The following is a 57,671-nucleotide window of genomic DNA, read 5'->3' as shown; positions in this document are numbered from 1 at the left end:
GGCAAACAGCATCTGCGCCACCGTCCGGTGCAGCGTATAAGTGAAATCCTCTGTACCGATGTAATCCTTCACTGTCTGAAACAGCGCGGGCTCTTCGATCAGCCAGGTCAGCAGCAGTTTTTCTGACGTGGACATACCGCTTTCTTTACTCCTGGCTCTGTCCGCCGCCGGTCTGGGGCGCTCCCGCGGCGAAACGGCCGATTTGCTTAATCCCAGCTGGTTCACCAGCTTACGCAGGTTCTCGTAGCCCACGGGATATTTTTTGGCCACCGCTTCTATATAGTTATTTCTCTCGATTTCTTCTGTAAACTCCAGCAGCTTCTCAGCAACCGCCCGGTAAAACGCGGTCTTACCCTCCGGGCTGTCCATCTCGTATTCATTCTCCATCACGGAAAGCTCAAACATAAAGCTGTTCTGCGCCTGGTCGATCCGCTCCTGAAAAGCTTCCGGCCCCAGATTCTTAATAAATTCATCCGGGTCTTTGTATGGCCTCAGATTTAATACTTTAGCCGTCAATCCCGCTTCCTTTAACATGGGGATCGCCCGCATGGCAGCCTTGACTCCCGCACCGTCGCTGTCATAGACCAGCAGCACCTGCTGTGTATACCGCTTCAGCAGACTGGCATGCTGTGTGGTCAGCGCGGTTCCCAGAGAAGCCACCGCATTGGTAAAGCCTGCCTGGTGCATGGAGATCACATCCATATACCCTTCACAAATCAGCAGACTAGGCTTTCTGCTGGACTTGGCGATATCCAGTCCGTAGAGATTCCGGCTCTTATCAAAGATCCTGGTCTCGGGCGAATTCAGATACTTAGGCTTCGCGTCACCCATAACACGGCCGCCGAACCCAATCACCCGGTGATGTACATCCATAATCGGAAACATAACCCGGTTCCAGAACTTATCATGGGGCCCCTGCTTCTCATCGTAGGTCACCAGCCCGGATTCTTTCAGCTGTCCGTCGCTGTACCCCTTCTTCTTCATATAACGGTACAGATCATCCCGGTACATCGTGGAATATCCCAGGCCGAATCTGCGGATCGTCTCCTGTGTAAGCGCCCGGCCGGTCAGATAGTCATGAGCGGCCTGGCCGCCTTTTTGGGACAGCTGATAATAATAATACCTGGCCGCCTCCTTGTTGATCTCCAACAGGACACTCCTTAAATCATTCTGCTTCTTCGCCTCGGGGGAATATTCCTCCTGGGGCAGCTCTATGCCGGCCCGCTGTGCCAGCACCTGCAGCGCTTCCAGAAACGTATAATTTTCATATTCTCTTAAAAAGGTAAACACATCTCCTCCCGCTCCGCAGCCGAAACAGTAATACATCTGTTTGGACGGGGTCACGGAAAAAGATGGTGACTTCTCGTTATGAAAAGGGCACAGCCCGAAATACGTGCTGCCTCTTCGCTGCAGCTTCACATAGCCGGAAATGACATCCACGATATCATTTTTCATCCGCACCTCTTCGATCAATTCCTCTGAAAATAACATCTAATACACCTGCCAGGAACTGGGAATATAAAATTCGGTAAACTTCGCGATCGCGAACTGATCTGTCATCCCAGCAATATAGTCACACACCACCCGATCCAGTCCGCACTGTGCGCTCAACATCTTCGTGAACTGCTCCGGCAGCAGATCCGGGTGTTCCATATAATACATAAACAGGCCCTCCAACATGTTGATGGCCTTTTTTTCTTCTCCTTTGGCCCGCGGGTTCGTATACACGTGGGCAAACATAAACTGGCGAAGCTCCTTCATCGCCTCTTCCACTTCCTGGGACATACGGATATCCGCGATATCCTCGCTGTTTTTAATCATATCGTGAATCAGCGTATTCAGACGCTCCCTGGTGGTAAATCCCAGGGTCTTCCGATATTCCAGCGGAATATCCTCCTCGGTAAGTATCCCGCCCCGGATGGCATCGTCAATATCGTGATTTATATAGGCGATCTTATCCGAGAGTCTCACCACTTTTCCTTCCAGCGTATGTGGACTGCCGGCCGTGCGGTGGTTCAATATCCCGTCCCTGACCTCCACAGTCAGATTCAGGCCAGCCCCCTGCTTCTCCAGCACTTCCACGATCCTCACGCTCTGTTCAAAATGGGTAAAGCCGCTGCTGCACAACCGGTCCAGCACCGATTCCCCCACATGGCCGAAGGGCGTATGCCCCAGATCATGCCCCAGTGCCACTGCTTCCGTCAGATCCTCATTCAGGCGCAGCGCCTTAGAAATAGTTCTGGCGATCTGTGACACCTCCAGCGTATGGGTCAGGCGCGTCCGGTAGTGATCTCCCTGCGGAGTCAGAAAAACCTGGGTTTTATGTTTCAGTCTCCGAAAAGATTTACAATGCAGAATCCGGTCCCGGTCCCGCTGATATACAGGCCTTATGTCACAGGGAGGTTCTTCCCTGTCCCGGCCCTCGGAATTCCTGCTCAAAGAAGCATAGGGACTCAAAAACTCCGTTTCCCATTGTTCCATTTTCTCACGTATCGTCAAGCGCAACACCATCCTTTGGATTACCGCACCGATAAACTATCCCTAATTGATATATTCTGCAAAAATCTTCAAAATCCTTTTTTGTTTGGGAATATTTTTTATTTTTTTCAAAGGGGGGCGGAAATCAATCATACCTGCAACACGGTTATCTTTTTGCCGTATAGCTAAAAATATCTCTGTGGGAACATATCCGTCTTTATATTTTGCTCTTAGTCTTGTTTCAAAATCAATCGTATGAATTGCAGGGAGATTATGTTTTCGCGGTTGGTAAAGAAATATGACGACAGGCAAGGAATAACAGAACAGTTTAAGGCTGAAAAACAGCTTGAACGGATTGGAAAAATGAACAACATTTAGGCGTGTGTGAGGAAAGTTATAGAGCATGAGATAATTTATTCGTAGTCGATAAGCGGCACTTCTGCGATATGTGGGAGTGCCGCTTTAACATAAACAGCTTAGGAAATTGATAAAACCTATGCTTTCGTGTATAATTGTAAAAAATCAGTTTGAGAAATCATTAGACGATACAAAAGCTAATGTTATGTATGGAGAATGTAACAATAAAGAACGCTTGCTTGATAATTTGTCTGACCAAGCGATATGAAATATAGTTTTAATGTCTCTACGCTTAGTAGATATGCAAAACTCTACGTTCCGTGTGTGGTTATTCAGTGCTTAATTATCTATGATGTAGACAGAAAGGAGAACACATGATGGATCAGATCCGAATCGGCAAATTTATAGCCGAAACAAGAAAATCAAAAAAACTTACTCAAAGACAACTTGCTGATGCACTTTCCATAAGTGATAAAACTATTTCCAAATGGGAGTGCGGAAAAGGGCTTCCAGAAGTATCTCTTATGCTACCGTTGTGTAATGCGTTAGAGATTACTGTTAATGACCTTCTTTCGGGCGAAAAGATTTCCAAAGCAGATTATCAAAGAAAGGCGGAAGGAAATATGATGAATTTGATGAAAGAAAATGAAGTAAATAGGAAAAGAATGGCTCTATCAATCATTACTAGTATAATCACGATTATTGCTGTCTGCTCTCTTATCGTAATAGCGTCCTTTATCGGCCTACCGGTAATTTTAAGAATTTTGTTGATTATAATTTCTGTTGCAGTAGCAATAGCAGGAATAGCGGTGGCTGCAATGCTTGATATTAAGGCTGGCTATTTTGAATGTCCTCACTGCAAAGAACTTTTCATTCCAAATATGAATGATTATGTAAAAGGTTATCACACCTTCACAAAGCGCAGATTAACCTGTCCTAAATGTGGCGAAACAGGAATGTGTAAACATCGTGTTGTACGATAGGAAAATTATGTAATTTTTCCTACCAAAGAGATACATTATAATATGTACTGCCTCCGCATGGATAAATACCATAGTCAGTACGCTCTCCCGCCGGGGTGGTGCTGTCTGCTCTTTTGGACGGGTTTTTCTTTTTCCCTGACCTGTCACTCCCATGCGGCAAGGTCACGGTTGTACTGCTCCACGACAGCCTCCGCCTTGCGGTAGATTACCATGAACGCCTGCACATCGGGATAACCGTACTCTCTCAGAACATCGGGTAATTTATCCAGCTTTTGCATGGTGCGGAACTCTGCCATATCTATCTCAAGGACAGGCTTCGGCGGCATATCGTGTTCACGTATTAGTTTTTGCATAAAGTCCTTTGCCTTGCTCACGATACTGCCCAATTTGTTATATTCAGTTTCTTTGTTCTCCTAAAGACCGATACCATTTTATCGTCCTCGTTTAACTAAATATATTGTGTTTCCCGTTTTATACAATATTCAAAGCAGGCAGCAAAAAGAGCCATGACAACAAATATGAAACATTTCGTAATTAAGGCTGGTATTGGTATTGAAATACCAGCTAAAAGTTGAAAAACAGTTTGAATAGGCAGCATGATACCAATACACATAGAAAACTTGTTTCAATCCACGCTCGGTAATTTCACAGAATACGACTTTTATTGCTGCGTGCCTTGACCTCATGTCAGTGGGGGATACCGATTTCTCTCCGCCCACCACTGCTGTTAATCTTGTTTTGGGTGATTCATCTCGCCACCTGCAGAGGTGGGAGAATTCTCACTTATTTCGTTAAAAATCATACGAAGAAGAACTATATACTTTATTCAATTCTGATGTTTCAATTTTGATATTTCAATATTGTAGTGCGTTACCATATCTTTACATATCCCAGTTTTTGGAATAAAAACATACCTTTTAATACCCGAATCAGATAACAACCCAGTAAGAGTATTGAAGATCAACGATTAACGTCCCTTACCAAAGCAGGGGGAGCGAGAAGGGGCGGAGCCTGTGCGGGCCGGGCGGCAAACATCGGGGAGCCAAATCGCTTGAGGCCGGACCTTAGAACGGGTTACGTAAAAGAGGACGAAACCTCGCAGGAGCCGGGGCACTGTTTGAGCCGCTTTCTGGCGAGTTTGCCCCGGCTCCTGCTAATAAGAGGTTTCGTTCTCTTTGGAGTTACCCGTTCTTAGGTCCGGCCGAAGCGATTTGGCTCCCCGATGTTTGCCGCCCGGCCCGCACAGGCTCCGCCCCTTCCCGCTCCCCCGGCCCTTAGTCCCTCAGCCCCATATCTCCTACTCTTCCACGATCAACGAAGCAAACTGGAATGTCGTACAGTCCACCAATCCGCGGTTTGTCAGCCGCAGTTCCGGCAGGCATGCAAGCGGAATTAACGCCATCGTCATAAAGGGGGAAGGCATCTGGCAGCCGATGGTTTTCCAGGCTTCCTCAAGCTGGGCCACAAGTGCTGCCACCTCTTCCACCGGTTTGTCGTTCATCAGTCCGGCGATCGGAAGCGGGGTGCAGCCCAGTACTTTTCCGTTCTGTACGGCGGTCATGCCTCCTCCGCACCGGATCAGCGTGTTGGCAGCCAGGACCATATCTTCGTCATTGGTGCCAACCACCAGAAGGTTATGGGCATCGTGGGCTACTGTACTGGCCATGGCTCCGCACTGGATTCCAAAACCTTTGACGAAGCCGGCTCCGAATTTTCCGGTCTCGTGATGGCGCTCAAATACAAAGGTTTTCAGAATATCCTGTGAGGTGTCGCTTTCCAGCCTTCCGGCAGTTACCGGCAGTTTTACATGGCGCTCGTAATCTCCTACTCTGGCCGGGATGACTTCGATGGCGCGGACGGTTACGGTGTCCTGATCTGTGTCAGCCTGAATCCGGAAGCTTTCCGGGGTGATCTCGTCCCGGACATGCATGGAATGCTGCGCCCAGTCGGGATAGGTGTAAGGCGGGATCGGCACGCACATCTGACCATTTTGCGCCACCACACTGCCGTCGATCAGAACACGGGTTACTTCCATGTGTTCCAGATCTTTTAAGAATACGATATCCGCACATTTTCCCGGAGTGATGCTGCCCAGCTCATGATCCATCTGGTAGCACTGGGCTGTATTGATCGTCACCATCTGTATCGCGGTGATGGGGTCAATGCCTTCCTCCAGAGCACGGCGCAGCAGGTAGTCCAGATGCCCCTGTGAGGTCAGGGTATGGGGATGTGTGTCGTCGGAGATCAGGCAGGCAAAGCGGGTGTCCACTTTGTGCTGTGTGATGGCTTTGGCCACTTCATGGAGATCGTGCCAGGCGCTTCCCTCTCTTAACTGAGCGTACATGCCCAGCCGCATCTTGGCCAGGGCGTCTTCGGCACGGGTGGATTCGTGGCAGCAGCGGATTCCGCTGGCTATGTATGCGTTCAGTCCCGGGCCGGTTTCCGGCATGGAGTAGTGTCCGGTCACTGTTTTTCCTGCTTTAAGGGTTTCCCCCACGATGCCGTGGGCGTGATCGGTTCCGGAAAGGATACCCGGGAAGTTCATCATTTCTCCCAGCCCTACGATGTGATCCCACTCCATCGTCTTAGCTACATCTGAGGGGCCCACGAAGCTGCCGGTGTCCTCAAAGCCGGGAACCGCCGGTACGCAGGACGGTGTTACAAACATAGTTTTCAGCGGCGTGCGCTTGGAATCTTCGATCATGCATTCAACTCCCGGCAGGCCCAGGACATTGCAGATCTCGTGAGGGTCCGGATAGATGCCCGTAGTTCCATGGGGAACGACCGCGCGCGCATATTCCCCGACGCTTAGCATCGAGGACTCGATATGAATATGTCCGTCCAAAAATCCGGGGGCGATGTATTGGCCTTCGGCGTCCATCACCTCCGTCTGGGGCCCGATACAATGTTCCGCATCCCCCACTAAGGCAATGCGGCCTTTTGCTATGGCGACACTGATATTATCCTGAATTTCGGCAGTACATACATTTACCAGTTTCGCGTTAATGATAACGATTTCGGCCGGAGTACTTCCTCCCGCCACTGCCGCCAGGGTCTGGCTTGCCTCCCAGAGGGGTGTTTTACAAAAATGATTCAGCATAGTATGACTCCTTTCCTGTGTTCATTTGTTTTAATGAAACTGCTTTTTAACTATTGGTTACGGCTGCTATGGTGTTACACCTTCCTGGTCACTCTTGCGTACGTTTTATTGTTGTACACATTCTTGCATGCGCTTTTGCTTACCGACATTATAGCACGGTTCCATGCTGTCATAATACCCCGTAGGATATCATTATTTTTCCTGTATTTATCTGCAGATATCGAAAATGAATTCTGTCATCTGGTCAATGGCATCATAGGCGGCCTTAAAGGGCGCCATCTGGAAAACATGCCACATTCCTTTATAGAGATCCAGCCTTACCTGTACATGATATTTTTGCATCTGCCTTTGCAGATTCACGGAATCGGACAGCAGGATTTCATTGTTTCCCACCTGGATGTAGGTGGGAGGAAAGCCTTCGAAGTCCGCGAATAACGGGGAGATAAACGGATTCGTCAGCTCCTGGTCCACGGCGTAATCCAGGATCGCCTTGTCCAGATATTCTTCAGAGAGTATGGGGTCGATCTCCACCTTACTTTGATGGGATTTTCCACTTTTGGTCAGATCCGTCCATGGGGAGAACAGGATCAGCCCTCTTGGCAGGATACGGCCCTGTTCCTTTAATTTCAGCACCAGGGTCAGGGCCAGGTTCCCTCCGGCTGAGTCCCCGGCGACAATGACATCCCGGGCCCCATAACCATAATGCATCAGATAATCCCAGGCTTTTATGGCATCCTGCAGGGCGCATGGAAACGGGGATTCCGGCGCCAGACGGTAATCAAAGCTTAAGACATCCATGGACGTGGTGCTGGCCAGTTTGTTCGTAATACTGCGGGCGTACCGGAAGCTTCCGGTGTTGTAGCCGCCGCCATGACAGTATAGTATTACATATTTCTTAATATGGCGCCGGTCGACACTGACCCATTCGGCAGGAATATGGTCGATCTCAAAGGTTTCGTATTTCATTTCCTTGCTTTTTGTAAAAAGGCCGCTGAGGTTTTCCTGGGATGCCCGCTGTTTTTCTATATCATCACTTTCTACCAGGGTATGCATCCGTTTAATTGCTTTCATTAAATTTTGGTTTCTCTTTGTCGTCTTCTCCATGATTCCTCCTGCTTGAGCTGCTTACTCGATCTTTTACCCGGAAATTACTACTTTTTTCTAGCTATGAGCACTTAGTGCACGCATTTTGGACATTTACGTGCGATGCATGAAAAATAGTCAGCGATTTTTTTCGTGCGCTGCTATTTTTTTATATATACAGCTTCTTCCTTCGCCAGCTGTGTATGGTACGATTCTATCGGGATATATTATTTTATCATACCATACATTCATCGTCCAATGAATTCTCAGACAGTTCCGCTATGTTTTCATTGCGCAATTGGGAAAGTGCTTTTATAATTATATTATGGAAAAAATAAATAAAAACAGAAAAACATGGTATAAACTGGATCTCTCCGCCAATGTCTACCCCACGCTGCAGAGGAAAAATTTTTCCAGTGTCTATCGCATCAGCGTGCTGCTGAAAGAGGAAGTGGAACCTGATCTGCTGCAAAGAGCGGTGGACCTTACTCTCCCTCGGTTTCCGGCCTTTAAAGTAGCTCTCCGAAAGGGTGTGTTCTGGCGTTATCTGGAGCCCAATAACAGGCCCGGGCCTTTTGTGCAGCCTGATATCGTCAATCCCTGTATGCCGATGACATTCAAAGCCAATAACCGCTATCTGATCCGTATTTATTATTATCACCGGAAGATCTCCCTGGAAATGTTCCATTCGCTGTCCGACGGCAACGGGGCGCTCTACCTGTTACGAACGATCACAGCGGTGTATCTGAGACTGAAAGGATATCCTATTCCCAATGGCAACGGAGTGCTTAATATCGACGAAGATCCGGACCCGGAGGAGATGGAGGACGCTTATCTGCGTTATGCCTCTTCCAGGGTCAAACCTCCCCGAAGCCAGGAGCGGGCATACCTGATTCGCGGGACAAAGGAACCGTTTTATACGTTGAATATCATAAACGGAATCCTGCCGGTAGACCGTATTCTCCAGGTCTCCAGGAATTACCGGGTATCCGTGACGGAGTATCTGAATGCCGTCCTGATCTTCGCGCTTTTGGAAAAGCAGAAAACCTCCCATGTATTTGTCGAAAAACCGATTAAGCTGGCCATGCCGGTAAACCTGCGCCGTTTTTTCCCCTCAGGAACGCTCCGCAATTTTATTTCAATGGTTTATCCGTCTGTGGACCCGCGGATGGGGGATTATACCTTTGAAGAGATCCTGACCCAGGTACATCATTATATGCGTTATTATATCAACGATAAGTTTTTGAATGCGGATATCACAACCAATGCTTCGACACAACAGAATCTGTTGATACGGATCATTCCGCTGTTTTTGAAAGATTTGATCGTGAAGCAGTTCTATATACGGGTACAGGACCGTCAGTCCACAGCCGGCCTTACGAATCTGGGCGTTGTGGATACGCCGGAGGAGATGCGGGAGTATATCGAGCGGTTTGATGTGCTGATGGGACAACCATTTTCAGCGAGAACCAACTGCGCTGTTATGAGTTATGGAAATACTTTAAGCATCAGCTTTGCCAGCAGTATCGTGGAAGCGGATGTGGAACGCCTGTTCTTCAGAAAGCTGGTGCAGGACGGTATTCCTGTTAAAATCGAGAGCAACCGGAAAGTGGAGGAATGATCAATGTCTTATTGTGTAAATTGCGGTGTGGAGCTTCATAAAACCTGTGAGGTCTGTCCGCTGTGCAATACCAGGGTAGTTAATCCAAACTGTGCTGTGGATCTGACTTCCCCTAAACCTTTTCCTTCCGTCAAGGGTACTGCCGGCCCGGTAAGGCGAAGTGATGTGACGATTCTGATGACGGTAATTCTGGCCACCACGGCTGTGGTCTGCGGCCTTTTAAATCTTTTCTTTTTTACCACCAGTATGTGGTCCCTCTATGTGATCGGGGGCTGTATCGTACTATGGGTGTTTTTTCTCCCCCTGTTCTTCTCCAGAACGGTACACTCCTATATCAGTCTGCTGCTGGATGGGCTGAGCATCGCCATGTACTTTGGCATTATCGCGTATCTGCATCCCGGGAACGGCTGGTATTTTTCCATCGCTGTCCCGATCATTCTAATCACTACTGCTTTGATCGTCATATTCGCCTTTTGTATCCGGCATCTGCACACTTCCATCCTGTCCACGGCGGCTGTGATACTGGGGGAAATCGGGGTGCTGACGGTCTGCATTGAGCTGCTGATCCGGAATTTTGAGGGGGAAAGGCTGTCGCTGTCCTGGTCGGCTGTGGTAATGACCTGCTGCATCATTATAGATGTGGCGCTTATCACGATAATCAGACGGAGCAGACTCCGGGAGGAGGTCCGGCGGAGGATGCATATTTGAGTTGGCCTGGGATTCAGGGATTTGGGAGTTGATCTAGGGATTTTTTAGATCATCCGGAGATTTTTAGATCATCCGGGATTTTTTAGATCATCCGTTACTTATACGGGAATGAAAGGAAGAAGGAGCAGCCCATTACGTCGGGCCGCTCCTGTATTTATTATAAAGATCAATGATGGAACAAGCGGATTCCGGTGAATGCCATTGCCATGCCGTATTTGTCACAGCATTCGATCACCGCGTCATCTCTTACGGAACCGCCGGGCTGAACGATGTATTTTACACCACTCTTGTGCGCACGTTCAATATTATCGGAGAATGGGAAGAAGGCGTCGGAACCAAGAGTTACGTTCTGGAGCTGATTGAGCCATTCTCTTTTTTCTTCCCTTGTGAATTCTGCCGGCTTCACTTTAAAGATTTTTTCCCATGCACCATCCGCCAATACGTCCATGCACTCGTCGCCCATATAGACATCGATGGCATTGTCTCTGTCGGCCCGGCCCAGTTTATCAACGAACTGAAGACCCAGCACCTGGGGAGACTGGCGGAGGAACCAGTTATCTGCCTTCGATCCGGCCAGACGCGTACAGTGGATTCTGGACTGCTGGCCTGCACCGATACCGATCGCCTGTCCGTCCTTTACGTAACAAACGGAATTGGACTGGGTATATTTCAGTGTGATCAGCGCGATTTTCATATCGATAATAGCGGATTCCGGGATGTCTTGATTTACCGTTACCACATTGGAGAGCAGTTCATCATCTGCCTTTAATTCATTGCGGCCCTGTTCGAAGGTTACTCCATATACTTCTTTATGCTCGATCGGAGCGGGTATGTAGGAGGGATCGATCTGAATTATATTGTAACCGCCTTTTTTCTTCTGTTTCAGGATTTCCAGTGCTTCATCGGTATATCCGGGGGCGATCACTCCGTCGGATACTTCTCTTTTAATTAATCTCGCGGTATCCGCGTCGCAGATATCGGAAAGTGAGATGAAGTCACCAAAGGAGGACATTCTGTCCGCGCCCCTCGCCCGGGCATAGGCGCAGGCCAGCGCAGACAGCTCTCCCAGATCATCTACCCAATATATCTTTGCCAAAGTGTCCGTCAGCGGAAGGCCGACTGCTGCTCCGGCCGGTGATACGTGTTTGAAGGAAGTCGCCGCCGGAAGGCCGGTGGCTTCTTTTAATTCTTTTACCAGCTGCCAGCCGTTCAGGGCGTCCAGGAAGTTGATATAGCCGGGTTTGCCGTTTAGGACGGTTACCGGAAGTTCGCTTCCGTCCTCCATATAGATGCGGGACGGCTTCTGGTTCGGGTTACATCCGTATTTTAACTGTATTTCGTTCATACTCTTCTCTCCGTTTCTTTTTTGATTACGATCTGGCCATTTGGGGACATGTCCATTTCAGTTTGGGACATGTCCATTCCGTCTTTTTGCCGTTTTGGACATGTCCCAAACTGAAATGGACATGTCCCCTTTTGTTAGTGGTTTTTATTTACGATTCTGGTCTCGCAGGTGCCGCTTTGGATGTCTATGTAACGGACAAAGAGGGAAACCTTGTTGTCCTCGTTAAGGCTGTTCCAGATTTTATCAGTGAAGCTGTCGATATCACCGTCGATGATGACTCTCTTCGGCTCACCCTCGAAGCTGGGCAGCGGATCGCCGTCATGCATGTATGTGTGGATGAAATGTCCCTCTCCTGCTGCCGGATTTTCGTAAGCAAAGGTGAAGCGTTGGCAGGAATCCGGATTTCCGTTGTTGCTTTTCAGGATGGAGAGGGCGTAATTGTAGCTGCCGTTCTCCACGTGCAGAATACCGGATATTCTGGGGGTATAGTTGGGGGAATCCGGCTCGAACTCACGGGTTCTTAGGGATTGCTCGAAGGTCATCTGTCTGTCCATTCCTTCGTATATGGTATCGGTCTGGTCTCCGTTGGTGACAATGGTCTTGTTGCCCAGTACACGGACTGGCGCGTAGATGATCAGGCTGGGGTCCGATAATTTGGAAGGGTCAAAGGCCTCCGTGCGGATGCCCTGTGCTTCTTCCACAAAAACGCGGTTGCGGCTGTTGACACTTCTGCCCATGATGAAGTAGGCAGTCACCGCTTTTGTGCCGTCGGCACTTTTGCCAATTACGATCCCTCTGCCGGGATACGCGTTGTTTGCTAATTCTTCTTCCAGTGATAACTTGTTCATTTGACTTTTCCTCCAATTAGAAATGTAGATGAATAGACTTCGGTTCACCAGAACGCAAAAAACCGCCTGGTTACTTCGTACAGTACCCAGGCGGTCGGCTCTTCTTCGGTAACGTGCTCCCTGTGGTTAACTCCACTGATCCGCCAGTCGCACGTACATTGTTACTATACAGGATCCGACAAAAAATAGCAAGCCATTTTTCCGTGCACTCCGGGAACCTTTTCTATGTCTATCACTTGCCATTCCCATGTTTCCGCTTACATAGGTACTAAAAATCAGATCTCCACCGCTATTATATCCGGCAGCTCCGGCTGAAGCATACGCAGCATAAAATATCCAATTCCAGCCAGCCCGGTCATAAAGCCCACATTCTGGTCTTCCTGCAGCATCAGCTCCAGACTCCCATTATGGATTCCGGCTGCCAGATCATTCACATAATAGGCGCATCCCATCATGATATCCTGATCCCCGCTCTTCCGGGCATAGTCCATCACGATACCGATATTCCCGGAATTCCCATGGCAGAGGCAATATCCTCTGCGCCTGGGTGTCTGCTTGAGCTTTTCTATCCCACGCGCGATGTCTTTTTGCAGTATATCCTGAATTTCACTGTCTGGAATATATTCTGCCGCATTGGCTCTGCTGAGTAATACTCCTGCAGCGCCGTGGCACCAGGCTACGGATTCCGCCACTTTCGCATCCAGCTCTTCTGTAAGAACTGCTTCTTCCCTGATATCTTTCCAGTTATTTGCCGCCTGGTCGTACAGGCTGTTTTCATAACACAGAATTTTTCTTACCGCATCCAGATAGGTTACCTGTCCTGTATACCGGAACAGACGGGCAAAGGCCAGGAGGAAACCGCTGTTTCCATGAGCCATACCGCCGATGGGCTGTTTTAAATTCGCGGAACACCAGCCCATTCCCCCCTCCGTCAACTCTGCCTGCGCCAACAATAAGTCCGCTGCTTTCACCGCATCCGCCAGGTACTTACCCTCTTTCGTCAGCCGGAACATATTGATCAATACCAGAACTGCCCCTGCATTTCCCGACAGCAGATCATAACTTTTGTCCTGCCTGAAGAACTGCGGCAGCAAATCACAGTGGCGTTTTGCATATTGTAAATAGGATTCCTGTCCTGTTATCTGATACAGCCCCTGATACATATAGGCAACAGAGCCTTCCCCGAAAAATGCACCTGTATTAGGCGTGTCAGTGGAATTGACATTCTGTTCTGCAGACTGTGTGTATGCAAAGAACATCTGGTCCAATATTTTTGCCAGGGATTTCAGTTCTGAATAGGTTCTCGAGTATGCTTCCGGAAAATTACACTCTTCCGCCAACACGGTTTCTTCAGGGATAACGGTCAGCACGGCATGAATAAACAGGTTGATGCCCGCCAGGCCATTGTACAGATAACGGTCTACAGGCTGTAGTTCCCATCCATTCTTACCTCTCTGATCCGGCATCAGGCTGATCCAGCCCGCCTGTGTGTGATCCTTATGGAAAACCACGGTGTCGGCGAGCCTTCTTCCGATCTGTCCGACAGCCTGCAGGATCATCGTCTCATCCAGGATCGAAGTCTTGCTGGAGAGAAGTAACTCTTTGCTGTAAGAATTCAGGAACACCTGGCTGTCAAGGGACTGGACCGCAAATTTTATGTATTGTACCTGCCTGTTCAGATCACTATAGTCCAGATCATTTATTTTCTGACGCAGTCCTTCCATGGCAGTCCGTTCGAAGAAATCTTCGAATTCACTTCCGTCAGAAGAAAACAGAGATCTTTCTGTATTCCGATAGTAAAAATAGGGGATATCCCCTTTGAGAAGTGATTTCACTTCGTTCTCCACCACCGGATGCATGCGCGCGCTTCGCATCTGTGCTTCCTGATACAGATTATAAAAGAGCATATTCCGGTTTCCGCCGTCCGTCATAACATCCGGATGATAAGAACTTTGTAACAGCATTGTATAGCGCTGGGTCTGCCTTACCACATATCGGCTTTTCCCTCCGGAATAGGGGATAATCCGCTCCGATAGCTCCTGTTTGGCTCCCAGCGCCATTTCATAAGCCTCGGTAAATCCTTTCATGATATCGTCCAGAAACAGTCCGGCATCTATATATTGATCATTGAGCATAGCCTGATTTTTATAGCTCCTGGTTTTCGGATAAATGTATTCCACGTGCATATCTGATGTGCCGGCTTTTGCTATATGCGGTGTCTTCATGGGTACCTGCTGATTCTCCCTGCCGCCTATAGCCCCCACATTGATGCCATTTCCGGATGCGTTCCATATCATAATGGGCAATATCCCCAGATACAGTACGGAATCCTGCAGGATCAGCTGACATTTTTCTTTCGCTGTGCTAAGCTGCTCCTGTCCGGCCCGCATACCTACCCCGGTCTCCAAATCTATAAACACCGGATACTCACCGCACGCGATGATATTTTCACAGTGGAGATCCCTTATATTTAACAGGTAACACAGGAAGAGCTGTATGCCGATCCGTTGATAATACCGCTGCAGTTCCTCCCTGCTTTTGCAGGAACGGTATGGGACCTGCTCTACCCAGCTATGGGAACCCATATCAATACGCTCATAGTCATAGGTATCCAATCCTGCCGAGGTGTACAGCCACTTAAGGAGGTCCTGGTAGATCTGTTCATTCCCGGTACTCCGCGGTTTATAGAACAGCTTGCTGCCATCTCCCAAAGTCAGCTGGAGAACACATCTGCCATTGTTGTGGGTATCTGCCAGATTTCCTTCTATCTCTACGATCTCTTCAAATTCCGGACCTCTCTTCATACGTGCCCGGATTATCGCCTTCTCCTGCTGCCAATGATCCAGTACTTCTGTCCAGAAACAGACCTCGTATTCAACGGTATCCTGCATTTCTCTTACCATTACCGGATATTTTTTGTATAGATAATCCGTATACTCTCTGGCGGACAGGATTTTATCGTTGTAGTATTGATACTCCTCCGCGGTGGTATTGCCTTTTAGCCGGTTGTTTTGCCTGCACTGATGCATTTCCATGATCAGGCAGCGCAGGCTGATTCCCTGGAGCTTTGGCAGGAGTAGTTCCGCAAAGTTGTTTTGGAGGTCGTTGTTTGGCTGGCCTATGCGGGATTGGAGGATTGATGCTGCGGTGTTGATCCAAGGGGTGTAGAATGCGGGGAAGGGCTGTTGGGGATCTTTTGTTCCCATTTCTATGGTTGACTGCTCCGCCTGTGTGGAGGGGATATTGTAGTTTGAATTATCTATATCAAACGGGGTATCCTGTAAAAATGCTAGGACGGATGGATTATTTTCGTAAAGGAATTGTAGTACGTCTTTACCTAGAAGTTGATACCAAAATCGGATCTTTTCACTGTTATCTTTCAAGTTTTTTCTGGGCAGTTGATATTTCCTTTGAGTCAGATATAAAGCATTCTTTTCTATATGCATAGAGATATTCCTCCCGAATTATGGTTCTAGTAGTTAAATTTGTATATAGAAAGAATTTAAGCCACTTAGATGTTCATCCAGTGGCTTAAATAACTTTTGTGAATTAACAGCAAATAATTGTCCAAACTGTGCTACAACCAACTGTAAATGTGAAATCAGGAGCCTGCACAGAATTCTCAAGCATTGCATTCTGAGAATTGACCTCTTCAAAAATGTTTCCTGCCGGATTTTCTTTTGTTAACATTATTATATTCCCTCCTTTCCGATAATTTTTTATAATAATATTATTATTATACTTAATTATAAATACACTATTTTTATAGTATATTTTTCTAATTATTATCAGAGTATATTAAATAAAGTTACATTTGCTTCGAATTGATTACTATCAAATTTATAATTAAAAATACCTTCGTTCTTCTCTACTAGCTGCCGAACACTTAGTAGTCCAATTCCATGTGCCCTGTTATCTTTTTTAGTAGTAGATAACTTACCATTCCTCTCAATAGGCTTTTTAATCAAACTATTAGAAATATTTATATTGACAATATCTTTATTTTTCAAAATACTTATATGTATCCACTTATTATTTTCACATAATGTACTTGCCTCAATAGCGTTGTCTAATAAATTACCGAGAATAAGACAAAGATCATAATTATTTGTCGAAAAATTTATTTTATCAGCATTTATTTCAATACTTATCCCTAGTTTCTCCGCCTCTAAAAGTTTAGTGTTTAATACCATGTCTACAAATTTATTATCTGTCCATATAAAATTTGAAACTTTTGTAATGGAGACATCTAAATTCTTTAAATACTCTTTCGCTTCTTCTGTTTTATTTATTTCTAATAATTTATTTAAAATAAGAAAATGTTTATTGATATCATGACATAAAATAGCATTATCTTGAAAAATATTATGCATCTCAGAATAACTTGTTTCTAAAAGGCTGTTTCGCATCATAGCTAAATTTGCGTTTTCGCTGATAATCCTGTATTTAACGTAGCAAAGGAACGCCGTAATCACAAGAATAAATGCTAAAAACCACAAAAGCCATTCATAAAACACGATATCTGTAATTGGCTTTAAATAGATTTCTTGATAATAAGCTGTTACAAAATATATTGCAACAGTAGCACCCGCCAAAACCAAATAGTAATTCTCTATTTTAAAAGCATTACCCTTTAAAAATTTATGTATCAAACAATATATAATTACTAAAATTATAATATTGACTAGCATAAAGCAATAACGCTGTTTACTTGCAATATTTATAAATCGATATACCTCCCGATCTGTCGAAATCACACAATAAAGATACATTATAAATAAATTAATCATAACAAAACTAACTTGATAAAACATCATTACTACAAATAAAAATCTTTTCTTTCCAATCATTATAAAAGAAGCAGTTAACATTGATAAAAAACATTCAATAATTAATATCCCATTAGAATAAAAATACCACTGCATATTAAATGCTGAAGATGCCGCTATTGGAATCGATAAGAAAATAATTAGTTTAAAAAATTTATTTTTATCACATTTTACATCAAATAAGTCTTTAAGGATCAAAAAGCCAATAAAAACCCTAAAATAAGCAAATATAAAATTAACTATATGAAAAACAATCACATATATTTCCTCCAAAATTTCGAAACCAGCATCTTCACGTCCTGAATATGAGTTCTGCTTGCATACAGCTGTTCTCCATTATCCAATATAATCTCCACTCCATTAATTTTCTGGATTCGGGAAATATTTATGATAACACCTTTGTTTATGTACACAAAGCCATCATTATTCAACTCAGCCATGACACGGCTCAAACTATTTCTAATCGTACTTGTCCCGTTATTGGTGACAAACACGGCATTTTTCTGTTCTTTATAAATATACAGAATATCGCTGTAAAACAATTTCTCACGAAAACCGGCTTTGTCGATGGTATAGAATTCACCGCTTTGAATATTCATCCGTTTCCCGATCTCTTCCAGGGCCTGCGGAAGTTTTTCCGCGGCTTGTTCTTTCAGGATATAACGGAAAATATCCAGTTCATAACCGTTCAGCGCAAATTCCAGATGATTAGTGATAAATATCACGTAGGAATTCGCATTCTTCTGCGCCTGAATGATCTTCGCCAGTTCTAACCCGTTCATCTCTCCATCTGATAATTCGATATCCAACAGATAGACATGAAACTTCTTTCCCTCCTGTAACTCATATACTAAATTACATCCTTTGGAAAATGTACTTAATTTATAATCAACAAAATGTGATATAAAATATTTTTCCGAAATTTCTTTCAACTCTTCTAAGAAGCTGCTGTCGTCATCTACGATAGCCATATTTATCATTTGTTCTGACCCCATAACTTTTATATATTGAACTCATAGAATTTATTCTTTTTGACATCATGGAAATAACATTCCTGATCATTAATAACGAGCAAGTACATATCATTGTTATCACCCACCCCCGGCCGATTATTCCGGCAATAGGTGTATATCCCGTTTTTATGCACTTTCACTTTTTCGATTATATCATCCACTACCTCTTTGATCGGCATCGTGTGATAAGGGGAACAGGACCATGTTCTGATCATACTCCGAACACTGTTAGGATTCAAGTTTATTTTCTTTGCATTATAAAATTTTTTTGGAAACATCATTTCACGGCATGTTCCAAGTTTTTCCAAAATGGAATCAAAAAGCACCTTATTATCCTTGTAATCAAATCCCAGTTCCATATAGGCACGTATCTGGATTAACGCTGCCTCTAAATAAGTGCTGTCTTTCCGCTGCTCATACCATCGGTTTAGTTGATAAATACTTTCTGACAATGTATGTTTGATAGATATCCCCGTATACTGCAATGCATTTACAGTAATTTTAACAGCTTCAATACTTTCCCTGCAAGTATCTATTTCACTCAATGATATCAACTTTTTCATTTTCTTATATTAATATTGGCCTTTTTCAACAAAAGACGAACCGTCTCTCTGCTGATTGGCGGCCCTAGTTCTTTTTTATTGACTTCTTCCTTCAACAACTCCAAAGACCATCTGTTACGTCCGGCCGGCGGTTCGGAACAGGCCAGCGCGATCGTATACTTTTCGATTTCCTCGTTTACTTTCGGCATTCTGGCTGATGTTGGATTGTAATGGGATGAAATCGCATACTCCAGTCCACCCTGAGCATAATCTTTTGCGACACGAACTACGGTTGTTTTCGCTACATGGAGATTCTCTGCTATCTGACAGTAATTCAACTTGGTAATATTCTGCTCGTCTATCGTGAGCAAGATAGATATTCTTTTCGTTAATCGGTTGGAAAGGCTTGGGTCAGTGCACAGCACCAGTAATTTATTCCTTTCCTCTTCTGTCAGAGAAACTACATATTTCGTATGCCCATTCATGGTATATCTTCCTTTTAAATCCTATTTTTACTTCCCGTTCATCATATGTCAAAAAATGTCAAATTTGGTAATTATGTCCTTTATTTAACAATTTTTGTCCTCCAAATGTATCTTTTCATACTTAACCTGATCTGATCACAAAAAAATTGAGCATATCCTACCGGCTCAAATTTTCGAATTGCCCAATTTTAACTTTATTTCTCCCTTCCTTTTTAAATACAGAAATCACGCGTGCCCCCTGCTTCCCTTACACTATACAATGATTTGTCGAATATTGTCAAAACCCTTTGGCATTTATTTGTTTATTTTTTAACATTTAAACCGGTGTTATTTTCTATGTGGATGATCTTCCCGGTATTTCAGCCTGTATTCCCTTTGTGGAATATTATTGGAAAATCAGGAAAGCCACCCCGATATAATCACCGTGATGGCTTTCTTTGCATCATACTCTTTCTTATTGAGAGACCAATGGCAAAGCGCTTAATCCGCCTTTAGCCTCCTTAACAACAGCCCGCACAAAACAACCGCAACTGCCAGAATAACGGCCAAAGGCCACAGGTTTCCAAAAACAAAGCTGTGATCAGACATCAGCCGATACCCCCAGGTCGCCGGTACGATTTTTCCCAGAGCCCTGAAAAATCCGGGGAGCATCTCCACCGGGAACATAATCCCCGACAGCATAATGGACGGCAGAAATATCAGCTGCGATATCATCGTAAGTTTCGCCTGGCTTTTCATCGCCAGTCCCAGAACACTGCCGATCCCCAGGGAGACCGCTATAAATACGGCCAGCATACCGAAATAGAACGGCAGATTTTCCGGCAGCGCCGCGTCAAACGCGATGGGGGCGACCACATATATGATCGCGCTCATGATCATCAGATGGATAAACGCAGATAAATACATGGAAACCAGCCCAAGATACAAAGGCACCCCGTTAGCCTTATATGCTTTCCTGATATCACTTCCGTATATCTCCACAAGGGAAGGCGGCAGACCGATCAGCGCGCCCATGGACACTCCCATCACGGTCATAGACTGGATCAGTGTATCCTTTGCCGCCGGGTTTACAGAGGTGAAGATACCGCCCATTACCGCGAAGAACAAAAGCGGCACCACATAGCAGGTAATCAACAGTGCTCTACTGCGTATATCCAGTCTCCATTGCAATCCTACTCCGTATAAAAACGCACTCATTCGCCGTTCCCCCTTGCTATATCTATAAAATGCTGTTCCAGAGTGCCCCGGTCTATCTTAATATCCAACACCTCAACCCCTTTTCGCTTATATTCTTCCAGCAGCGCCAGCATAGTATCCCCGATGTTGTCGGCCTCAAAACAATCCTCCCCTTGTTCCGTCTCAATGTGAATCTCATAGTGCCTGCCGACTCTGGCGGTTAATTCCATTACCGTACCCATGAAAACGATAACGCCGTCATTGAGAATCGCGATGCGGTCACACAGATTTTCCACTTCGGCCATATCGTGGCTGGCCAGGATGATGGTTTTCCCCCGTGCTTTCAGTTTCCGTATCTGGTCGTGAAGGGATATTCTGCCTTCCACATCCAGCCCGGCCGTCGGCTCGTCGAGAAATACGATATCCGGGTCACTGATCAGGGCGAGAGCCAGATGCAGCCGCCGTTTTTGCCCCGTAGACAGTTCTGTATATTGTTTTTTCGCCAGCTCAGAAATCCCCAGTGCATCCAGCATGGAAGGATCGATCTGCGCCCGGTTCCATTTTGCAAATAACCGCACGGCCTCCATCGGTTTGATATGGTTCGGGAGTGATGCCGACTGCAGCTGTATTCCCACTCTTCCGTTTACCTCGATCCTTCCTTCATCATACTTTCGTAAGTTTTCGATAATTTCAAGGGCTGTGGTTTTCCCTGCGCCGTTCACACCCAGCAGGGCGAAAATTTCACCTTTTTCCACATGGAAATTCAAACCTTTCAGCACCGTATGTTCGCCATAACTTTTCTTTAGTCCGTCAACCTGAATGGCATAACTCATTTTATTCTCCCTTCATACGGATCATGGCCCTGTTGTTCTGTTATGTTTCATTTGCCACATCCTAGTATCTAATATAATTCATGACCTTACGTAACAAGCAAGGATTTTTTTAATTTTTACTGCGAGTGTATCTTCCTATCCGCCGCCGTATGATCCCCCGGAGTTTATGCAGCAGAAACACTTGCCCATTGTAAAAAGAGTTTTGCTTGCGAAACTCTCCGCCTACGGCGGGCCGCGTAAGCGGCATCTTCCTTTCCGCCGTAGTGCGATCCCCGCGGAGCTTTTTATTTCATAGGAGTACTTTCCTATGAAATAAAAAAAGTACCGCGATCCGGTTCAGATCACGGTACTTCTCTAATACTGCTTTCACGCCAGCGGGGCAGGTTCTTATACCGCTGGTTCCTCAGCCTGTTCCGATACTGTTTTTCCAAATGCCAGCAATTCGAACTCAGGAACCGGCACCGGTTTGGAAAACACATACCCCTGTGCCAGGTCACACTGGATCTTGCGCAGGAACTCCAGCTGCGGGATGGTCTCCACCCCTTCGGAAACTGTGGTCATGCTCAGCCGCCTGCCTAATTCCACGACCATGGCGATCACATCATAGGACCGCTTGTCCTCACGTCCGGATCTCCAGAAAGCTTTGTCCATCTTCAGCGAATCCACATGGATATCCGTCAGCATACTCAGGGAGGAATACCCGCTGCCGAAATCGTCCAGGGCACACAGAAACCCGGCCTCATGAATCTTGCTGATGACCTCCATCAGAATGTCCAGATTTTCAAATACCAGAGACTCTGTCAACTCGATCTCCAGAAGCTTGCGGGGCACGCCATACCGCTGCGAGATCTCCTTATATTGGCCTAAAAATCCAGGTTCCAGCAGATGAGCGCGGGACATATTGACCGATACGGGAACAGGCTCCACACCGCTGTCGATCCAGTCCCGGATCAGGGAACAGGTCTTTTCAAATACATACAGGTCCAGCTTGACGATAAATCCGTTCTTTTCAAAGTAAGGGATAAACTCATCCGGCATCATAAGCGCACCGTCTTTGGACTTCCAGCGGACCAGCGCCTCCGCGCCCTTGACTTGATTGTGCTCCAGTTCTATTTTGGGCTGCAGATAGACAATAAACTCATCGTTGCGCAGCGCGTCCTCCATCCGGTTTTCTATCTCCTTTTCCTTGAGCAGCTGCAGCCGTTCCATATCACTGTAAAACACATAGGAAAAAAGTTCGCCGTAAGAGTGTTTTGCATTCTTTCTGGCAATATTGGCCCTGTCGCGGAGCTGCACAAGTGAGATCTGCGGATCATCCACCAAAACGATTCCCAGTGAAACCGTAATGAAGTATTTTCTGCCCAAATCCAGGTTATAATCATTGATCCGCTCGCTGTAAAGGCGGAATGCTTCTTTTTGCTCCTCCTTGGTCCCGGCCTTCTTCAGGATGTAGAAATCATCCGCAGAGGCCCGGGTGATCAATTCGTCCTCGTCCAAAAGGGATGAGACCGTATCGTAAACGTGCCGCAGGACCTGGTCGCCGGCCTCCTGGCCGAAATTATCATTGATCAGTTTAAACTTTTGTATATTAAGCGCGAGGAAGCGGTAGGTACCTGGAGGAGCCGACCGGATCGCTTTCTCCGCCTCCATGTCGAACATCAGTTTACTGATGCCTCCTGTGACCGGATCGTAAAATGCCAGCTTTTTGATCTTCTTCTGGCTGCGGACGCTGCTGACATATGTATATAGGATCAACAGAATGAACATAGCCACCACCGCAACGACAATAAGAATGCTATGATGCACCATGGAATCCATGGACTGGCTTGCCGCCTTGACCGGGATCACCATGAGAAGGTACAGGTTGTCGTAAGCAAGAGGGATAAAATGCGCGGTTTTCTCGATGCCGTCAGTCAGCGCATATTTCAGGCTGCCGCTTTCAAGCTGCTCCATCCGCGCCTGCATCTCACTTAAGCTGGTTCCGCCCAGGACAACGCCTGAGTTCTTAACAAGATCAAAGAAATTGGACGCACTTGTATATGCGTTCTTATTGGAGGAACCGACTACATAATCACCGTTCTTGTCGACGACCAGGGAGAAGCCCTCCCCTTCCAGGATTTCTATGCTCAGTACGTCCCGGATAGCGGACACATCACTCCAGGCCGCGACTACTCCTGCCACCGTTCCATCCCGGTAGAGAGGTGAAGCATAGATGATACCGTCTTCCCCTTCCCCCGCAGGCATATGCAGCCGGGTGACGACCTGTTTCCCGGTCATCGCTTCGGCGATGCTGGGTCCGGCTGCCTGCTCATACCCGGAATACCGATCGGAGCAAATAACCGTCCCATCCGCCAACAGGATGCTCATCCATGAATACTTGTGGATTCGTGCCTGACGGCGCAGATGGTCAGCCATCACGTAGTTTGCATCCTCCGGCATCGCCAGATAAGTTTCACCGGTGGAGGCCAGCGTCTGAAATGCCATACTCATCCGTGAGTCTATGGTCATGGCGGTGTTTTCCGATATTTCGTTTAAATAGCGGTCTGTTTCATCATGGGCCACCACCGCCATCTCTCTGACAAGGCTCACGCACATGATAACAACCACCATACCTGCCAGCAGCAGGCCGATTGCCAGCGCGGCCGACTGTTTTCTGTTTGAAAAGGATTTATAATATTTCATATTCTTTCTCTGTGTCCTGTCTATTTATTTGCGGCAGTCTGTCCAGCCAGATATACATACTTTGAACCAGGGGACGATGATCCTCGGCTTCCACGGTACACTGGTAGTAGAGCACCCTGGAAATACTCCCGTCATGGCGGATAAACCGATAGACAAAGGGCTCGACTTTTTCACCCTCGATCATCTTCATGCTGTTTTGATAAATCAAATTCAAGTCGTCAGGATAAACGAGCTGGCGTAGATTCCCGCCCATTTCTCCCCAGAACTGTTCCGGCGTATAGCCAATGATATCGAACATCAGTTCATTTATATAGGTGATGACCATATCCGCGCTCAGTTCATAGCGGATAATGCCCAGCGGCAGCATGGAATAATAGGGGTCCAGCACCATCCTCTCGTCCAGGTTCTGATCCTGACTCGTCCGTATCTCTCTTCGGGTGCGGAACAGATTCACATAGCTGTCCGCCCGGATGAGATCCATATTGAATTTTATCAGTGTCAATTTCCCGCTGTTTTGGATACAGTTGAATGAGAAAAAGAAGTTTCTGCAATAAGGCGGCTGGGTCCCTTCATCTATCAGTATCGCCTCGCCGCTGACAGGAATGAAGCTGTCCGCACGGTGGGGTGAGATGCTCCTGTAAATCACGGAGAATTTTCTCCCCCTGATATGGTGTTCAAAATGAGGAGAAATCTCGCAGGAGCCATGCAGCGGCTTATCGCAGAACAGGTCGCGCCACTCCACCTCCGGGCCGACGCTGGCAGAAAACCCCTGAAAATCCTGTTCCACGAAGTAACTCGTGAACACCTGCTCCACAAAGGCCCGGACAGCGTCGGTATGCTGCCGTTCCACGACGGAACCGCCGCCGTGCCCGTCATGCAGCAGCTCTTCGAACCGGTCCGCCTCCATCGGACGCGCATAGTAGAAGCCCTGGACGACATCGCAGCCAATCCCCTTCAGAAAGGCGATCTGCGTCTCATTCTCGATCCCCTCACAGACGACCGTCATCCCGAGCGCCTTGACGATCGAGGTGATCGCGCAGATAATAGAAGTATTTTTGAAATCCTGCAGATCGCGGTTAAAAAAGATCCGGTCCAGCTTGATGACGTTAACCGGCAGCTCCTGAAGCATACCGAATGAAGAATAGCCTGACCCAAAATCATCCATGGCAACGGAATAACCAAGATCACGCAGTTCCCGCATCTGTTCAATGATGGGCTGCGCATCCTCCACCAGCATATTTTCTGTAATCTCAATCCCCAGGTTCCTGGATGATACATGATATTTTTCCGTAATCCCGCGCAGCCGCTGCACAAATCCTTCTTTCAGGAAATGGAGGCGTGAGAAGTTGCAATATACCGGAACGACGGAAAGCCCGGCGTCCAGCCAGCGCCTGATATTCCTGCAGCTGCATTCGAACATATACAGATCCAGCTTGACAATCAGCCCGCTAGACTCGAACAGGTGAAGGAACTGGTCCGGCGGCAGGATCCCATAGACCGGATGACGCCATCGGACCAGCGCCTCCGCCGATACCGGTACATTATCCTGCACACTGTAAAGAGGCTGGTAAAAGGGTTCAAATTCTCCCCGTTCCAAGGCACCCCGGATCTGTGACGCCAAATGGAAAAGCATGTCTTCCTTTTTACCATTCTGACCTGTATTCGAAAGCTGGCGGATCTGGTGAAACACATATTGGCTGCGGCCTGATTTTTTAGCCTGGCGCATCGTCAGGTCAGCTTCTCTGAGCAGCGCGCAGGAGGTCATCTCCCCCTCTCCGTCCCACAGTACGCCGCCGATGCTGATGGTCAGATCCGCCTTTACCTGCGGAGCGTCATGCAGGTTCACCGTCAGCTTATCGGTTACTTCGAAAATGGTATCGCTGAACTTTCGCATACTTTCCTGCGTGGCATTGGGGATCACTCCTAAAAACGCTTCCCCGTTCAGCCGGCCCAGTATTCCACAGTCCCACTGCAGGCATTCCACCGCATTTTTTCCAAACTGCGCAAGCAATAGGTCACCTAACAGATATCCATATGTATGGTTAAACACTTTAAAATTATCAAAATCTATGCAAAGCAGACCGATCGGCAGCATCTGCTGTGACAGACATTTTTCCACATAAGTATTTGTGGTAGGCCAGTTGGGCAGCCCGGTGAGGGTGTCCAAAGTGGTCAGTTTTTCAATCAACTCCTCTTTTTCTTTCAGAGCCCTGCTCAATTCCATCATTTGGTGGGATATGGCGTTGTTTTCTGACATGGAGCTTACTCTCACTTTCTTTGGATTTTCGGCAGGATTTAAGCCGTATATTAGATTTTATCATTGGCATTCCATATTGCGTAACTGTCCTTGCCTTTTGTTTTCGCATGGTACATGGCCGCGTCCGCATGCCGGAACAGTGTCTCATAATCTGCTCCGTCCCGTGGATAAATGGCAATTCCAATACTGCAGGTAAGGGTAAAAGAAGCATCCTGATGCCGGCCGACGGATTTGCAGAGCCTGGCGGCACACTGTTCGATCTCTTCTATGGAAAAAGGGCCGCATAAAAAGGCGATGAACTCATCTCCGCCCACCCGTCCGACCAGATCATTTGCGCGCAGGGACTTCTGGATCGTCTTTGCCACAAAGCACAGCGCCTCATCTCCCGCGTAGTGTCCCCGGTGATCATTGACGTGCTTAAAATTATCCAGATCGATAAAAAAAAGCGCTCCGCCCACGCAGTCACGGGCCGCCAGCTCCTCACGGATCAGCGTCTCCACCGTCTGATGATTATACACACCGGTGAGCGGATCACTCTGGGCCTGAATCATCGCCCGTTTCAGCGCCTCATTCTGCCTTTTGTTGTCCAGATAGAGGGATGTCACATCCGTCCGGGAAAGCAGTACGGTCTGTGTGCTCCTGTCATAATACAGGTACTGAAGCTGCTTACGGGTGTAGCCTCGCCCAGGCTCCAGCAGTCCATAGGAAAAGGTATGTTCTCTATGGTTCTCCAGCTGTGACAGAATTTGCTCCGGCAGTATATCCCGCGCCATCTTTTTCCGGTCCTCGGGTGCCACGTATTTCTCAATATAATCCTGAAATGTACTGACGTAGTCTTCGCTGCGGGCCGGCGGAATCGTGTGTTCATCATTTCGCCCCCATAGCATCTCATAACGGTTGTTTCTGACATCCAGATAGATGAAGTAGTCACAGTTGCTGTATACATACAGATTCACGATACGATCCCGCAGCCGCTGTTCCGCTATATTTCTGACGGTTACCAGCAGCCTCTTCTCTTCCCTGGAAATGACCGATACCTCGATCTCCACCCACCCGGGCAGCCCGCTCTCCCCCAGTATGCGAAGTTCAAACCGGCGTTCCGTCTCCGGCTGCTCCAGCATGCGGGACATGCCGGACAGGGACAGGCTTTCAAGTATCTGCGGTTGGTCATCCTTGAAGAACCAGCGCAGATTTTCCTTCATTATACGAATCCATGGTAATCTTTTGTCTGCAAGCTCCGGCTGGGGGTCATTTTTAAACACAAATGCGGTACCGTCTATCAGGTCCACCTCGGCGATACTGAAATACAGCTTACCGATCGTGTCCGTCAGCCTCAGCCCAGTATCTCCTGTTTTGCAGGGCCCTTTTTCATCCAGCATGAATCTTAGCCTTCTTTCCCAAAAGTATTTATCCCATTATATAATAGTTTGTGTACATACACAATAAAAAAGAACAGGTAAGAATAATATTTTTAACAATTTTTCATTCTCTTGCCTATAAGCGTCAGCTATATAGCTATAACCGCAATCTGTCTGCTTCCTGGACGCCAAGGTCAATCAGTGTATCTCTCATGGCCTCAAACACATAGCGGTAAGTGTCTTTCAATGCCTGAGCAAAAGCGGCCTGGTCCTGTTTTCTTATGCATGCGATCACTGTTTTACTTTTATTCTGAATAATATCAAATACAGATTCCTCATGGATCACGAAACTGATGTAACAGCCCCAGTCCACCAGATTTTCCAGCTGCCGGTATATTTCTCTGAGCGGTTCATATGGCTGGATCTGTATCAGGGTGGCCAGGATGCTGGCAGACAGTTCCCTTATTTGTTTGTATTTCACCTTTTGGCATAGCGCCTCAAGAATTTCCTCATTGATATACACAAAGCTTAAGTCTGCCACTCCCTCACTGATTAAGGCAATCAGGTGGACAGCCTCCAGAAATGTCAGCGCATCCTGTATGAATGTGCTTCCGCTGATAAAGCTTTCATTTTTACACGCATTTTCGCATGTGATTAAATAGCCGCCGCGCTGATTCATTTTTTTTACAAGGCCCATTTTAACCAGTGTTTCCGTCACATTGCCGAGCGTGTAGGCGGATATCTTATATTCCCGGCACAATTCGGTACCGGAGGGCAGGTAAGTTCCGTCCGGATAGATGCCCTTGCAGATTTTTTTGATGATACTGCGGGTCACCTGCATATGAATCCGCAGACGCCCTTTTTGGGCATTCCACTGGAACGTTTCCTGCCTGGGCTTTTCCATCGGGTACAGGCTGTTTAGCCGGCTGTAATATCCGTCGGTAATATCAGCAGCTATGCGGTACATTTTGCGTATAATCGCATAGACGCTCTTGTAATCTTGGGCGGCAATACAGTCATAAAAATGATTCAGTCCCTGTTCACTGTCTTCCCCCATCTCTTGATAGGGATTTTCAAATCCGGGCAGTATTCTGATCTGAGCGGACAAATCAAGATCTACGCACAGGTCCTGCAGAAGCTCATTATGATATACCGATTTGATTCTCTGAAAAGGGACACGGGACTTACGCCACTGATCTTTGGTACTCAGCTCTTCGATCCCCCGGATGTCAGCACGGCACGCCCGGATGATTTCTTCATTACAGAAACGGCAAGCCTGTGCATAGATAGGCGGCAGGATATAAGACAGGACCATCATGATATCCAAACTCATATCCTGCCGGGCCAGCACGGCCCGGGCCTGCCGGACGGAGTCTTCATCCGTCCGGTAGATGACTTTTACATAAGACCGCTGGACAGTCTCCACATACCCTTCCTTCACAAGTGCGTCCATCACATCCCGTACCGTACGGATGCCCACATGATACAAGTCACATAAAGTACGCAGCGACGGCAGCTTTTCACCGTAAACAAGTTTTCCACTCATAATCTGCTGAACCAGTGAGTCGTGAAGATAGTTGAACAGGGTCGGCTTCTGTTCCATAATTATTCCTCCCATATAGCTGTCAAATGTCAAAAGTATACAAAAAAACCTGCAAACAATGATGTTTACAGGAATTCACTAACTCCCCGAGTTGGGCTCGAACCAACAACCCTTCGGTTAACAGCCGAATGCTCTACCATTGAGCTATCGAGGATTATGATCTAACAACAAAATTAATTATAATAACAGTGTATCATGATGTCAAGATTTTTATTCCAAATTTTCAAATTCTTTCCTGTACTTTTTTTCATACAATCATTGGCGTCCCCTCCCATTGACCTTATGACCATTTAAAAAAATGGAAGAAAACCCTTGACCAACCCCTTAGGGGTTAGCTTATGATTGTATGGAGGTGATTGATATGTTCATAAAACAAGTAAGCAGCATCACAGGATTAACCAAAAAAGCAATCGAATATTATACCCTGCAGGGGCTGATTGCGCCGGCCGTATTGCATAACGGCTACCGGGATTACGGGGAAAGTGATATTGAGCTGTTGCATAAAATCTCTGTTCTCAGAAAGCTTGGCATAAGTACAGAAGAAATTAAAACGGTTCTCGCAGATGATTCCAACAGCGCTTTACAGGACATTTCCGTCCGGAAAGAACTGAATCTTCAAAGAGAAGCCCGGAAAAAGGAGATTCTCGATGAATTAAGCCGCGGCGTCCCCTATTCCGATATCAGCGCAAAGCTGCAGAGTTTAGAAAACAGCAAGACTATTACGGAAAAACTCCTGGACGCCTTTCCGGGCTATTACGGCAGATTTATCTGCCTGCATTTTGCCCCATATTTAAATGTGCCCATTGAAACCAAAAGCCAGCAGGCCGCGTTTGATACGATCCTGTCCTTTTTGGACAGTGTGCCCTCTCTTGAGCTGCCTCAGGACTTACAGGAATATCTAATAGAGGGCACCAGACACATTGGCACGGAACAACTCACAAAACTGGTCGAAAGCACGAAGAAATCCGTCGAAAATCCGGATGAATTTCTGTCTGAAAACAAGGAGTTTTTAGAAGAATATCTGGCATACAAGCAAAGCGAAGAATATAAAAACTCTCCCGCCAACCGGCTCATGGGCTTGATGAGAGAATTCAACAGTACCACCGGATATTACGACGTGTTCATTCCTGCGTTAAAACAGCTGAGTCCTTCCTATGCCGAATATTACCGGAATTTAGAACGGGCAAATGACAAACTGCTGTCTGAGTACCCCCAGATCGAACATCTGAACAGTCCGAACGGATGAGCCTGCAGGTACATCCGTTTGGATTGTTGAGAAATTTTTTATAATACTGTGTTTCGATAGAAATCATCCAGTATTGCTGCTAATTCAATTGGGGCGTCCGTATTGACTTCGTGGCCTGCCCCTTCTATCATCTGCAGCTTAGCGTGAGCGAGATGCGCGGCCAGCTCCCTGGCCGCCTTTTTATTGGCCTGATCTCTTTCCCCGCACAGGACTAATGTATCGCATTGTATCTTTTTTAAATCTTTACTGAAATCCAGCGTCCCCATAGAATCCGACAAGCGGATGAATTCCTCTTTTCCAAATCCCATCTGCTGAAAAGAAGCCTCTTTCATAAATCGAAAGATCATACTCTGGAACTTTAGAAGCAGCCGCGGCATTTTATATTGCGCGCCTATCAATACTAAAGATTTCACTTTCAGCGGATGCTCAATGGTATAATGAAGCGCCAGTACAGCTCCCAGAGAAAGCCCGCACAGACAAAGCGTTTCCTGGGTCTGCCCGCAATATTCCGAAAAAGCGGAGTAAAGGTTCGCATAGGCAGGCCCGCTGCCCTGAAGAAGTGCCGCCAGATCAGGACAGGAGGCCGGTATTCCCTCTTTCCTGTTGGATATCACATCTGTCCAGGCTGAGGGGTTCTGCCCCAGCCCATGTATGTATATGTCCCGCATTTCCTATAATCCCTCCGTAATTTGTATTTTTTCCTATCGGATTATCCCTTCGTCCCCTGCTGGATCTGTTACATCGGCTTTAGATTTTTATTGAGCCGTTCCACCATCCACGCTAAGCGTTTTTCCCGGCCAGCCTCTGTTTTTGCGTCCAGATATGCCCGCGTATAAGTTTTCCTGACCGACGGCGGCATAGACAGAAAATTGGTATGTGCCGGTTCATAGGCTTGTAATAATGCAGCAACAGTTGTGATCTGTTCCTCTGTAATTGCGGGGGGTTTTTTAGATTCCCATTGTCCATTTTTTCTGGCTTCCTCAATTTTCATTCTGCCGAAATCGGTCAAGAGCCCCTGTGCCTCCAGTTTTTCAGCTAAAGCCTTATTTTTCTCCGACCACTTGCTGTTGGGCCTGCGCAAAGAGAAATATTTCTTATAAGTTTTATCATCTATACTTTCCATCAGACCATCAATCCATCCAAAACAAAGGGCCTCTTCCAGGGCTTCACCGGCCCTGACTGTTTTTGGGCCGCCTGCTTTCCCGAACAGCAGCCATACGCCGGGACTTGACTGACCATGATCATGCAGCCATTTTCTAAATTCTTTCCTATCGGGAAATAACAGAACTTCGTTCCTCATACAGGTCTCCTTTCGTCTGTCAGTTATCTTTGTAACCGGACATGCTTTCATGACACTTAAAAATAGCGCCGGACGTTTTTCATGTACTGAAGATACGCATTTCCGAACTGCCGGATACACCATCTTTCTTCCGCACGGATAATCCAATGGGCTGTGATCTGGAAAACAAGCACAAAACCAAACAGCAGCAGTGATTGCGTCAACAGCACACAGCCCAGAAAGAATATGAAATATGCCACGTACATGGGATTACGGGACAGACGGTATATCCCCTTTTGGTTCATTCCGGATTCCGAAGGGGAAGCGAAATGAATTACCGACACCACAAGCAATAGGGATCCGGCAGCATAAAAAACTACGCCCGCATAAAACAGCCCCGCTGGCGTGACTCGTATCCGCAAAAAGAACATAGAAAGAAAGACTGCCATATTGGAAATCTGGTAGAGCCAGTAAGCTGTTTTTTCATTATCCGATAACGGCGCAAAATAGGCGGCCCGTTTTACCGCATCCTTGTTTAAAAGGGATAACAGCCCGAATCGAATAAGAAAAAAGGGTATTACTATTAAAAATCCCATCCTGCGGTATCCTTTCCCACTGCTTGTATCTTCTATTTTTTATCGCTATGAGCACTTAGTGCCTATTTTTTATACTGGTATTCCTCCACCGGATAAATACTGACCGCGTAAGGGGTGCCGTCGATCGGTTTATAGATCTCCACGATTGCATAAAATGCCGGCAATCCCGGTACCCGGGGCTTTGCAATACACATAAATTTGTAATTCGTCCCGTTTACGATCTGAGTTGCTACCGCAATCGGTTGGTAAAAATAATTTTCATGACTTCCAATCGCATTATAAAAAATGAACTGATCATATGGCGTTAGTTCTGTATGATAATCCCATCCTCCTACCATCCTGATCCCCCATCATACTCTTTCTATTAATATATGTGGGTATCACGGATGCGCTCCTACAAATTAATCTTCAGGCTATAACCATCCCCCGCAGCTCCTTTTGACCGGGATATCTTAAGCTTCTGATCCAAACGCAGTCATTCCATAAATGTATCCGCACATGCCATGTTCCCCCTGATACAGTCTGAAATAGATCAGGTTCAAAACCGGCAGCCCTCCGTCAATCCCACCAAAAATACCAGACCGTCGATCTGGACAGGGTGTCCGCCAGCTTCTCCACACTGCCGTCTTCCTCACACTGCTCGACTCTGTCCGGACAAAACGCATACTGCTCCAAAGCGAGCCGGCCGGCCGCCTCATAATCCCCCACCGGCGCCTCCAGGATGAATTCCAGTTCATCGTGACTGACACAGGCCGGCACAGCGCCGTGAGTCTCAAACCAGTAGCGGGCCACCGCCATCAGTTCCGGTGTATCCGGGCATTCATTCCAGTTCCCCATGGGGAGCCACGCAAATATTTCCCATGGATGTTCTGCTGGTATTCTGGCCAGGATCATCTCATCGGTCTCCTTCGTCTGGTAATTCCAGTAAGACAGGAACCGCTCGCAGGCCTCCCCCTGCTCTCTTACCCCCATGATCTCCTGCTGCCAGTCGATCTCGTCCTCTTCTGCCTCCTGACGCCGCTCCTGAATCAAATGCTCCAGATACCGGTCCCCGGGCTCTTCCGCCTGCTCCAGCATCCCGCGGCGGTAATTCCGGATATCCCGGAGCTCCAACTGATCTGCGCCGTCATCTTGCGCCGCGTTCATCAGCAGGCATTCCATCAGAGTATCATCCACTTTCACCAATACAGGAACAAATCCCATCGTCTTCCCCTGTTCATAAGCATTCTGATAGGCTGTCCATAACGCATCGTCGTCATCCATCGGTCCAAACACCTCACAGGGGCAGTCCAGATATTCCATCATCTGAACCGCCAATTCACTGGGCTTACATGATTTCATTCTCATTCCTCCTTCCAGGCTTCCCTCATTGCCGGAATCCGCAGGCTCTGATTTTGCCGTCTTATCACGATTTCTATTTCCATTCTACATTTATATACAATTACCGCTATCTACTGCTTCCGTTATTTTACCATTTTCTATAGGATAAGTCATTCAGTTTAGGGAAACTTAAGAAATTTGACATTCCATATTAATGGTATTACACTGAATGTAAGAATCAAAAAAAGTACGGCTTCCGGTATTCAGCAAACCCGGATATGTAACATAGAATAGGCCGCAAAGACGGCAGGAAGGTGGAAACTTATATGCTTACATCAATCACCATCATTGTGTTCAGTCTCACAGGCGGAACCCGGCAGGCTGCCGCTTTTCTGGCAAAAGGACTTGCGCGGCAAATACGGGAGGTGGACCTCTCACTGCCTGATGTGCGTCCTCTTAGCTTTACCAAAGAGGATCTCGTCCTCTTCGCAGGTCCGGTATATGGAGGCAGGATTCCAGCCTGCATGACAGCCAGACTGAAGAATATCCGGGGAAATCAGACGCCCGCCATCGTTGCCGCAGTTTATGGAAACCGGGCTTATGAAGACGCATTGCTGGAGCTTAGTGACGCGGTTACAGAGCAGGGGTTCCGGCCGCTGGCTGCAGCCGCTCTGCTGGCGGAGCATTCTATCATACATAAACTGGCCGAACACAGGCCCGATGCGAAAGACCAGGCCTGTCTCGCCGAATTTTCCAACCGGATACTGGAAAAATGGGAAACCGGACAGAGGGAAATCGCTTCCAGGATTCCTGGCAACCGGCCGTATAAGGTCTGGAATTCCAAACCAAATGTTCCCGTGGTTTCAAACGCCTGCTCAAGTTGTGGATTATGTTCACTGAAATGCCCGGTATTAGCGATCTCAAAGGATTCGCCCCTCAATACGGACCCAGATAAGTGTATCCAGTGTATGCGGTGTATCTCGATCTGCCCTGCTCATGCCAGGTCGCTTCCGGATCAGGTGTTAGCCGGTTTGGAAGAGCACCTGCAGCCATTTGCCGGGCTTCGCAGGGAAAATGAACTCTACTTATAGTAAAAAATTGTGAAAGGGGATCTTAGATGGATTCGTTAATGATGACCTCAGGATTTAACTTTGAAGGATATGCCATAAAAAAATATCTTGGTTTCTGTACCGGTGAAAGCGCAATAGGAACCGGGTTTTTAAGTACACTGGGGGCTGGGATTGCGGATATTCTGGGCAGCGACAGCACTTTATACTCCGGCAAATTAAATAAAGCAAAGAATTATTCCCTGGATGCTCTGATAGAGAACGTACGCAGACTGGGAGCAAATGCCGTAATCGGTGTAGATGTCAATTACACGATGTTTTCCAGTGATATTATAGGGGTGGTTTCTACCGGAACCGCAGTATATATAGAAAAGATGGAGGAGACAGAAGACGAAATCAATACAAGAACCCTGACTATCCATAATTATTATCCTTCGGTAACTCTGCGTCCCTATGAGATCAGTCTGAAGCTCAGCAAACACAGAACACTTGCCGCTCTAAAATTTTATAATTATTCAAAAGCACCTCTGACAGCGTTAGATGTCACCTTACAATTACGTACGGTATTTCACAGTACCCATACTCTGGATCAGATCTATTTTGTTCATTTTGAAAATCTGTCAGATAACAGGTATATCAGCGAATATATTCCTTGTAACCTGCCCGGGAATCTTCTCCCGGTGCTGAAAGATGTTATCGTCCAGCTAAACGCTTTTGTTGAAAATGATCAAGTGATAAAACCCTCAGCCGAATCCAAACAGCCGGAAGAAGAGATCAGTGAAATACGAAAATTGTTTGGTGCTGATGCTGTCTGTGGATTTTCGGAAACTGACTCCGACTGGATCTGTGTCTGCGGCATGACAAATTCCACTTCTGACCAAACCTGCTCCCTCTGCGGCCGGAAGAAAGAATTATATCTGAAAAAGGATATGAATTTTTACCCGGAATTCATAAATAAAATTAATGAATTGGGTTCGTCAAAAGAAATACTGAATTACGCACTGGAATTCCAGGAAATGAATGGCTGTCTCATTGCAGATGAGATGATGGAAATAATTGAGCGAAGCGCCAATATGGAAAAAATCTATGGAAATATGAAGGCCGGATGCCTGAAAAAGGTGAATCTTCTGTATTCAGAAAAATTTGCTATATGATAACTCCGGAGGAAATGTATGAAACAGGAAATTTTATTATTAGGAAATCCCAAATTATATGAGGTAAGCGCACCGGTCACGGAATACGAACTCCCCCAGCTGGCTGCCATCGTCCGGGACTTACATGATACCCTGATCGCATATCGGGAAAAATACCATGCCGGACGCGCGATTGCCGCTCCGCAAATAGGTGTTCCTAAGCGTGTGCTGTATATGTATATCGATCATCCGGAAGTCTTCCTCAATCCGGTGCTGGAACCTATCGGGGAGGCGCAGATGGAGGTCATGGATGACTGCATGTCCTTTCCGAATTTAATCGTGAAGGTAAAAAGATACCAAAAGTGCAGGATTACATACAAAGATCTGGAATGGAAAGAGCAGGTCAGGGTTTTTGAGGGGGATCTGTCTGAATTAATCCAGCATGAATATGACCACCTGGACGGCATATTGGCCACTATGCGGGCGATTGACAAGAAATCATTCTTTTGCAAATAGCTGTGCGTTCATGATCTCATGGTGCAAGGCAGTCTTCCCGAAGCTTTGCACCTTTTTCTGTCGTGTATTGACTGACAATAAACCACTGCAGCAGGCCGTCAGGAACCTGGCTGAAGGAAATAATAGTATTCAACTCTTTCAATCGATATAGTCATACAGGGGTAATCCAGTTTTTCTCTTATACTGTTTATAACATTTCTAAATGATGCAAAAAAATTTTCTTCATCCACGTAATCTACCGGATTTCTGACAGTCGTTATGACATATGCCGTTTCGCCCAGTTGGCAGCCTCTTATTTTACCACATACTAAAGTTTTGTTACTAATCAAAGCCGTAATATATATGTCGTTGTTACTGAATTCCTCATTTGCGCAGCTTTCCCATAGAAAAGATATGTATTGATCTGTATAAAGATTTGAATCAATACCGAATAAAGTTACAACATATCTCTCAGTCTCCATAATGTACGCCTCGATTTACACGGTTCGCGGTTACTATATCTTATGCTTATTTCATTCAGATGTTCCTATTTTATTCTCCGGGATACTGTCCCGGGCCAGGGCTGAACACTGGTTTTTGGACAGTAGCCCTGAGGGATATTTAATGAATAGAGAGCACTTCCCTATGAAAGGAAAAAGAGTTTCGCTTGTGAAACTCTCCGCCTACGGCGGGCCGCGTAAGCGGCATCTTCCTTTCCGCCGTAGTGCGATCCCCGCGGAGCGTTTAGTATTTCATAGGAGCACTTTCCTATGAAATAATAAAAGCCCTTGAAACATCACTGTTTCAAAGGCCTGTCTATTTTTACGCCAATTTCGCTTTCGCCACTTCAGCCAACTGTGCAAATCCGTCCGCATCATTTACAGCCATCTCAGCCAGCATTTTCCGGTTCATATCCACACCGGCCAGCTTTAAGCCATACATAAATCTGCTGTAGGATAATCCGTTAATTCTGGCAGCCGCATTGATTCTGGCGATCCACAGCTGACGGAACTGACGTTTTCTTTCTTTTCTGCCTGCATAGGAGCTGGTCAGCGCCCTCATAACAGACTGTTTTGCTACTCTATATTGTTTCGATCTTGCGCCTCTGTAACCTTTCGCAAGTTTTAATGTACGATTATGTCTTTTTTTAGCGTTCATACCGCCTTTTACTCTTGCCATGTCTTATTTCCTCCTTCACTTACATCCTATAAATAGGGCAGTATCTTTTTCATATTCTTAACATTGGTTGCATCCGTGATGGTTGCTTTTCTAAGATTTCTCTTTCTTTTCTGAGATTTCTTAGTTAAGATATGGCTCTTGTATGCTTTATTTCTCTTTAATTGTCCGGTTCCGGTCTTTTTGAAACGTTTTGCAGCAGCTCTGCTTGTTTTCATTTTAGGCATTTCTATGTTCCTCCTTAGAAATTATAATCTATTTTTAACGTTTTTCAGTTAAAAACATAGTCATGCTCCGTCCTTCCAGTTTGGGAGCTTTCTCAACGGTTGCCACATCTGCGAGTTTTTCGGCAAATACATCCAGAATCTGCTTGGAGCTCGACATGTGAGCCATTTCCCTTCCACGGAAACGAAGTGTCACTTTAACTCTATCACCTTTGGTGAGAAACTTTCTCGCTGCGTTCACTTTCGTGTTTAAATCATTTGTATCAATGTTCGGTGAAAGACGTACTTCCTTGATATCAATTACTTTCTGCTTTTTCTTGGCCTCTTTGTCTTTTCTGGCCTGCTCATAACGGAATTTGCCGTAATCGATAATCTTACATACCGGCGGCTTTGCAGTAGGGGCAATCTTAACCAGATCCAGTTCCGCCTCGCGCGCAAGCCTCATGGCCTCTTTCGTCGAAATGATACCTAATTGTTCTCCATCTTCCCCAATCAAACGAACCTCTTTGTCCCTGATCTGCTCGTTAATCATTAAATCGCTAATAGTTGTGCACCTCCATAAAAAAATTAAAAAGTGGATAGACAGACTATCCACTTATATGAATGAGCATATTTCAATCATGCTTTTCATTATGAACCATAGTCACGCTTTTGTGCTAAGGTGAGAGTGGATACTCTTCTTCGTTGTTCGCAGCTTTAATAAAACTACCACATTTTTATCGGGCTGTCAAGTTTTTATCTGGATCTTTTTGTTAAATTTTTTCCCAGTTCTTATACATTATAATTCCTTTTATACCGCTGCTTTCTCCCACTCACGAATTAAGTCAACGGATATATTCGCTATCGATGCAATCTTTTCGATTGAGATACCGGATTTTAGCATATTAAGGACCAGCTCTTGCTTTCCCTGCTCTATACCATCCCTAAATGCATCATTCATTTCCGATTTCCGGTCCATAATCGCCATTTCCCTGCGAAATGCCCGGTACCGTTCCTCATCATCCAACGAGAAATCTTCAAACAGCTCTACAGTTTCCTTCATATACTCATCTCCTTTAGCCAGCATTTTCATCTCCTGTATGCTTCCCGCGGAAATCAGTCTGGCCCAGCGATATACATCTGTAGACTTCTCTGCCTCAGAAGCCATCTCTACTTTACTTAATTCTACCACATGAAATGCCAGCTTGTCACTATAGATCCGCCCGGTCTTTATATTCGTGATCTTATGTATAGAATAGAATTCCCTCTGATCCGGAAACAGGGTGAAATCCAAAATCCCTATATGGATACAGGTTTTCGCATTCCGGTAGTCCTCTCCTTTGCGCACACTGCTTATAAAAAGCTTACTGTTATAGAAAAGAGAACGGTCCTCCCAATAGTTAACATGGTACATCTGCATCTCGATATTGATATGTCTGCTGTTCTGACAGATTACCCGCAGATCCAGAATACCTTCCTTATCCTCCGGATATTCCAAATCAAGGTGGGTATCCAGAAACTCGATATCACGGATGCTCTCCGGCGGAATATTCAGCAAAGCACCCAGAAGGCCATGCAGCCCCTTTTTGCTTCTGCGGAAAACACTGCGGAATACCACATCATTTTTCAGGGTCAACCTGATTTCCGGATATGCACGATATCCGCTTGCTTTCAAAGATCACTCTAAATATAATAGATACATGCGGAGGTGGAACATGATCGAGATTTACTATATTGAGGATGACCAAAATATTGCGGAGGTAGTCAAGGATTATCTGGAACAAAAAGGCTACCAGGTTTTCGTGTTTACAACCATAGCCGGGGCAAAGGAGGCTTTGGGAAAACACGTGCCGGCACTGGTTCTGGTAGATTGGAATATGCCGGACGGCCAGGGGGATACTCTCTGCCGCTTTATCCGCTCCAGCTGGAATGATCTGCCGGTGATCTTTATCACAGTCCGGGATGATTCCCGGGACGTGGTATTCGGTTTTCAAAGCGGAGCGGACGATTATGTGGTGAAGCCATTCGAGCTGGATGTCCTGTACTCCCGTATCTATGCTCTGCTCCGCAGGACAGGAAATGTATCGGAACAATATCTTTCCTGCGATTCCATCTCTCTTGATCAGAACCGGATGAGGGTACTCTGCGATGGAGAAGAGATAAGCCTGAGCCAGATGGAATATCAGCTGCTCTTGCTTTTACTGAAAAACAAGGGAAAAACAATTACCAGGGACAGGCTGCTGCAGTCGATCTGGGATAATAACGGAAGCTTTGTGAATGATAATACACTGACAGTCACCATGAAACGTCTGCGTGAAAAGCTACACAGTCCTTCCTGTCTGAAGACAATCCGCAGCTTTGGATATCGTATGGAGGATAGCGAATGTATAAGAGAAAAGAGATAAGAATAAACGTCCTCATAAGCGTTCTGTCTGTGCTGGCTGTTTGTTTCATTTCAGTATCATTGACCGCTCTGTTATTGACCAGGTATTATGCCCGGCAGCAATTTCAAACAATAGGAAGTATTTGTAATGGAATCCTGGAAGCACAGCCGGATACACGGCGGACTCTGGCGGAAGTTCTGAAGGATCATAAGGAGGATGCGGAAGGAGCAAATGTGCGCAGGGAGGATGCGGATATCCCGCCGGAGGGAAATATTCTTGCGTCCTTCGGCTTTAGTCCCGCAGATTTCTGGAATCCATCTTATATCATCCTTTTTACCGGTATCGGTTTTGCGGCCGGCACCGGTTTGTTCTTACTTTCTAACTGGTATTGCCGCAAAAAAGAGAGGCTGCGGTTAAAATCTCTGACGGATTATCTGAGAAAGGTTAATTCCGGCGGCCAGGGGCTGTTGTTAGAAACCGCGGACAATGATTATTCCCGGCTGCAGGATGAACTCTACAAAACCGTAACTCAGCTCTACCAGACCAGAGAGGAAGCGTTGAAAGCAAAGAAAAATTTTGCGGATAATCTTTTTAATATTGCCCATCAATTAAAAACTCCAATCACTGCCATTTCCCTTTCCAATCAGATGATCATGGAGCATACCTCCAGCATATATCCCAGGCAGATCGAACAGCAGCTGAACAGGCTGACCCGTTTTGAGGAAACGCTGCTATTGCTGTCCCGTATTGACGCTGGTACGCTGTCTCTGGAGCGAAAGAAGGTGGATCTGTTTACCGTCCTTACCCTGGCCGCCGATCATCTGCAGGAACTTTTCCGGCAGGCGGAAGTGTCTATCGATATCCAGGAAACAGGTGAAGCCGAGATAACCGCGGATCTGGAATGGACCATGGAAGCATTTATCAATCTGTTTAAAAACTGTATGGAACATACTCCGAAGGGAAAAACCGTCCACTGTTCCTATGAGCAAAATCCCTTATATGCCCAGATTCTGATATGGGATGAAGGCCCGGGCTTTGATAAAGATGATATTCCACATCTCTTCGAACGGTTTTACCGGGGCAAAAATGCAAAGGACGGCGGGATCGGTATTGGTCTCCCGCTGGCAAAAACGATCATCGAAATGCAAAACGGCGTGATCAGCGCCGGAAATACGCCGGACAGCCACGCCCGTTTTGAGATCCGAATCTACCGTCACTGAGATGTCTGCTTGTTTTCCATATGGTTTTATTGTCACTGTGATGTCACTTTGCTTTGCTATAATGGTGGAACAAATAAATAGATACAGGAGGTTCACCATGGAGATATTGAAATGTACCGATGTGGAAAAAACATTCGGAAAAGGAGACAACCAGGTAAAAGCCTTAAATGGGATTGACCTGTCCGTTGAAAAAGGGGAATTTGTAGCCATCGTCGGAGCATCCGGCTCCGGCAAATCAACCCTTCTTCATATTTTAGGCAGTGTGGACAAGCCATCAAAGGGAACGGTGGTGGTGGACGGCGTTGACATCGGGCATCTGAGCGCTGCAAACGCCGCTGTTTTCAGAAGGAGGAAAGTCGGACTGGTCTATCAGTTTTATAATCTGATCCCCACATTGACTGTGCGAAAAAATATACTTATGCCGATGCTTCTCGATAAAGTCAAGCCGGACCAGGAATACTTTGAGAATATTATCCGGATTCTGGGGCTTGGCGGCAAATTGGATGCTTTACCAAACCAGCTCTCCGGCGGACAGCAGCAGCGGGTTGCGATCGCCCGCGCCCTGATCTACCGCCCGGCCATCCTGCTGGCAGATGAACCGACCGGCAACCTGGATCATAAGAACTCAAAAGAGATCGTCGATCTGCTGAAGCTGTCCAACCGGAACCTGCGGCAGACGATCCTGCTCATCACCCACGATGAAAAGATTGCCCTGGAAACAGACCGCATCGTGACGATTGAAGACGGCCGGGTCCTGAGCGATCAGAAGCGGGGGTGAGCGGTATGTGGAAGGATTATTCTACCAGTTATATAAAAAACAACCGGGCGTCCAGTATTTCCATTATGACGGCGGCTTTGATCAGCGCACTTTGTCTGTCTTTCCTGTGCAGCCTTTTCTATAATTTCTGGGTGTCGGATATCAACAACATAATCCAGGACGAGGGTGACTGGCAGGGACGTATTACCGGTGAACTTTCCGATGAGGATATGGCCGTTATCCGGAATTTTGGAAATGTAAAGAGCGTTGTCGTAAATGAAGAATTGTCGGATGACAAAGGAACGGTGGCGGACATTACGTTTCACAACAGGAGGACGGTTTTTCAGGATATGCCCTTAATTATGGCTGAATTAGGGCTATCTGAGGATGCGGCGGAATATCATCTGACGCTTTTGTCCAAATATTTTGTACATGATCCTCAGGATGAAGAGCCCCCGCTTTTAATGGCATTTTATCTGGCCGTATTGATTGTGGTATCTGTTTCCCTGATTTTAATTATCCACAACTCTTTTGCGTTGTCCATGAACGCCAGAATACACCAGTTTGGTATTTTCTCCAGCATTGGCGCCACTCCCCGGCAGATATGGATCTGCCTGATGCAGGAAGCTCTGGTTCTTAGCGCGGTTCCTATCTTGCTTGGCACCTGCATCGGAATCGCGCTCAGTTATGCCGCCATGCAGGCTGTCAGCAGGATAGCCGTCAGCGTGCCGGGAGGATACGCCTCCGATTGGGTGTACCATCCGGCGGTATTTATCATTACCGTTCTGTCTTCTACGCTGACGGTTCTGTTTTCCGCCTGGGTCCCCGCCGGAAAATTGAGCAGGCTCACCCCGCTGGAAGCGATCCGTAATACCGGCGGTCTCCAACTGAAAAAGAAAAAACATTCCCGTATTTTATCCTTCCTGTTTGGAATAGAAGGAGAACTGTCGGGAAATGCCCTGAAGGCCCAAAAAAAGGCGCAGCGCACCTCTACCCTCTCCCTTACTCTTTCCTTCTTGAGTTTTACCCTGATTCTGTGTTTCTTCACCCTTTCCGGAATCAGCACAGAATATACGTATTTCGACAGATATCAGGATGCCTGGGATGTAATGGTGACGGTAAAGGACACGGGAATCGGGGATTTTGACCTGACACCAAATCTGCAGGAAATGGACGGGGTGCGGGATTGTACCGTCTATCAGAAAGCAAAAGCGCAAGCTTTTATTCCGGCAGAATGGCAGAGCGCGGAACTGACCCGGCTGGGCGGTCTGGACGTCCTGTCCGGCTCCTTAGAAACACCGGAAGGATATTACGAAGCGGCGGCACCGGTTATCGTGCTGGACGATGAAAGTTTTATGAAATACTGCGAGGCGGTGAATATAGAGCCCCAGTTAGACGGTTCCATTCTCTTAAACCGGATCTGGGACAGCGTGAACAGTAATTTCCGTTATAAAGAATATATTCCCTTTGTAGTGGAAAATAAAGAAGCCATATACCTTAAAAGTTCCGGACAGAAGGAAACCACAGCGCTGCCGGTTCTGGCCTATACCCAGGAAGCTCCCGTACTGAGGGAAGAATACGAAAATTTTGCGCTGGTACAGTTTGTTCCCGTATCTATGTGGGAAAAAGTATCCGGGCAGATCGGCGGCGCCGAAGACGATACCTATATCCGGGTTCTCGGAGAAGAAGGGATCACACTGGCCGGAGCCGAAGAATTAGAAGACCGCATTGCGAAGCTTATTGGCAGGAATTACGATATAGAGATCGAAAACCGTATCGGAGAAAAGATTACCAATGACTATATGATCTCCGGCTATCTGCTGGTTCTGGGCGGGTTCTGTGTTCTGCTGGCGGTGATCGGCATCGCCAATGTGTTCTCAAATACGCTGGGGTTTCTCACGCAGCGAAAACGGGAATTTGCCCAATATATGTCCGTTGGCATGACGCCCGCCGGCATCCGGAAAATGTTTTGTGTGGAAGCACTGGTGATTGCGGGCCGGCCCCTGCTGATCACGCTGCCCTTAACCGTAATTTTTGTACAACTCATGGCGGCGGCAAGCCATCTGAATCCGGTCGAGTTCTGGGCTGAAGCTCCGATTATACCCATCGCGGTGTTTTGCCTGGCGATCTTTGTCTTTGTGGCACTGGCTTACTACATCGGCGGAAAACGCCTGCTGCGCTGTAACCTGATCGAAGCATTGCGAAATGATACCATAGCCTGACCGAAGCATTGTGCAGGGATACGACAGCCTGACTGAACAGAAGTTCGATGAAGGACGGCTGCAATACTGACTAAATGTCAGTACAACAGCCGTCCTTTGCATCAATCAGCATCCTTTTTCTCTCCGGCGGACACTGCGCCGCCTTCCTTGTTAAAGGCTTCCGTGAAACCATCCAGAAGCTCTTTGAAGGTATCAAGGTATTCTTCCGGTATCTGGTCCGCCAGTTCAAACATTCTGTGAAACCACAGCCTGTAGATATAATCGGAATATTCCTGATATGCTTGTTTTCCTTTCGCGGTTACGGTCACAAACACATCTTTTTTATTATCCGGATTGTTACTTTTCTGTAAATACCCTTTTTCTACCAGCTTCTTTACATTGTTGGAAAAAGTCCCCCTTGTTATCCCCATTCTCGACGCGATCTCCGACATTTTCTGGCTGCCGTCGGCCTCCAGTATATATTCCAGTGTCTGAATCTGCGCAGAGGACGTCTCCACATTTGTATTTTCCAAATAAGAAACTGTTGTATAACGCCTAGCATATACGTTAAAGAGCCTGATAAACTTTTCCACCAGGTCTCTGTGTCTCCCCATCCAGTCAGTTTCCATCGTATCCTCTGTTCCCTCTTTCCATTCTTCCGTCATTTTCTCTCAAAATTATATACGATCAGACTGAAAAAATCAAGGAATTCACCGGATGGATCGGATACGGTTACTTACTAAACAAAGACGCCGTAAACATAGTGTTGGCGCTGGTCATCACCGAGTAGAACAGGCCAAAGACCAAAGAACCGGTATAAATGCTGCCGGTCTCTTTAAAATACTGGCGGGATATCAGCGTCGCCGCCGGTATTAATACCAGAAGCGGGAAAAGGTTAACGATACGCATGGAATTAAACACCGTGTTTCCATCAGTAAGGATGGAGGCATACTGGATGGCTATCAACACTACTAATCCCATTATATTGCTGATACAGCTCAGAAGCAGGACTTTCCACTCTTTCCATCCCTCCACCCGGTTATTCCCGTTTACCGCTATGGAATTTACCAGATAGAAAACAGCAAATGCCGGCAGATACGCCAGGGCATATAGCAGTTTATCCGGGCCGAATGTTTTCATGGCCAGTACCCAGAAACGAAAGTCCGTTCCGAAAAAATAATTTGAGATAAAAAGTATCCCGTAAGCGGAGAAAACCGTCAGACATGCCAGCAAAAGCGCTTTTAAAAACCGGCGCGGGGAGATACGGATGCCCCAGCTGCTAAGCTCTGCCCCCCTTTTCTTTCCATAGACACGGTATACAAGGAACAGGACCGCCAGTATACACAGCCCGGCCATCAGTGACCAGCCTGCCAGCTCGTTTGTGTTCCCTTCGCCGAACAATCTGTTATACACCGCAGGTACAAAGGTCTCTTTTCCGATCAGGTGAAATCCTATTGGCATCAAGAGTAAGGCGGGCAGCGCCGTATTGACCAACACCGTCAGCCAGAAAACACCTTTTTGGCCCACCGTCCGGAGTGCCGGTGCAGGAGGAGCAGCGTTCGCCGTCCTGATTTCCCCGAAAAATTTCGTTGATAAGAGTAATTTTGAAAACGGAAACAAAAACAGGAATATACCGATAAGCCCTAGCAGATTGAATAATTCTTTGTAAATCCAAATCTGGCTGCCACTGGCTATTTTACCAAAGCCGGATGGTACACCGAATACCTCATAAAAATAATCAACCATAGCTGCGGCACTGTTCCTGGAAAAATGGTTCATCGGATGGATCTCCGGTACCTGATACAGAACCCGTTTATAGGTTTCCCCCTCTATTGTCCCCTCATAAATGCGGCCGTTTTCTACCGGACCGGTTACCTTAGCGTCTACCTGGTTTACAAAAGATCTGGCATTTTCGCTCTCCAAAAGCCGAGCCGGATTATTATCTACGTCCGGCTGCCGGAAAAACCATTCATCATACTTGGCAGCAATGACACCATAATCCACGGTGATCGGTATCGGCTCCTTCCTATCTTCCCTTTCATAAAAGGTATAGGGAGGATCACAGCCGACACTTAATACCGCGGATATTTTATTCACTCCCTCTCCCTTTGCTTCCTGTTCGATATAATACCTGGCCGTGTTGTTTGCCTGGTCCGCACCCATGGAATGGCCCGTAACGGCTATCTTGTCTTTATCTATGTAATTTAAAGATGCGTAAAGTGTTTCCACCGTATCTACCATACTGGTATATTCACTCATATCTTCCGAATGGATGGATGATTTTCCATGCCGGTAGGAATCCGGCGCGAATACTACAAATCCCCTTCTGGACAGTTCGATCAGATTTTGATCCTGCATCTCTTTATTATTGTAGCTTCCATGGCCGGTAATGATCAACGGCAATGGATTTTCCTGTGTCGCAGCAACCGGTTTGTACATCCAGCCGCTGATACTGGCGCCATCTGACCCGGGAATCATGAGCTCCGTCACCTCCACTTTCCCTCCATCTGTCTGAAGTATATAGGCGCCGACAGAGCTAATCAGACACAACATTAATGCCAGAACCAAGAACAAACGCGTTTTCTTCATAGGGTTTCCTCCTCCTTTTTTGTTTTACCCCAATACATTTTGCTCTTTAATTGTATCATGACAAAACAAATTTCGCAATTAAAATTTCCTGCATTCTTATTATTCTTATTATTCATAAATAGACGCTTGTGAAACACCTGCGGCTGACCGCATAAGAGTCATCTTCCTTTCCGCCGCAGTGCGATCCCCGCGGAGCTTTTTCATTACATAGGAACATTTTCTTATGAAATGATATAAAAGAAGCCGCGCGTTCATAATACACGCAGCGGCTCCTTTTCATTCATTTTTCAAATTTTGACTTACCATAATTTTGACTTACCATAAAAATGATTCTGAGGACTTTTGAAGTAAAGTTTTCTTCCCTGTCAAAATCCATTCGGATTAGTGGCAGCAGAAGCTGGCACACTCCGTCTGTTCACAGTGACATGCGTTAGAACCGGCGATACCGATGTGTCTCGCATCACAGATGCAGTCTTTGTTGTAAATACAGTCAGTTGCCTTACACTCTACATTAATCGTCTGGGTAGGATGTTCCGTAGCACTTAAAAAAGATTCCCCACGCTTCTCTTCAAAACTGCGGCAGCAGGTATCTTCCGAACTTTTGGCTTCTCTTCCATCTACACAGATCTCACCACGACAGCAGCATTCTCTTTTATTATAGACACAGCTGTCAACAGAACAATCTAATTGTGGCATCCTAATTTCCTCCTTTTGAATAGATTCCAGGAATATTATGTGCCTTTTCCTCTGATTTTATCCTGACTGCTACATAATCGAAAAATAATTAATGTTCGGAAAATTCATCTGATCCATCAAATAAAAAACGGTTAACTTTTCCATCCGAACGGAAAACATTATCATGAAACTATCGAATCGCAATATTATAAGCCAAGCATGCTAAACTTTTTTTACTTTACCTTCCTGGAGACATATTACTTTTTTATGACGCACAAAAGCGCCCAAAATACGGGCGCTAAGTGCTCACAGCTATAAACTATATAATACGTTGTTTCAATCCACGCTCGGTAATTTCACAGAATACGACTTTTATTGCTGCGTGCCTTGACCTCATGTCAATGGGGGATACCGATTTCTCTCCGTCCCCCACTGCCGTTAATCTTGTTTTGGGTGATTCATCTCGCCACCTGCAGAGGTGGGAGAATTCTCACTTATTTCGTTAAATATAAAAACTATTATTTAGGAACTGCCGTTTTCTTTGTATGAATTTCTTCCTGAACGGTCTGAATAAACACATCCAGTCCCTGAGGTCCTTCATCTCCATTTGCCCTGCTTCTTACCGCCACGGTTTTACTGTCGGCCTCTTTTTCTCCGACTACCAGCATGTAAGGTATTTTCTGTGTCTGAGCCTCGCGGATCTTATAGCCGATCTTTTCCGCCCGTGTATCTAATTCCGCTCGTATTCCGGCGTCTTTTAATTTTTGAAGCACTTCTGTTCCGTAATCGATGAACTTATCTGATATCGGCAGTACCTTGACCTGGACCGGAGCGAGCCAGGTAGGGAATGCACCGGCAAAATGTTCGATCAGAATTCCGATGAAACGTTCCACCGATCCAAAAGCCACCCGGTGAATCATGATCGGTCTGTGGCGTTCTCCGTCCGCGCCGATATACTCCAGGTCAAACCGCAGCGGCATCTGGAAGTCCAGCTGAATCGTTCCGCACTGCCAGGTTCTGCCCAGGGAGTCTTCCAGATGGAAGTCGATCTTCGGACCGTAGAACGCGCCGTCCCCTTCATTGATTACATAAGGAAGATTCAACTCTTCCAGGGCGGCTTTCAGGGAATCCGTAGCCATCGCCCAATCCTCAGCGCTTCCCATGCTGTCCTCGGGCTGCGTAGACAGTTCCACATGATATTTAAAACCAAACAGGCTGTATACCTCGTCAATCAGCTGTACAACGCCTTTGATCTCCTCTTTGATCTGTTCCGGCATCATGAAGATATGCGCGTCATCCTGGTTAAAGCAGCGGACACGCATCAGGCCGTGAAGAGCTCCTGATTTCTCATGGCGGTGCACCAGGCCGATTTCCCCCATGCGGATCGGCAGGTCACGGTAGGAATGAGGTTCTGATTTGTATACCAGAATGCCGCCGGGGCAGTTCATCGGCTTGATGGCGAAGTCTTCCTCATCAATCACCGTGGTATACATATTATCCGCATAGTGATCCCAGTGTCCGGACGTCTCCCAGAGTTTCCGGCTCAGCATGATCGGCGTGGAGATCTCCACATAGCCTGCCTTCGTGTGTATCTGCCGCCAATAGTCCAGCAGGGTATTTTTTAACACCATGCCCTTTGGCAGGAAGAACGGGAATCCCGGGCCTTCGTCCATCATGGTAAATAAGCCCAGCTCTTTCCCCAGTTTCCTGTGATCACGTTTCTTCGCCTCTTCGATCCGGTCCAGATATTCCTGCAGATCGGCACTCTTGGTAAAGGAAGTACCGTAGATTCTCGTCAGCATTTTATTCTTCTCGCTGCCGCGCCAGTAAGCTCCTGCCAGGGAGGTCAGCTTAAATGCCTTTACAGGCTTTGTGCTCATCAGATGAGGTCCGGCGCACAAATCCACAAATTCACCCTGCTGATAGAAACTGATGGTCTCCCCTTCGGGCAGATCCTCAATCAGTTCTACTTTATAGGGTTCATCCTTATCCTTCATAAACTGAATGGCTTCTTCTCTGGGAAGTGTGAACTGCTCGATCTTCAGATCTTCTTTGACAATCTTCTTCATCTCCGATTCAATCTTCTCCAGCTCTTCCGCCGTAAACGGCTCTTCCCGGTCCATGTCATAGTAAAAACCGTCCGCAATCGAAGGCCCGATCGCAAGCTTCGTCCCGGGATACAGTCTCTTCACGGCCTGAGCCATAATATGGGAAGTCGTGTGGTGGAATGCCGCGCGGCCTCCTTCATCGTTGAAAGTCAGGATGTTCAGATTACAATCCTTATCAATCATCGTGCGCAGGTCCACAACTTCCCCGTCTACCTCTCCTGCACAAGCCATTCTGGCCAGTCCTTCGCTGATATCTTTGGCGATATCAATGACAGACACGGCGCTTTCAAATTCTTTTTTAGATCCGTCTTTTAAAGTTACAATCATCTTTGTATCTCCCTTCTTTACTCTCCGCCTGCGGCGGGCCGCGCAAGCGGCATCTTCTTTTCCGCCGCAGTGCGATCCCCGCGTAGCGTTTTTTATTTCATAGGAAGTGTTCCTGTGAAATAAAAAAACCGCCTCTTTCCATACTGTATCAGTACGGAAAGGGACGGACATCTTCTATATATGATCCGCGGTTCCACCCTTCTTGTTTCTTGCAAAACCACTTCATTTGGACCGATAACGGGGTCACCGTGCCGTATTAAGGCCGCTCCGAGATGGTATTCAGATACCTTCCCCATAAGGCGCTTCCAGCTGATTCACGCCTCTCTCTGGATGGTTCTCATATCCTACTGTTCTCTTCTGCGCTTTGGCGGTTATGTTTTGTGTTTACAACTAGACTTATTATAAGCACCCGCCCGAAATTTGTCAAGGGTCAAAGAAACCACTAAAAGAGATAAAAGGGGACATGTCCATTTCAGTTTGGGACATGTCCAAATCGTCAAAAAATCAAAATGGACATGTCCCAAACTGAAATGGACATGTCCCCTTTTGATTAAGATACTATTTGCGATTGACTATCTTTTTTCTAGTAAATATTGCAGCTATACCGAACAGACCTGCCAAACTAAGCATCATCATCAGGCCCATCGGATTCTGATCCCCTGTCTGTGCGGCGGAAATCTGACTGTCAGAACCGCTGCTCTGGGAATCGTTGTTGTGTTTGGTATCCGGCACATCATGCTTTTCGATCGGGGTGTAGATAATCGCATACGTGGAATACCTGTCGGAACTAAATCTTAGTGTATCTCCGATCTGGGTTGTCTGCAATACCTCCGCAACTCCGTCGTGATAGCGGACCACGGCATAATCCCTGCCGCCCCGCATCCCTTCCGGAATCGTAATGGTAAATACGATCTCTCTTGGAACATTGCTGACCAGTAAGCTTTCCTGGCTTCCATCCTGCCAGGTAATATTTTTTATCAGACTAATGTCGAAATAGGAGCCTACTGTTCTGCCGCCCGCCGCCTGCTGGATCTGCTGTTTTTCCGCTGCATCCGCCGCTATAGCGGTTACTGTGATGACTAATCGGATGGATTTGCTGTTATTGAGTTCCTCGGAGCTGACTACTAATCCGATCAGATCTTCCGGGTTCTCCTGAAGTGCGACCTGGGTTCCCGCTGTCTTTATATCTAAACTTACCTCTAAGGAGACAGCCTTGCGGATTAACTGATCCAGTTTCCGAATCAGCTTATCTTCTACCTGGCTTTGTTTGCCGCCCAGCGCATCGTACAGTTCTTTGGCCTGCGCGATCTGGCTCTTGGCAGAGCTGATCTGGGCCTCACTGCTGGTGTTGGGATCGATCAGAGCGCGGATAGCATCTTCCGCAGCTTTCACCTGGGTATCCTTTTGGATATGCAGACCGCCGCTCAGGTCTGTCTTTCCGCCGTTTACGGTTACCTGGATGCTGTGTTCCGGATATTTGGGGTGTGTGATAGTGACCGTGATGGTCCCGTCCGGCAGATTCTCTATATGGTACCGGCCATTTTCATCGGTCACGTCCGTATCCAGAGTCGTCCCTTTGTCGTCCTTCGCCGTGATCTGCGCGCCGCTGACGGGATCCTTCTGATCATTCGTCAGGGTACCGCTTATCTCAGCGCCAAGGTTTGTGCTGATGTCAGGCTTCTCACCCTTTTGTCCATTTACTTCAGTTACTTTCTCGCCTTCTACTTTCAGTTCGGAAGTATTGGCTTTTCCATCCTTATCCACCGTCAGAGAATGCTCCCCGTCCGGGATATTGGTTATCTCGTAATGGCCGTTCTGGTCTGTTATATCTTTGCCCAGCTCCTTGCCATTTTCATCTTTTACGGTTACCTCCGCATCACTGATCGGGTTCCCGTCCTTGTCGGTTATGGTTCCTTCCACACTGGCTCCGCCTGCCTGTATCTGGGCGTTCTTGTCTCCTTCTACCTTCTGGCCTCCTTCGGTGATATCCACCGAACCGTTCTCGGTCTTACCGTCTTTTTCGATGGTAATGCTGTGACTGCCATCAGGCACATTGGGAATCTGATAATCGCCGTTGGCATCTGTCGTATCTTTCCCCAATTCTTTTCCGCCCTGATCCTTGATCACTACTTCGGCTCCCTCGACCGGTTTGCCGTTTACATCTGTGACTTTACCTTCAACATCCGCTCCACCTACCGGCAGCTGCACATCGTCGGTTCCGGTTACATTCTGGCCGTTGCCGGTGATCTCTACTTTACCAGTTTCGGTTTTTCCGTCTTTTTCGATGGTCACATCATGTGTTCCATCGGGAACATTGGGAATCGTATAATCTCCGCTGCTGTCTGTCGTATCACGGCCTAATTCTTTTCCGGTTTCATCTTTTACCACGACCTCGGCGCCTTCCACCGGCTTACCGTTCACATCCGTGATATTTCCGTTTAAATCAGCTCCGCCCACCGGCAGCTGCACGTCGTCGGTCTCGCTTACATCCTTGCCGTTGTCCTTGATCTCGACCTTTCCGGTCTCGGTTTTTCCATCCTTCTCGATGGTGATATCATGATTTCCGTCCGGTACATTGGGGATCGTATAGTCCCCGTTGCTGTCTGTCGTGTCCCGGCCCAGCTCGTTTCCCTGGCTGTCCTTGATTACAACTTCCGCTCCTTCTACCGGCTGCTTGTTCACATCCGTGATCGTTCCGGTTACGTCGGCTCCGCCCACCTGAATCTGGCCGTCACCACCACCGGTTACTGAGTGTCCGTTATCGCTGATTTCCACCTGGCTGCTTTCAGACTTTCCATCTTTTTCGATCGTGATATCATGGGTTCCATCCGGTACATTGGGGATCGTATAGTCCCCGTTGACGTCCGTTGTATCGCGCCCCAGTTCGTTACCGGTGTGATCTTTTACTACCACTTCCGCACCCTCAACCGGATTACCGTTCACATCTGTTACCGTACCGCTTAACTCCGCACCGCCTGTCGGCATCTGTACATCATCGGTTCCGCTCACATTATGACCGTTATTGGTAATCTCTATCTTTCCGGTCTCGGTCTTTCCATCTGCTTCAATGGTCACATCGTATTTTCCGTCCGGTACATTGGGGATTGTATACTCGCCGTTGCTGTCTGTCGTATCACGGCCTATCTCTTTTCCGGTTTCATCTTTTACCACAACCTGGGCATCTTTCACCGGCTGCTTGTTCACATCTGTGATCGTTCCGGTTAAATCAGCTCCGCCTACCGGCAGCTGCACATCTCCGGTTCCGCTTACATCCTTGCCGTTGTCCTTGACCTCGACCTTTCCGGTCTCGGTCTTTCCATCCTTCTCGATGGTGATATCATGATTTCCGTCCGGTACATTGGGAATCGCGTAATCCCCGTTGCTGTCTGTCGTATCCCGGCCCAGCTCGTTTCCCTGGCTGTCCTTTATTACAACTTCCGCTCCTTCTACCGGCTGCTTGTTCACATCCGTAATCGTTCCGGTTACGTCGGCTCCGCCCACCTGAATCTGGCCGTCACCACCACCGGTTACTGAGTGTCCGTTATCGCTGATTTCCACCTGGCTGCTTTCAGACTTTCCATCTTTTTCGATCGTGATATCATGGGTTCCATCCGGTACATTGGGGATCGTATAGTCCCCGTTGACGTCTGTTGTATCGCGCCCCAGTTCGTTACCGGTGTGATCTTTTACTACCACTTCCGCGCCCTCAACCGGATTACCGTTCACATCTGTTACCGTACCGCTTAACTCCGCACCGCCTGTCGGCATCTGTACATCATCGGTTCCGCTCACATTATGACCGTTATTGGTAATCTCTATCTTTCCGGTCTCGGTCTTTCCATCTGCTTCAATGGTCACATCGTATTTTCCATCCGGCACATTGGGGATTGTATACTCGCCGTTGCTGTCTGTCGTATCACGGCCTATCTCTTTTCCGGTTTCATCTTTTACCACAACCTGGGCATCTTTCACCGGCTGCTTGTTCACATCTGTGATCGTTCCGGTTAAATCAGCTCCGCCTACCGGCAGCTGCACATCTCCGGTTCCGCTTACATCCTTGCCGTTGTCCTTGATCTCGACCTTTCCGGTCTCGGTCTTTCCATCCTTCACAATGGTGATATCATGATTTCCGTCCGGTACATTGGGAATCGTGTAATCCCCGTTGCTGTCTGTCGTATCCCGGCCCAGCTCGTTTCCCTGGCTGTCCTTGATTACAACTTCCGCTCCTTCTACCGGCTGCTTGTTCACATCCGTAACCGTTCCGGTTAAGTCCGCGCCGCCCACCGGCAGTTTAAAATTGCGGTCGCCCGTTACATTTGCCCCGTCATTGCTGATATCAATGGAGCTGTTTTTACTAACCGTGTCTTTTTGTGCGGTAAGTGTATAGCTTCCGTCAGGCAGATTGGACATTTTGTAATCTCCGGCAGCATTTGTTACAGTGCTGGCGATCGTTTGATCGCTGCCATCCTTTAATGTTACCTGGACTCCATTCAGCGGCAGGCCATTCACATCCGCTATCCTACCGGTGATCTCTCCATGGTTTGGCTGAATATCCACGTTGATCTGAACCGCGGCAGTCGTTCCGTTGGCGTCTGCGGCCTGTACCGTCACAGTACCCGTTTGGGTTTCTGTGGGCGTACCGGCGATCTGGTTATTCTCCAGTGCGAGTCCCGCCGGCAGCGTACCTTCTGAGATACTGAGTTCCGCGTTTCCGCTTCCTCCCGTCACCTGAAGCTCTACCGGAGTGATGGCTTTTTGGACTTTACCCGTTATGTTGTTTGCAGTTGCTGTCAGCTGTACCGGTATCGGTTTTCCGGACGCGGTAATCGAGACAGAATCCGTAACGGAAGTGATCGATACCACACCGCTCGTCTTATCATAGGTGTATCCGGTTCCCTCTTGCAGCACAGTTCCCATCAATACCGTAATCGTATCCGGCAGTCCATAGCCTGCTTCCGGCGTCAATGTCGTACTGTAAGCTTCCCCGGAGTTAACATAGCGCGGGCCGTTATGAGTAATATTGGACAGTTTCGCCGTTACATCCAGCACATGTTCCACTACTCCGGTTCCGTCTTTTCCGGTCAGGGTCGTATCCGGGCTGGTGTTAAGCGTTCCGCCTTCCACTACGATAACCGTATCGCCTTCGGGATTCTGGATCACGATATCACCCAGATTCAGGGTTCCGCCGGGTTTCACAACCACCACCGGTTCCCCGCTGCCCGTATCAATGACCACTTTTGAATCGTCGCCATAGACATCTGACGGTAATTCCCACGTCTGATCGTTGTCTACGATGATCGGATCCTTCACGATAATGGTTCCGTTATGATCCAGATAATCTTTGGCTTTGTCAAAGCTTTGTACCGGGTTATCTTTCGTTCCGTCTCCCGTGCTGTCGCTTCCGTTCTGGCCATCCACATACACCTGATCTTTTTTGTAATCCGGTTTATTTTGGGTAATTTTAATGGAATGATCAGCCGTGTCCAGGTATGTATACCACACAGAAGCAGTCGAACCCGATCCCACTACCGGTACCGTAATTTTCTTGATCGACTGGTTGAGAATATTGTTAACTGCGGCCTCATCCTTAATCGTATCCGAAACTTTGGCGATTACTTTGCCTTCCGCATAATTTAACGGCTTGATCGTAATCGTATAATTCAAAGGGCCATCCAGATAGGCAAACTTATCCGCAGTGCCGCTATTATAATCAAGATAAATCTCTGCGTTTACCTGTGCGTTTCCTGAAATATGGAATTCCGCACTGGCCTCGTTCTGTGCACTGTGGAATACTCCGCTCCCCTTTGTAGCGGTATTGGAACTTTCGATGATGCCGCCGGTCATAACAAAGGTTTTCGCGAGTGAGGTATTATAAATTCCACCACCCCATCCAGCCGCATGATTATCACTGACGCGCCCGCCTTCCAGATATAAGCTACCAAGATTATAAACACCGGCTCCCGAATAATTGTTGCTTTCGTTAGTTGTACGGTTTCCTGAGATAACTCCGCCCTGCATGTGGAAAGTTGCATTTTTTTTAATGAGAATACCGGCGCCCTGGGCTCCGCATGTATTATTCACAATACTTCCGTTCACCATAACACACGCAGCATTCCCCGCGTCCGTATCATCTCCGATATATAGAGCTGAGCAGCCGCTTTCGGTGGACATCTGGTTCTGAATAACTGTCCCCTGATCAATGACTAATTTTCCGCCCGGAAACACTTGAATCAGTTTTAATGAAGAAGATATCCCCTTCCCGTCAATCGTAATCCCATCCAGAATCACGTCTCCGTAAATAGTGATCTTCCCGCCGCTCGAGCTTCTGTAGATCGTTCCGCCGGTCAGCGTCAGATTCTTACTGATGCTCAGATTTGAAGAAAGGGGGATTTCTCCCTGAATCGTGATGGTATCCCCGGAATTTGCAGCGGAGATCGCTGCGGTCAGTTCGCTATAGGTCGTAACCGGGCCTGAAACATTCAGCGTAGATACCCCCAGATACTCGGAAAAATGGGTGGTCTGGAAAATATATTTGCCATCCTCGACCCGGCCTTCCATTTTGGTCAGTGTTCCATCATCCGCCAGGTGATATACGGCAAAATTTTCCTCCGCCATACCTTCGGGGATCTCCATGGATACCTCCACCTGACCTTCGGGCTGAACCTGTTCCCCGTCTATCTCAAGGGAAATATCCAGGTTCTGATAGGCCATATTGTCATAGCTGATATTTTCTTCTTTTTCGGCCAGTTCCTGCAGGACCTCATCCGCCACCTGGCTCTTTTCCACGTTTAAGCTGGTATCGGGATCGACGATCTCCTCGTTATCCGCCGTTACCGTTACGCCCAGGTCCGATTCCAGAACGACCGGTCCCGCGCTCACTACCCGCACCGTCGCAGCGGGGAAAAGTAAACCTTCCTTAAGCGTCAGGTTCTGTTCCGCAAGATAACCCTCTGCCGGGCTCGCCTGAAAGACATAGTCTCCCAGTACTGTGCCGTCATAATGATCACCGTTCCACTGAACCGGAATTTTTATCGTGTTCGGTTCTGTGGTATCATTCCCGGTCTGTTCCGTATCCGCATCTTGCGGCGCGGAGGTTACCAAAGCATCCAGTGTTTCGGGTAAACCAAGATCCGATATCCGTGTTTTAAATTTTACTTCGCAAATAGTATCCGGATTCCAATTACTAAATTCTGTAATGGTCAAATGTGTGTCCGCATCTGTGTTATCCGCATTTGGTGCCGTTCCATCTGGTGCCGGGGTATCCGTCGGCTCTGGTGTATCTGTAGGAACCGGCGCTTCCGGTACGCTCCCGGGAACCGGTGATTCCGCAGCTTCCGGGTTATCCGCCGGAGCCGGTGATTCCGTAGCTTCCGGTCCGTTTCCCGGGGCTGGTGATTCCGTCGCTTCCGGCCCGTTCGCCGGATCTGGTGTTCCGGCCGCCTGAGGTTCGTCTCCTGGCTGCGCCGTTACCTGCGCGTCCGTGGAAGCCATATCGTCTGATACGTTTTGGACACCGTCCTGGGATTCCTGCGGCATTTGCTCTGGCCCGTCTATGTCTCCTCCTTCCGTCTTATTCACATTTTCTCCCGCATAG

At 47.1% G+C, this 57,671-nt stretch carries 46 protein-coding genes, 1 tRNA gene and 1 riboswitch (2 of these 48 cut by a window edge); of the genes, 11 read left to right on the top strand and 36 right to left on the bottom strand.

Going from position 1 to position 57,671, the window contains the following annotated elements:
• The 3 genes in view from dnaG to ABC831_RS17325 are tightly spaced (at most 42 nt apart) and all read right to left on the bottom strand, a layout consistent with a single transcriptional unit that may run on beyond the window.
• On the bottom strand, nucleotides 1-1,491 hold the 5' portion of the coding sequence (gene dnaG, locus ABC831_RS17335; protein ID WP_343249348.1) for a DNA primase. Its footprint begins 285 nt before the window's first position; the window shows 1,491 of its 1,776 coding nt (coding positions 1-1,491); it begins with the start codon at nucleotides 1,489-1,491; its stop codon lies beyond the left edge, outside the window.
• A complete protein-coding gene (locus ABC831_RS17330; RefSeq protein ID WP_343249347.1) occupies nucleotides 1,492-2,499 on the bottom strand; it encodes a deoxyguanosinetriphosphate triphosphohydrolase in 1,008 nt (335 codons plus the stop codon).
• Nucleotides 2,500-2,541: 42 nt separating this feature from the next.
• Complete coding sequence (locus tag ABC831_RS17325; RefSeq protein ID WP_343249346.1) at nucleotides 2,542-2,883, bottom strand: hypothetical protein; 342 nt, start codon at nucleotides 2,881-2,883, stop codon at nucleotides 2,542-2,544.
• Between the two features lie 326 nt (nucleotides 2,884-3,209).
• On the opposite strand from ABC831_RS17325, the gene ABC831_RS17320 reads away from it, so the two are divergent.
• Nucleotides 3,210-3,818 (top strand): helix-turn-helix domain-containing protein, encoded by a 609-nt coding sequence (locus ABC831_RS17320; protein ID WP_343249345.1) that lies wholly within the window; start codon nucleotides 3,210-3,212, stop codon nucleotides 3,816-3,818.
• A gap of 143 nt (nucleotides 3,819-3,961) precedes the next feature.
• On the opposite strand, the gene ABC831_RS17315 is transcribed toward ABC831_RS17320, so the two are convergent.
• From ABC831_RS17315 to ABC831_RS17305, 3 genes are all read right to left on the bottom strand, one after another.
• Entirely contained in the window at nucleotides 3,962-4,171 is a 210-nt protein-coding gene (locus ABC831_RS17315) for a hypothetical protein (protein ID WP_425524601.1), read from the bottom strand.
• Nucleotides 4,172-5,115: 944 nt separating this feature from the next.
• Entirely contained in the window at nucleotides 5,116-6,918 is a 1,803-nt protein-coding gene (gene ade / locus ABC831_RS17310) for an adenine deaminase (RefSeq protein ID WP_343249344.1), read from the bottom strand.
• A 207-nt stretch (nucleotides 6,919-7,125) separates the two neighbouring features.
• Entirely contained in the window at nucleotides 7,126-8,022 is an 897-nt protein-coding gene (locus ABC831_RS17305; protein WP_343249343.1) for an alpha/beta hydrolase, read from the bottom strand.
• Between the two features lie 304 nt (nucleotides 8,023-8,326).
• Between ABC831_RS17305 and ABC831_RS17300 the strand changes: the two genes are divergently transcribed.
• Together ABC831_RS17300 and ABC831_RS17295 are read left to right on the top strand one after the other, a co-directional pair.
• Nucleotides 8,327-9,622, top strand: a complete 1,296-nt coding sequence (locus ABC831_RS17300) for a condensation domain-containing protein (protein ID WP_343249342.1) — start codon at nucleotides 8,327-8,329, stop codon at nucleotides 9,620-9,622.
• Nucleotides 9,623-9,625: 3 nt separating this feature from the next.
• Entirely contained in the window at nucleotides 9,626-10,330 is a 705-nt protein-coding gene (locus tag ABC831_RS17295; RefSeq protein ID WP_343249341.1) for a DUF6320 domain-containing protein, read from the top strand.
• A gap of 166 nt (nucleotides 10,331-10,496) precedes the next feature.
• Here ABC831_RS17295 and ABC831_RS17290 read toward each other — a convergent pair whose 3' ends face one another.
• From ABC831_RS17290 to ABC831_RS17220, 15 genes are all read right to left on the bottom strand, one after another.
• Entirely contained in the window at nucleotides 10,497-11,675 is a 1,179-nt protein-coding gene (locus ABC831_RS17290; RefSeq protein ID WP_343249340.1) for a phosphoribosylaminoimidazolecarboxamide formyltransferase, read from the bottom strand.
• 134 nt (nucleotides 11,676-11,809) lie between these two features.
• Nucleotides 11,810-12,523: an IMP cyclohydrolase gene (locus ABC831_RS17285; RefSeq protein WP_343249339.1), complete on the bottom strand. Its 714-nt coding sequence runs from the start codon at nucleotides 12,521-12,523 to the stop codon at nucleotides 11,810-11,812.
• 77 nt (nucleotides 12,524-12,600) lie between these two features.
• Nucleotides 12,601-12,684, bottom strand: a riboswitch (ZMP/ZTP riboswitch).
• 114 nt (nucleotides 12,685-12,798) lie between these two features.
• Nucleotides 12,799-15,969 carry a type 2 lanthipeptide synthetase LanM family protein gene (locus tag ABC831_RS17280; protein ID WP_343249338.1) on the bottom strand — a complete coding sequence of 1,057 codons (3,171 nt, stop codon included), beginning with the start codon at nucleotides 15,967-15,969 and terminating at the stop codon, nucleotides 12,799-12,801.
• A 103-nt stretch (nucleotides 15,970-16,072) separates the two neighbouring features.
• Nucleotides 16,073-16,213, bottom strand: a complete 141-nt coding sequence (locus ABC831_RS17275) for a hypothetical protein (protein ID WP_343249337.1) — start codon at nucleotides 16,211-16,213, stop codon at nucleotides 16,073-16,075.
• A 98-nt stretch (nucleotides 16,214-16,311) separates the two neighbouring features.
• On the bottom strand, nucleotides 16,312-17,610 hold the full coding sequence (locus ABC831_RS17270; RefSeq protein WP_343249336.1) for a sensor histidine kinase: 1,299 nt from the start codon (nucleotides 17,608-17,610) through the stop codon (nucleotides 16,312-16,314).
• Nucleotides 17,607-18,332: a LytR/AlgR family response regulator transcription factor gene (locus tag ABC831_RS17265; protein ID WP_343249335.1), complete on the bottom strand. Its 726-nt coding sequence runs from the start codon at nucleotides 18,330-18,332 to the stop codon at nucleotides 17,607-17,609. Before ABC831_RS17265 ends, ABC831_RS17270 begins: the two co-directional genes overlap by 4 nt.
• A gap of 20 nt (nucleotides 18,333-18,352) precedes the next feature.
• The gene (locus ABC831_RS17260; RefSeq protein WP_343249334.1) at nucleotides 18,353-18,928 is read right to left on the bottom strand and encodes a hypothetical protein; all 576 of its coding nucleotides are present in this window, start codon (nucleotides 18,926-18,928) and stop codon (nucleotides 18,353-18,355) included.
• On the bottom strand, nucleotides 18,925-19,392 hold the full coding sequence (locus tag ABC831_RS17255; protein WP_343249333.1) for a helix-turn-helix domain-containing protein: 468 nt from the start codon (nucleotides 19,390-19,392) through the stop codon (nucleotides 18,925-18,927). The genes ABC831_RS17260 and ABC831_RS17255 overlap by 4 nt, the downstream gene beginning before the upstream one ends.
• A gap of 480 nt (nucleotides 19,393-19,872) precedes the next feature.
• A complete protein-coding gene (locus ABC831_RS17250; RefSeq protein WP_343249332.1) occupies nucleotides 19,873-20,589 on the bottom strand; it encodes an ABC transporter permease in 717 nt (238 codons plus the stop codon).
• The gene (locus tag ABC831_RS17245) at nucleotides 20,586-21,401 is read right to left on the bottom strand and encodes an ABC transporter ATP-binding protein (protein WP_343249331.1); all 816 of its coding nucleotides are present in this window, start codon (nucleotides 21,399-21,401) and stop codon (nucleotides 20,586-20,588) included. Before ABC831_RS17245 ends, ABC831_RS17250 begins: the two co-directional genes overlap by 4 nt.
• Before the next feature lie 387 nt (nucleotides 21,402-21,788).
• Nucleotides 21,789-24,083 (bottom strand): bifunctional diguanylate cyclase/phosphodiesterase, encoded by a 2,295-nt coding sequence (locus ABC831_RS17240; protein ID WP_343249330.1) that lies wholly within the window; start codon nucleotides 24,081-24,083, stop codon nucleotides 21,789-21,791.
• Nucleotides 24,070-26,340 carry an EAL domain-containing protein gene (locus ABC831_RS17235; protein ID WP_343249329.1) on the bottom strand — a complete coding sequence of 757 codons (2,271 nt, stop codon included), beginning with the start codon at nucleotides 26,338-26,340 and terminating at the stop codon, nucleotides 24,070-24,072. The genes ABC831_RS17240 and ABC831_RS17235 overlap by 14 nt, the downstream gene beginning before the upstream one ends.
• A gap of 50 nt (nucleotides 26,341-26,390) precedes the next feature.
• Nucleotides 26,391-27,719, bottom strand: coding sequence for a GGDEF domain-containing protein (locus ABC831_RS17230; protein ID WP_343249328.1), 1,329 nt, complete (start codon nucleotides 27,717-27,719; stop codon nucleotides 26,391-26,393).
• A 136-nt stretch (nucleotides 27,720-27,855) separates the two neighbouring features.
• Complete coding sequence (locus ABC831_RS17225; protein ID WP_343249327.1) at nucleotides 27,856-29,301, bottom strand: GntR family transcriptional regulator; 1,446 nt, start codon at nucleotides 29,299-29,301, stop codon at nucleotides 27,856-27,858.
• Nucleotides 29,302-29,383: 82 nt separating this feature from the next.
• A tRNA-Asn gene (locus tag ABC831_RS17220) sits at nucleotides 29,384-29,455 on the bottom strand.
• A 207-nt stretch (nucleotides 29,456-29,662) separates the two neighbouring features.
• Between ABC831_RS17220 and ABC831_RS17215 the strand changes: the two genes are divergently transcribed.
• Nucleotides 29,663-30,547, top strand: coding sequence for a MerR family transcriptional regulator (locus ABC831_RS17215; RefSeq protein ID WP_343249326.1), 885 nt, complete (start codon nucleotides 29,663-29,665; stop codon nucleotides 30,545-30,547).
• A 38-nt stretch (nucleotides 30,548-30,585) separates the two neighbouring features.
• Here the strand turns inward: ABC831_RS17215 and ABC831_RS17210 are convergent, their stop codons facing one another.
• The 5 genes from ABC831_RS17210 to ABC831_RS17190 form a co-directional block, all read right to left on the bottom strand.
• Nucleotides 30,586-31,215 (bottom strand): alpha/beta fold hydrolase, encoded by a 630-nt coding sequence (locus ABC831_RS17210; RefSeq protein ID WP_343249325.1) that lies wholly within the window; start codon nucleotides 31,213-31,215, stop codon nucleotides 30,586-30,588.
• A 68-nt stretch (nucleotides 31,216-31,283) separates the two neighbouring features.
• The gene (locus ABC831_RS17205) at nucleotides 31,284-31,847 is read right to left on the bottom strand and encodes a YdeI/OmpD-associated family protein (RefSeq protein ID WP_343249324.1); all 564 of its coding nucleotides are present in this window, start codon (nucleotides 31,845-31,847) and stop codon (nucleotides 31,284-31,286) included.
• 56 nt (nucleotides 31,848-31,903) lie between these two features.
• Complete coding sequence (locus ABC831_RS17200; protein WP_343249323.1) at nucleotides 31,904-32,422, bottom strand: methyltransferase family protein; 519 nt, start codon at nucleotides 32,420-32,422, stop codon at nucleotides 31,904-31,906.
• A 62-nt stretch (nucleotides 32,423-32,484) separates the two neighbouring features.
• On the bottom strand, nucleotides 32,485-32,760 hold the full coding sequence (locus ABC831_RS17195; protein WP_343249322.1) for a hypothetical protein: 276 nt from the start codon (nucleotides 32,758-32,760) through the stop codon (nucleotides 32,485-32,487).
• A 220-nt stretch (nucleotides 32,761-32,980) separates the two neighbouring features.
• Nucleotides 32,981-33,763 carry a DUF4253 domain-containing protein gene (locus tag ABC831_RS17190; protein WP_343249321.1) on the bottom strand — a complete coding sequence of 261 codons (783 nt, stop codon included), beginning with the start codon at nucleotides 33,761-33,763 and terminating at the stop codon, nucleotides 32,981-32,983.
• 305 nt (nucleotides 33,764-34,068) lie between these two features.
• Here ABC831_RS17190 and ABC831_RS17185 point away from each other — a divergent pair, with 305 nt between their 5' ends.
• The 3 genes from ABC831_RS17185 to ABC831_RS17175 are packed head-to-tail and all read left to right on the top strand — an operon-like array spanning nucleotide 34,069 to nucleotide 36,458.
• A complete protein-coding gene (locus ABC831_RS17185; protein WP_343249320.1) occupies nucleotides 34,069-34,833 on the top strand; it encodes a 4Fe-4S binding protein in 765 nt (254 codons plus the stop codon).
• A 26-nt stretch (nucleotides 34,834-34,859) separates the two neighbouring features.
• A complete protein-coding gene (locus ABC831_RS17180; RefSeq protein WP_343249319.1) occupies nucleotides 34,860-35,963 on the top strand; it encodes a YbjQ family protein in 1,104 nt (367 codons plus the stop codon).
• Between the two features lie 18 nt (nucleotides 35,964-35,981).
• Complete coding sequence (locus ABC831_RS17175) at nucleotides 35,982-36,458, top strand: peptide deformylase (protein WP_343249318.1); 477 nt, start codon at nucleotides 35,982-35,984, stop codon at nucleotides 36,456-36,458.
• Nucleotides 36,459-36,556: 98 nt separating this feature from the next.
• Here the strand turns inward: ABC831_RS17175 and ABC831_RS17170 are convergent, their stop codons facing one another.
• From ABC831_RS17170 to ABC831_RS17150, 5 genes are all read right to left on the bottom strand, one after another.
• Nucleotides 36,557-36,919 (bottom strand): hypothetical protein, encoded by a 363-nt coding sequence (locus ABC831_RS17170; RefSeq protein ID WP_343249317.1) that lies wholly within the window; start codon nucleotides 36,917-36,919, stop codon nucleotides 36,557-36,559.
• A 340-nt stretch (nucleotides 36,920-37,259) separates the two neighbouring features.
• Entirely contained in the window at nucleotides 37,260-37,616 is a 357-nt protein-coding gene (gene rplT / locus ABC831_RS17165; RefSeq protein ID WP_158354061.1) for a 50S ribosomal protein L20, read from the bottom strand.
• A gap of 26 nt (nucleotides 37,617-37,642) precedes the next feature.
• Entirely contained in the window at nucleotides 37,643-37,840 is a 198-nt protein-coding gene (rpmI, locus tag ABC831_RS17160; protein WP_158347304.1) for a 50S ribosomal protein L35, read from the bottom strand.
• 34 nt (nucleotides 37,841-37,874) lie between these two features.
• Nucleotides 37,875-38,369, bottom strand: coding sequence for a translation initiation factor IF-3 (gene infC / locus ABC831_RS17155; RefSeq protein WP_158347303.1), 495 nt, complete (start codon nucleotides 38,367-38,369; stop codon nucleotides 37,875-37,877).
• A gap of 258 nt (nucleotides 38,370-38,627) precedes the next feature.
• A complete protein-coding gene (locus tag ABC831_RS17150) occupies nucleotides 38,628-39,491 on the bottom strand; it encodes an Rpn family recombination-promoting nuclease/putative transposase (RefSeq protein WP_343249316.1) in 864 nt (287 codons plus the stop codon).
• Nucleotides 39,492-39,531: 40 nt separating this feature from the next.
• On the opposite strand from ABC831_RS17150, the gene ABC831_RS17145 reads away from it, so the two are divergent.
• The 4 genes from ABC831_RS17145 (at nucleotide 39,532) to ABC831_RS17130 (ending at nucleotide 44,399) form a co-directional block, all read left to right on the top strand.
• The gene (locus tag ABC831_RS17145) at nucleotides 39,532-40,221 is read left to right on the top strand and encodes a response regulator transcription factor (protein ID WP_343249315.1); all 690 of its coding nucleotides are present in this window, start codon (nucleotides 39,532-39,534) and stop codon (nucleotides 40,219-40,221) included.
• On the top strand, nucleotides 40,200-41,420 hold the full coding sequence (locus ABC831_RS17140; RefSeq protein ID WP_343249314.1) for a sensor histidine kinase: 1,221 nt from the start codon (nucleotides 40,200-40,202) through the stop codon (nucleotides 41,418-41,420). Before ABC831_RS17145 ends, ABC831_RS17140 begins: the two co-directional genes overlap by 22 nt.
• 97 nt (nucleotides 41,421-41,517) lie before the next feature.
• On the top strand, nucleotides 41,518-42,198 hold the full coding sequence (locus tag ABC831_RS17135) for an ABC transporter ATP-binding protein (protein WP_343249313.1): 681 nt from the start codon (nucleotides 41,518-41,520) through the stop codon (nucleotides 42,196-42,198).
• Nucleotides 42,199-42,203: 5 nt separating this feature from the next.
• Nucleotides 42,204-44,399 carry an ABC transporter permease gene (locus ABC831_RS17130; protein ID WP_343249312.1) on the top strand — a complete coding sequence of 732 codons (2,196 nt, stop codon included), beginning with the start codon at nucleotides 42,204-42,206 and terminating at the stop codon, nucleotides 44,397-44,399.
• 101 nt (nucleotides 44,400-44,500) lie between these two features.
• Here the strand turns inward: ABC831_RS17130 and ABC831_RS17125 are convergent, their stop codons facing one another.
• From ABC831_RS17125 to ABC831_RS17105, 5 genes are all read right to left on the bottom strand, one after another.
• The gene (locus tag ABC831_RS17125) at nucleotides 44,501-45,043 is read right to left on the bottom strand and encodes a MarR family winged helix-turn-helix transcriptional regulator (RefSeq protein ID WP_343249311.1); all 543 of its coding nucleotides are present in this window, start codon (nucleotides 45,041-45,043) and stop codon (nucleotides 44,501-44,503) included.
• 67 nt (nucleotides 45,044-45,110) lie between these two features.
• The gene (locus ABC831_RS17120) at nucleotides 45,111-46,967 is read right to left on the bottom strand and encodes an alpha/beta hydrolase (RefSeq protein ID WP_343249310.1); all 1,857 of its coding nucleotides are present in this window, start codon (nucleotides 46,965-46,967) and stop codon (nucleotides 45,111-45,113) included.
• A gap of 381 nt (nucleotides 46,968-47,348) precedes the next feature.
• The gene (locus ABC831_RS17115; RefSeq protein WP_158354063.1) at nucleotides 47,349-47,663 is read right to left on the bottom strand and encodes a DUF1540 domain-containing protein; all 315 of its coding nucleotides are present in this window, start codon (nucleotides 47,661-47,663) and stop codon (nucleotides 47,349-47,351) included.
• Nucleotides 47,664-48,160: 497 nt separating this feature from the next.
• Entirely contained in the window at nucleotides 48,161-50,077 is a 1,917-nt protein-coding gene (thrS, locus tag ABC831_RS17110) for a threonine--tRNA ligase (RefSeq protein ID WP_343249309.1), read from the bottom strand.
• A 558-nt stretch (nucleotides 50,078-50,635) separates the two neighbouring features.
• A protein-coding gene (locus ABC831_RS17105) for a carboxypeptidase regulatory-like domain-containing protein (protein WP_343249308.1) crosses the window boundary here: on the bottom strand, nucleotides 50,636-57,671 show its 3' portion. The gene runs 134 nt beyond the window's last position; only the last 7,036 of its 7,170 coding nucleotides appear in the window; its start codon lies off the right edge, out of view — the gene reads right to left on this strand; the stop codon is at nucleotides 50,636-50,638.

Origin of the sequence: Diplocloster hominis, assembly GCF_032380655.1 — a bacterium.
Classification (GTDB): Bacteria; Bacillota; Clostridia; order Lachnospirales; family Lachnospiraceae; genus Diplocloster; species Diplocloster hominis.
Note: the sequence above shows the minus strand (reverse complement) of the source record. Positions and strands in the feature narration are given on the sequence as shown.

What these genes read in the sequence shown, in the direction of transcription:
- ABC831_RS17185 (WP_343249320.1), top strand. Translation starts at nt 34,069, where the DNA reads ATGCTTACATCAATCACCATCATTGTGTTCAGTCTCACAGGCGGAACC.
- ABC831_RS17265 (WP_343249335.1), bottom strand. Translation starts at nt 18,332, where the DNA reads ATGATAAATATGGCTATCGTAGATGACGACAGCAGCTTCTTAGAAGAG.
- ABC831_RS17240 (WP_343249330.1), bottom strand. Translation starts at nt 24,083, where the DNA reads ATGAAATATTATAAATCCTTTTCAAACAGAAAACAGTCGGCCGCGCTG.
- thrS (WP_343249309.1), bottom strand. Translation starts at nt 50,077, where the DNA reads ATGATTGTAACTTTAAAAGACGGATCTAAAAAAGAATTTGAAAGCGCC.
- ABC831_RS17195 (WP_343249322.1), bottom strand. Translation starts at nt 32,760, where the DNA reads ATGGTAGGAGGATGGGATTATCATACAGAACTAACGCCATATGATCAG.
- ABC831_RS17210 (WP_343249325.1), bottom strand. Translation starts at nt 31,215, where the DNA reads ATGCGGGACATATACATACATGGGCTGGGGCAGAACCCCTCAGCCTGG.
- ABC831_RS17235 (WP_343249329.1), bottom strand. Translation starts at nt 26,340, where the DNA reads ATGTCAGAAAACAACGCCATATCCCACCAAATGATGGAATTGAGCAGG.
- ABC831_RS17285 (WP_343249339.1), bottom strand. Translation starts at nt 12,523, where the DNA reads ATGAACAAGTTATCACTGGAAGAAGAATTAGCAAACAACGCGTATCCC.
- ABC831_RS17325 (WP_343249346.1), bottom strand. Translation starts at nt 2,883, where the DNA reads ATGCTCTATAACTTTCCTCACACACGCCTAAATGTTGTTCATTTTTCC.
- ABC831_RS17125 (WP_343249311.1), bottom strand. Translation starts at nt 45,043, where the DNA reads ATGACGGAAGAATGGAAAGAGGGAACAGAGGATACGATGGAAACTGAC.
- ABC831_RS17250 (WP_343249332.1), bottom strand. Translation starts at nt 20,589, where the DNA reads ATGAGTGCGTTTTTATACGGAGTAGGATTGCAATGGAGACTGGATATA.
- ABC831_RS17255 (WP_343249333.1), bottom strand. Translation starts at nt 19,392, where the DNA reads ATGAATGGGCATACGAAATATGTAGTTTCTCTGACAGAAGAGGAAAGG.
- ABC831_RS17115 (WP_158354063.1), bottom strand. Translation starts at nt 47,663, where the DNA reads ATGCCACAATTAGATTGTTCTGTTGACAGCTGTGTCTATAATAAAAGA.
- ABC831_RS17120 (WP_343249310.1), bottom strand. Translation starts at nt 46,967, where the DNA reads ATGAAGAAAACGCGTTTGTTCTTGGTTCTGGCATTAATGTTGTGTCTG.
- ABC831_RS17260 (WP_343249334.1), bottom strand. Translation starts at nt 18,928, where the DNA reads ATGAAAAAGTTGATATCATTGAGTGAAATAGATACTTGCAGGGAAAGT.
- ABC831_RS17275 (WP_343249337.1), bottom strand. Translation starts at nt 16,213, where the DNA reads ATGTTAACAAAAGAAAATCCGGCAGGAAACATTTTTGAAGAGGTCAAT.
- ABC831_RS17190 (WP_343249321.1), bottom strand. Translation starts at nt 33,763, where the DNA reads ATGAAATCATGTAAGCCCAGTGAATTGGCGGTTCAGATGATGGAATAT.
- ABC831_RS17230 (WP_343249328.1), bottom strand. Translation starts at nt 27,719, where the DNA reads ATGCTGGATGAAAAAGGGCCCTGCAAAACAGGAGATACTGGGCTGAGG.
- ABC831_RS17135 (WP_343249313.1), top strand. Translation starts at nt 41,518, where the DNA reads ATGGAGATATTGAAATGTACCGATGTGGAAAAAACATTCGGAAAAGGA.
- infC (WP_158347303.1), bottom strand. Translation starts at nt 38,369, where the DNA reads ATGATTAACGAGCAGATCAGGGACAAAGAGGTTCGTTTGATTGGGGAA.
- ABC831_RS17290 (WP_343249340.1), bottom strand. Translation starts at nt 11,675, where the DNA reads ATGAACGAAATACAGTTAAAATACGGATGTAACCCGAACCAGAAGCCG.
- ABC831_RS17295 (WP_343249341.1), top strand. Translation starts at nt 9,626, where the DNA reads ATGTCTTATTGTGTAAATTGCGGTGTGGAGCTTCATAAAACCTGTGAG.
- ABC831_RS17200 (WP_343249323.1), bottom strand. Translation starts at nt 32,422, where the DNA reads ATGGGATTTTTAATAGTAATACCCTTTTTTCTTATTCGATTCGGGCTG.
- rpmI (WP_158347304.1), bottom strand. Translation starts at nt 37,840, where the DNA reads ATGCCTAAAATGAAAACAAGCAGAGCTGCTGCAAAACGTTTCAAAAAG.
- ABC831_RS17145 (WP_343249315.1), top strand. Translation starts at nt 39,532, where the DNA reads ATGATCGAGATTTACTATATTGAGGATGACCAAAATATTGCGGAGGTA.
- ABC831_RS17140 (WP_343249314.1), top strand. Translation starts at nt 40,200, where the DNA reads ATGTATAAGAGAAAAGAGATAAGAATAAACGTCCTCATAAGCGTTCTG.
- ABC831_RS17215 (WP_343249326.1), top strand. Translation starts at nt 29,663, where the DNA reads ATGTTCATAAAACAAGTAAGCAGCATCACAGGATTAACCAAAAAAGCA.
- ade (WP_343249344.1), bottom strand. Translation starts at nt 6,918, where the DNA reads ATGCTGAATCATTTTTGTAAAACACCCCTCTGGGAGGCAAGCCAGACC.
- rplT (WP_158354061.1), bottom strand. Translation starts at nt 37,616, where the DNA reads ATGGCAAGAGTAAAAGGCGGTATGAACGCTAAAAAAAGACATAATCGT.
- ABC831_RS17225 (WP_343249327.1), bottom strand. Translation starts at nt 29,301, where the DNA reads ATGGAACAGAAGCCGACCCTGTTCAACTATCTTCACGACTCACTGGTT.
- ABC831_RS17245 (WP_343249331.1), bottom strand. Translation starts at nt 21,401, where the DNA reads ATGAGTTATGCCATTCAGGTTGACGGACTAAAGAAAAGTTATGGCGAA.
- ABC831_RS17300 (WP_343249342.1), top strand. Translation starts at nt 8,327, where the DNA reads ATGGAAAAAATAAATAAAAACAGAAAAACATGGTATAAACTGGATCTC.
- ABC831_RS17175 (WP_343249318.1), top strand. Translation starts at nt 35,982, where the DNA reads ATGAAACAGGAAATTTTATTATTAGGAAATCCCAAATTATATGAGGTA.
- ABC831_RS17180 (WP_343249319.1), top strand. Translation starts at nt 34,860, where the DNA reads ATGGATTCGTTAATGATGACCTCAGGATTTAACTTTGAAGGATATGCC.
- ABC831_RS17280 (WP_343249338.1), bottom strand. Translation starts at nt 15,969, where the DNA reads ATGCATATAGAAAAGAATGCTTTATATCTGACTCAAAGGAAATATCAA.
- ABC831_RS17205 (WP_343249324.1), bottom strand. Translation starts at nt 31,847, where the DNA reads ATGAGGAACGAAGTTCTGTTATTTCCCGATAGGAAAGAATTTAGAAAA.
- ABC831_RS17170 (WP_343249317.1), bottom strand. Translation starts at nt 36,919, where the DNA reads ATGGAGACTGAGAGATATGTTGTAACTTTATTCGGTATTGATTCAAAT.
- ABC831_RS17315 (WP_425524601.1), bottom strand. Translation starts at nt 4,171, where the DNA reads ATGCAAAAACTAATACGTGAACACGATATGCCGCCGAAGCCTGTCCTT.
- ABC831_RS17320 (WP_343249345.1), top strand. Translation starts at nt 3,210, where the DNA reads ATGATGGATCAGATCCGAATCGGCAAATTTATAGCCGAAACAAGAAAA.
- ABC831_RS17130 (WP_343249312.1), top strand. Translation starts at nt 42,204, where the DNA reads ATGTGGAAGGATTATTCTACCAGTTATATAAAAAACAACCGGGCGTCC.
- ABC831_RS17305 (WP_343249343.1), bottom strand. Translation starts at nt 8,022, where the DNA reads ATGGAGAAGACGACAAAGAGAAACCAAAATTTAATGAAAGCAATTAAA.